At 67.4% G+C, this 50,949-nt stretch carries 47 protein-coding genes; 27 read left to right on the top strand and 20 right to left on the bottom strand.

What is annotated here, in order from left to right:
* The first annotated feature begins 624 nt into the window (after window positions 1-624).
* The 6 genes from E3O54_RS06165 (at window position 625) to rbsD (ending at window position 6,506) form a co-directional block, all read left to right on the top strand.
* A complete protein-coding gene (locus E3O54_RS06165) occupies window positions 625-1,689 on the top strand; it encodes a LacI family DNA-binding transcriptional regulator (RefSeq protein WP_104100058.1) in 1,065 nt (354 codons plus the stop codon).
* 1 nt (window position 1,690) lies between these two features.
* Window positions 1,691-3,205, top strand: coding sequence for a sugar ABC transporter ATP-binding protein (locus tag E3O54_RS06160; protein ID WP_134343183.1), 1,515 nt, complete (start codon window positions 1,691-1,693; stop codon window positions 3,203-3,205).
* Window positions 3,206-3,215: 10 nt separating this feature from the next.
* Window positions 3,216-4,187, top strand: a complete 972-nt coding sequence (locus E3O54_RS06155) for an ABC transporter permease (RefSeq protein WP_104100060.1) — start codon at window positions 3,216-3,218, stop codon at window positions 4,185-4,187.
* A gap of 74 nt (window positions 4,188-4,261) precedes the next feature.
* The gene (locus E3O54_RS06150) at window positions 4,262-5,206 is read left to right on the top strand and encodes a substrate-binding domain-containing protein (protein ID WP_104100061.1); all 945 of its coding nucleotides are present in this window, start codon (window positions 4,262-4,264) and stop codon (window positions 5,204-5,206) included.
* Window positions 5,203-6,126, top strand: a complete 924-nt coding sequence (locus E3O54_RS06145) for a ribokinase (protein ID WP_134343182.1) — start codon at window positions 5,203-5,205, stop codon at window positions 6,124-6,126. Before E3O54_RS06150 ends, E3O54_RS06145 begins: the two co-directional genes overlap by 4 nt.
* Complete coding sequence (gene rbsD, locus E3O54_RS06140) at window positions 6,123-6,506, top strand: D-ribose pyranase (RefSeq protein ID WP_104170697.1); 384 nt, start codon at window positions 6,123-6,125, stop codon at window positions 6,504-6,506. Before E3O54_RS06145 ends, rbsD begins: the two co-directional genes overlap by 4 nt.
* A gap of 59 nt (window positions 6,507-6,565) precedes the next feature.
* Here rbsD and E3O54_RS06135 read toward each other — a convergent pair whose 3' ends face one another.
* Complete coding sequence (locus tag E3O54_RS06135) at window positions 6,566-7,459, bottom strand: NAD-dependent epimerase/dehydratase family protein (protein WP_134401173.1); 894 nt, start codon at window positions 7,457-7,459, stop codon at window positions 6,566-6,568.
* A gap of 74 nt (window positions 7,460-7,533) precedes the next feature.
* Here E3O54_RS06135 and E3O54_RS06130 point away from each other — a divergent pair, with 74 nt between their 5' ends.
* Window positions 7,534-8,064: a pyridoxal 5'-phosphate synthase gene (locus tag E3O54_RS06130; protein WP_104100065.1), complete on the top strand. Its 531-nt coding sequence runs from the start codon at window positions 7,534-7,536 to the stop codon at window positions 8,062-8,064.
* Between the two features lie 21 nt (window positions 8,065-8,085).
* Here the strand turns inward: E3O54_RS06130 and E3O54_RS06125 are convergent, their stop codons facing one another.
* From E3O54_RS06125 to E3O54_RS16270, 3 genes are all read right to left on the bottom strand, one after another.
* A complete protein-coding gene (locus E3O54_RS06125; protein WP_134343181.1) occupies window positions 8,086-8,286 on the bottom strand; it encodes a hypothetical protein in 201 nt (66 codons plus the stop codon).
* Complete coding sequence (locus E3O54_RS16275) at window positions 8,265-8,996, bottom strand: glycosyltransferase family 2 protein (protein ID WP_166785336.1); 732 nt, start codon at window positions 8,994-8,996, stop codon at window positions 8,265-8,267. Before E3O54_RS16275 ends, E3O54_RS06125 begins: the two co-directional genes overlap by 22 nt.
* A gap of 227 nt (window positions 8,997-9,223) precedes the next feature.
* Window positions 9,224-9,484: a hypothetical protein gene (locus E3O54_RS16270; protein ID WP_158250226.1), complete on the bottom strand. Its 261-nt coding sequence runs from the start codon at window positions 9,482-9,484 to the stop codon at window positions 9,224-9,226.
* Window positions 9,485-9,705: 221 nt separating this feature from the next.
* Here E3O54_RS16270 and E3O54_RS06115 point away from each other — a divergent pair, with 221 nt between their 5' ends.
* The 5 genes from E3O54_RS06115 (at window position 9,706) to E3O54_RS16265 (ending at window position 12,903) form a co-directional block, all read left to right on the top strand.
* A complete protein-coding gene (locus E3O54_RS06115) occupies window positions 9,706-10,200 on the top strand; it encodes a MarR family winged helix-turn-helix transcriptional regulator (protein ID WP_134343179.1) in 495 nt (164 codons plus the stop codon).
* A 92-nt stretch (window positions 10,201-10,292) separates the two neighbouring features.
* A complete protein-coding gene (locus E3O54_RS06110) occupies window positions 10,293-11,012 on the top strand; it encodes a GAF and ANTAR domain-containing protein (protein ID WP_134343178.1) in 720 nt (239 codons plus the stop codon).
* Window positions 11,005-11,718, top strand: coding sequence for a GAF and ANTAR domain-containing protein (locus E3O54_RS06105; RefSeq protein ID WP_104100070.1), 714 nt, complete (start codon window positions 11,005-11,007; stop codon window positions 11,716-11,718). The genes E3O54_RS06110 and E3O54_RS06105 overlap by 8 nt, the downstream gene beginning before the upstream one ends.
* Window positions 11,719-11,995: 277 nt before the next feature.
* Entirely contained in the window at window positions 11,996-12,640 is a 645-nt protein-coding gene (locus E3O54_RS06100; RefSeq protein ID WP_104100071.1) for a hypothetical protein, read from the top strand.
* Window positions 12,641-12,756: 116 nt separating this feature from the next.
* The gene (locus tag E3O54_RS16265) at window positions 12,757-12,903 is read left to right on the top strand and encodes a hypothetical protein (protein WP_166784818.1); all 147 of its coding nucleotides are present in this window, start codon (window positions 12,757-12,759) and stop codon (window positions 12,901-12,903) included.
* A gap of 429 nt (window positions 12,904-13,332) precedes the next feature.
* On the opposite strand, the gene E3O54_RS06095 is transcribed toward E3O54_RS16265, so the two are convergent.
* The 3 genes from E3O54_RS06095 to E3O54_RS06085 all read right to left on the bottom strand — a co-directional run bounded on the left by E3O54_RS06095 (window position 13,333) and on the right by E3O54_RS06085 (window position 17,690).
* Window positions 13,333-15,003, bottom strand: a complete 1,671-nt coding sequence (locus tag E3O54_RS06095; RefSeq protein WP_134343177.1) for an ABC-F family ATP-binding cassette domain-containing protein — start codon at window positions 15,001-15,003, stop codon at window positions 13,333-13,335.
* A 105-nt stretch (window positions 15,004-15,108) separates the two neighbouring features.
* Window positions 15,109-16,239, bottom strand: coding sequence for a nucleoside hydrolase (locus E3O54_RS06090; protein ID WP_104100107.1), 1,131 nt, complete (start codon window positions 16,237-16,239; stop codon window positions 15,109-15,111).
* Window positions 16,240-16,295: 56 nt separating this feature from the next.
* Window positions 16,296-17,690, bottom strand: coding sequence for an MFS transporter (locus E3O54_RS06085; protein WP_104100073.1), 1,395 nt, complete (start codon window positions 17,688-17,690; stop codon window positions 16,296-16,298).
* 114 nt (window positions 17,691-17,804) lie between these two features.
* On the opposite strand from E3O54_RS06085, the gene E3O54_RS06080 reads away from it, so the two are divergent.
* On the top strand, window positions 17,805-18,623 hold the full coding sequence (locus E3O54_RS06080; protein ID WP_104100074.1) for a GntR family transcriptional regulator: 819 nt from the start codon (window positions 17,805-17,807) through the stop codon (window positions 18,621-18,623).
* Window positions 18,624-18,632: 9 nt separating this feature from the next.
* On the opposite strand, the gene E3O54_RS06075 is transcribed toward E3O54_RS06080, so the two are convergent.
* The 3 genes from E3O54_RS06075 to E3O54_RS06065 all read right to left on the bottom strand — a co-directional run bounded on the left by E3O54_RS06075 (window position 18,633) and on the right by E3O54_RS06065 (window position 23,127).
* Window positions 18,633-21,074, bottom strand: a complete 2,442-nt coding sequence (locus tag E3O54_RS06075; protein WP_134401172.1) for an SCO7613 C-terminal domain-containing membrane protein — start codon at window positions 21,072-21,074, stop codon at window positions 18,633-18,635.
* Window positions 21,075-21,100: 26 nt separating this feature from the next.
* Window positions 21,101-21,916: an alpha/beta fold hydrolase gene (locus E3O54_RS06070; protein WP_134343175.1), complete on the bottom strand. Its 816-nt coding sequence runs from the start codon at window positions 21,914-21,916 to the stop codon at window positions 21,101-21,103.
* A 512-nt stretch (window positions 21,917-22,428) separates the two neighbouring features.
* Window positions 22,429-23,127: a hypothetical protein gene (locus E3O54_RS06065; RefSeq protein WP_134401171.1), complete on the bottom strand. Its 699-nt coding sequence runs from the start codon at window positions 23,125-23,127 to the stop codon at window positions 22,429-22,431.
* Between the two features lie 320 nt (window positions 23,128-23,447).
* On the opposite strand from E3O54_RS06065, the gene E3O54_RS06060 reads away from it, so the two are divergent.
* Entirely contained in the window at window positions 23,448-26,039 is a 2,592-nt protein-coding gene (locus E3O54_RS06060) for an AMP-binding protein (RefSeq protein WP_166805207.1), read from the top strand.
* Between the two features lie 48 nt (window positions 26,040-26,087).
* On the opposite strand, the gene E3O54_RS06055 is transcribed toward E3O54_RS06060, so the two are convergent.
* Entirely contained in the window at window positions 26,088-26,789 is a 702-nt protein-coding gene (locus tag E3O54_RS06055; RefSeq protein WP_134343173.1) for a DUF4386 domain-containing protein, read from the bottom strand.
* Window positions 26,790-26,902: 113 nt separating this feature from the next.
* Between E3O54_RS06055 and E3O54_RS06050 the strand changes: the two genes are divergently transcribed.
* The gene (locus E3O54_RS06050) at window positions 26,903-27,589 is read left to right on the top strand and encodes a TetR/AcrR family transcriptional regulator C-terminal domain-containing protein (protein WP_198411440.1); all 687 of its coding nucleotides are present in this window, start codon (window positions 26,903-26,905) and stop codon (window positions 27,587-27,589) included.
* 73 nt (window positions 27,590-27,662) lie between these two features.
* On the opposite strand, the gene E3O54_RS06045 is transcribed toward E3O54_RS06050, so the two are convergent.
* Window positions 27,663-28,703 (bottom strand): hemolysin family protein, encoded by a 1,041-nt coding sequence (locus tag E3O54_RS06045; RefSeq protein ID WP_134343172.1) that lies wholly within the window; start codon window positions 28,701-28,703, stop codon window positions 27,663-27,665.
* The gene (locus E3O54_RS06040) at window positions 28,696-30,063 is read right to left on the bottom strand and encodes a hemolysin family protein (RefSeq protein ID WP_134401176.1); all 1,368 of its coding nucleotides are present in this window, start codon (window positions 30,061-30,063) and stop codon (window positions 28,696-28,698) included. Before E3O54_RS06040 ends, E3O54_RS06045 begins: the two co-directional genes overlap by 8 nt.
* 149 nt (window positions 30,064-30,212) lie before the next feature.
* On the opposite strand from E3O54_RS06040, the gene E3O54_RS06035 reads away from it, so the two are divergent.
* Window positions 30,213-30,713 carry a hypothetical protein gene (locus E3O54_RS06035; protein ID WP_134343171.1) on the top strand — a complete coding sequence of 167 codons (501 nt, stop codon included), beginning with the start codon at window positions 30,213-30,215 and terminating at the stop codon, window positions 30,711-30,713.
* Between the two features lie 441 nt (window positions 30,714-31,154).
* Here the strand turns inward: E3O54_RS06035 and E3O54_RS06030 are convergent, their stop codons facing one another.
* Window positions 31,155-31,991 (bottom strand): exodeoxyribonuclease III, encoded by an 837-nt coding sequence (locus tag E3O54_RS06030; RefSeq protein WP_134343170.1) that lies wholly within the window; start codon window positions 31,989-31,991, stop codon window positions 31,155-31,157.
* A 109-nt stretch (window positions 31,992-32,100) separates the two neighbouring features.
* Between E3O54_RS06030 and E3O54_RS06025 the strand changes: the two genes are divergently transcribed.
* Genes E3O54_RS06025 through cofC form a run of 3 tightly spaced genes read left to right on the top strand, consistent with a single transcriptional unit; the run spans window position 32,101 to window position 34,579 of the window.
* On the top strand, window positions 32,101-33,102 hold the full coding sequence (locus E3O54_RS06025) for a TIGR03557 family F420-dependent LLM class oxidoreductase (protein ID WP_104194343.1): 1,002 nt from the start codon (window positions 32,101-32,103) through the stop codon (window positions 33,100-33,102).
* Between the two features lie 2 nt (window positions 33,103-33,104).
* On the top strand, window positions 33,105-33,929 hold the full coding sequence (cofE, locus tag E3O54_RS06020; protein WP_198411439.1) for a coenzyme F420-0:L-glutamate ligase: 825 nt from the start codon (window positions 33,105-33,107) through the stop codon (window positions 33,927-33,929).
* Window positions 33,926-34,579, top strand: coding sequence for a 2-phospho-L-lactate guanylyltransferase (gene cofC / locus E3O54_RS06015; protein WP_134401169.1), 654 nt, complete (start codon window positions 33,926-33,928; stop codon window positions 34,577-34,579). Before cofE ends, cofC begins: the two co-directional genes overlap by 4 nt.
* A 167-nt stretch (window positions 34,580-34,746) precedes the next feature.
* Here the strand turns inward: cofC and cofD are convergent, their stop codons facing one another.
* The 5 genes from cofD to E3O54_RS05990 all read right to left on the bottom strand — a co-directional run bounded on the left by cofD (window position 34,747) and on the right by E3O54_RS05990 (window position 39,922).
* Window positions 34,747-35,748 (bottom strand): 2-phospho-L-lactate transferase, encoded by a 1,002-nt coding sequence (gene cofD, locus E3O54_RS06010; RefSeq protein ID WP_134401168.1) that lies wholly within the window; start codon window positions 35,746-35,748, stop codon window positions 34,747-34,749.
* Entirely contained in the window at window positions 35,745-36,611 is an 867-nt protein-coding gene (locus E3O54_RS06005) for an ABC transporter ATP-binding protein (protein WP_134401167.1), read from the bottom strand. Before E3O54_RS06005 ends, cofD begins: the two co-directional genes overlap by 4 nt.
* Entirely contained in the window at window positions 36,602-37,624 is a 1,023-nt protein-coding gene (locus E3O54_RS06000; protein ID WP_134401175.1) for a putative F420-0 ABC transporter permease subunit, read from the bottom strand. The genes E3O54_RS06005 and E3O54_RS06000 overlap by 10 nt, the downstream gene beginning before the upstream one ends.
* Before the next feature lie 165 nt (window positions 37,625-37,789).
* Window positions 37,790-38,815, bottom strand: coding sequence for a putative F420-0 ABC transporter substrate-binding protein (locus E3O54_RS05995; protein WP_134401166.1), 1,026 nt, complete (start codon window positions 38,813-38,815; stop codon window positions 37,790-37,792).
* 321 nt (window positions 38,816-39,136) lie between these two features.
* Window positions 39,137-39,922, bottom strand: a complete 786-nt coding sequence (locus E3O54_RS05990; protein ID WP_104100090.1) for a (S)-acetoin forming diacetyl reductase — start codon at window positions 39,920-39,922, stop codon at window positions 39,137-39,139.
* A 473-nt stretch (window positions 39,923-40,395) separates the two neighbouring features.
* Here E3O54_RS05990 and E3O54_RS05985 point away from each other — a divergent pair, with 473 nt between their 5' ends.
* The 5 genes from E3O54_RS05985 (at window position 40,396) to E3O54_RS05965 (ending at window position 46,717) form a co-directional block, all read left to right on the top strand.
* Window positions 40,396-41,244 carry a nitrilase-related carbon-nitrogen hydrolase gene (locus E3O54_RS05985; RefSeq protein ID WP_134401165.1) on the top strand — a complete coding sequence of 283 codons (849 nt, stop codon included), beginning with the start codon at window positions 40,396-40,398 and terminating at the stop codon, window positions 41,242-41,244.
* A 10-nt stretch (window positions 41,245-41,254) separates the two neighbouring features.
* Window positions 41,255-42,691: a dihydropyrimidinase gene (gene hydA / locus E3O54_RS05980; RefSeq protein WP_104100111.1), complete on the top strand. Its 1,437-nt coding sequence runs from the start codon at window positions 41,255-41,257 to the stop codon at window positions 42,689-42,691.
* Window positions 42,692-42,703: 12 nt separating this feature from the next.
* Window positions 42,704-43,720, top strand: a complete 1,017-nt coding sequence (locus tag E3O54_RS05975; protein ID WP_134401164.1) for a TIGR03842 family LLM class F420-dependent oxidoreductase — start codon at window positions 42,704-42,706, stop codon at window positions 43,718-43,720.
* A 106-nt stretch (window positions 43,721-43,826) separates the two neighbouring features.
* Entirely contained in the window at window positions 43,827-45,161 is a 1,335-nt protein-coding gene (locus tag E3O54_RS05970) for an aspartate aminotransferase family protein (protein WP_241976771.1), read from the top strand.
* Between the two features lie 56 nt (window positions 45,162-45,217).
* Window positions 45,218-46,717 carry a CoA-acylating methylmalonate-semialdehyde dehydrogenase gene (locus E3O54_RS05965; protein WP_134343165.1) on the top strand — a complete coding sequence of 500 codons (1,500 nt, stop codon included), beginning with the start codon at window positions 45,218-45,220 and terminating at the stop codon, window positions 46,715-46,717.
* Here the strand turns inward: E3O54_RS05965 and E3O54_RS05960 are convergent.
* Window positions 46,714-47,637, bottom strand: a complete 924-nt coding sequence (locus E3O54_RS05960) for a LysR family transcriptional regulator (protein WP_104100094.1) — start codon at window positions 47,635-47,637, stop codon at window positions 46,714-46,716. The genes E3O54_RS05965 and E3O54_RS05960 overlap by 4 nt on opposite strands.
* A gap of 137 nt (window positions 47,638-47,774) precedes the next feature.
* Between E3O54_RS05960 and E3O54_RS17135 the strand changes: the two genes are divergently transcribed.
* The 3 genes from E3O54_RS17135 (at window position 47,775) to E3O54_RS16260 (ending at window position 50,711) form a co-directional block, all read left to right on the top strand.
* Window positions 47,775-47,897, top strand: coding sequence for a hypothetical protein (locus E3O54_RS17135; RefSeq protein ID WP_255408580.1), 123 nt, complete (start codon window positions 47,775-47,777; stop codon window positions 47,895-47,897).
* A gap of 52 nt (window positions 47,898-47,949) precedes the next feature.
* Complete coding sequence (pyrE, locus tag E3O54_RS05955) at window positions 47,950-48,498, top strand: orotate phosphoribosyltransferase (RefSeq protein ID WP_134401163.1); 549 nt, start codon at window positions 47,950-47,952, stop codon at window positions 48,496-48,498.
* A gap of 410 nt (window positions 48,499-48,908) precedes the next feature.
* Complete coding sequence (locus E3O54_RS16260) at window positions 48,909-50,711, top strand: hypothetical protein (protein WP_166805206.1); 1,803 nt, start codon at window positions 48,909-48,911, stop codon at window positions 50,709-50,711.
* The last annotated feature ends 238 nt before the right edge of the window (window positions 50,712-50,949 follow it).

Genomic DNA, 50,949 nt, shown 5'->3' with positions numbered 1-50,949 from the left:
CGCGAGGTTCGTCATGTTATGAGGATAACTTAAGGAGCACACGTAGTCGAGTGTCACTCATCTTTTGTGGATAAAAGTTTCGTATCTTTGTTCAGCAGCACGGCTGTTTGGCCGCGCGGCGCCACCGAGTCAGCGCTGAGCCCGCGGCCTGACCGGCAGCAACGCTCGGTGCCGTGGCGCAGGTTGGGGACGACGGTGGATCCTCTCACGTGCGCCCGCTTTACGGAACGCGTGCCGGGAGGTGCAATGTGGCACGGGAACCCTGATGACTGACTCGCCGGGTCTCGACGGGCTTGACCACCGACGGGGCCGCGACTTCGAGGCGCAGACAGGCCCAGGCCCAGGACTGACGCGGGTCGCCCCGCCGACAGGTCCGCTACCGGCAGGTCTGTGACTTTCGGATGGATCCGTCCGAGTTCTAGCCGACCCAGAAGGGTGCCGTCTCTGTAGGTATCTCGCTGAATCTCCATGGTCTCCTCCGCGCCGTACCGGGCATGCTACTTCGCTGCACTGTTCCTCCGGGCTCGTTGACAGCGGCCCTCGCGGGGACCTAGTATGAAATCGTTTCCATGGAAACGATTCCACGACTACATTGATACCCGCACGAACACGAAGAGGTGAGAGATGGTTGCCATCACGATCAAGGATGTCGCCGCCCTGGCCGGCGTCTCCGTGGCCACGGCCTCCCGGGTCCTGTCCGGCAGCCCGGCCACCTCGCCCGCGGCTCGGGCTGGCGTCGCCGCCGCGGCCGCCCAGCTCGACTACCGGCCCAACGCCCAGGCCCGCGCCCTGCGCAGCACCCACACCGAGTCCATCGGCCTGCTGGTGTCGGATGTGCGCAACCCCTTCTTCGCCGACCTCGCCCACACGGTCGAACAGGCCGCCCTGGCTGCCGGCTATGTCACGCTGCTCGGCAACGCGAATGAGCGCAAGGAACAGCAGGACCGGTACCTGGACACCCTGATCTCCAGGCGAGTGGACGGCATCGTCGTGGCACCGCTCGGGGACGGCAGCGGCAGCATCCGTTCGCTGATCGAACGCAAGATCCCGACCGTCTTCGTGGACCGCACCGTGGACGGCCTCGATGTGCCGAGCGTGACCACGGACAGCGAAACCGGCATCCGCCAGGCTGTTGCACACCTGGCCGCGGCCGGCCACACCCGCATCGGCTACATCTCGGGCCCGCAGGCCATTTCGACCGGCCGGGACCGGTTCGCCGCCTTCACTCGCGCGGTGGCCGAGTTCGGCCTCAGCCAGGACCCCGACTTGGTCTACTTCGGCGACTTCCAGGCCGCCAGTGGCTCGGCCGGCGTGCACGCGCTGCTCGAACTGCGCCAGCCGCCCACCGCCCTGCTCGCCGCCGACAGCCCGATGGCCGTGGGCGCGATCGCCATTCTTCACAAGCGCGGGCTGCGTATCGGCCGGGACGTGGCTTTGATCGCGTTCGACGACATCGAGTGGTTCGCCCTGCTCGACCCGGCGCTCAGCGTCATCTCGCACAGTGTCGAGGACATGGGCCGGATCGCCGTGAAGATGCTGCTCGAGGTCATTGGCGGAGGCACCCCCGAGTCGGTGGTGCTGCCCAGCGAACTGATCATCCGGGCGTCGTCCTCGGCGCCCATCTCAGGAGTGCCCGATTCACCCGCAGCCGTTTCACCCGCATCCGGGCCGAGCCCGAGGAAGAACTGACATGAGTCAACAACCACTGGTCACCCTGCAGAACGTGGGCAAGACCTTCGGACCGGTGACGGTCATCAAAGACGTCACCGTCAGCGTCTACGCCGGCAAGGTGCAGGTGCTGCTGGGCGAGAACGGCGCCGGCAAGTCCACCCTGATCAAGATGATGGCGGGGGTGTACCAGCCGGACGCCGGCCACATCGTGGTGGACGGGCAGACAGTCACCCTGCCCACCACCCGCGCGGCCGAGGAACTCGGCATCGCCACGATCCACCAGGAACTGAACCTCGTTCCCACCATGAGCATCGCCGAGAACGTGATGCTGGGGCGGATGCCCACCAAGCACGGCCTGGTCGACCGCAGCGCCCTGCGCAATCGGGCGCGTGCCGCCCTCGCCCTGATCGGCCTCGACGTCGACGTGGACACCCTGGTCGGCGACCTCGGCATCGCCCGGCAGCAGCTGGTCGAGATCGCCAAGGCGCTCAGCATCAACGCCCGCATCCTGATCCTGGACGAGCCCACCGCGGCACTGACCCGCCACGAGACCGAGAGCCTGTTCGCCGTGATGACCGACCTGCGCCGCCGTGGGGTGGGCATGCTGTTCATCAGCCACCACCTTGACGAGATCGCCGAGGTCGGCGACACCGTGACCGTGCTGCGCGACGGCGAGTTCATCGCCGAGGTGCCGGCCTCCACCCCCGAAGACGACCTCGTGAAGCTGATGGTCGGCCGCAACATCGAAGACCATTTCCCGCGGTCGGCCGGCGACGTGAGCCAGGCGACCGAGATCCTCACGGTCGACAAGCTCACCTCGGCCGGCTCGTTCAGCGACATCAGCTTCAGCGTCAAGGCGGGCGAGGTGCTTGGCATCGCCGGGCTGGTCGGCGCGGGGCGCACCGAACTGATCCGCGCGATCGCAGGCGCCGACCGGTACACCTCCGGCACGGTCGCCGTGCGCGGCCGGCAGCTGCCGAACGGCAGCATCCAGGCGGCAATCGCAGCGGGCATCGGGCACGTGCCCGAAGACCGCAAGGGACAGGGGCTGGTGCTCGACGCATCCGTCAACGACAACCTCGGCTACGCCACGCTCGCCGCCACCGCGAAGCTGGGTCTGGTCGACTTCGCCGGCCAACGCAGCCGGGCCGCCGAGGTGGCCATGAAACTGCGCATCCGGATGCACACCATCGACCAGTCGATCGGCGCACTCTCCGGGGGCAACCAGCAAAAAGCCGTGTTCGGCCGCTGGATCATCGCCGCCTCCACGGTGCTGCTCCTCGACGAGCCCACCCGCGGCGTCGATGTGGGCGCCAAGGTCGAGATCTATGAACTGATGAACGCGATCACGGCGGCCGGGGGAGCGATTCTGATGGTCTCCAGTGAACTGCCCGAGATTCTCGGCATGAGCGACCGCATCCTCGTGATGCGCGACGGCCGGATCGCCGGCGAGCTCACCGCCGCCGAGGCCACCCAAGACGCAGTCATGACACTCGCCGCCCGCGATGTCGACGAGAAGTACGAACAGAGATAGGGAAACCACCATGTCCACCACAACCCTGCCGCTGAAGCGCCGCGGTCTCGACTACAAGAAGTTCCTCGCCAACAACGGCGCCCTCGTCGGCCTCGTCGTTCTCTGCATCGCCCTGTTCATCGCGACTCCCGACTTCCTGACCGCGCAGAACCTGCTCAACATCGGCATCCAGGTGTCCACGGTGGCCGTGCTGGCCTTCGGGATGACCTTCGTCATCGTGGCCGGCGGAATCGACCTCTCGGTGGGTGCCGTGGCGGCCCTGTCGGCCATGTCGTCGGGCTGGATGTTCGCCAGCGCCGGCCTCCCCGGCTGGATCGCCCTCCTGGGTGGTCTGTTCGTCGGAGCCCTGGCCGGCACCATCAACGGTTTGGCCAACGCCTACGGCAAGCTGCCCTCGTTCATCGCCACGCTCGCCATGCTCAGCGTGGCCCGCGGACTGACCCTGGTCATCTCCGACGGCCGTCCGATCTCGACGCCGGCCGAGGTCTCCTTCCTCGGCGGCAACCTGGGCCCGGTGCCGATGCCGATCATCATCCTTGTGCTCGCCGCCCTGGCCGCTTCCTTCCTGCTCAACCGGACTGTCATCGGCCGCTCGATGTACGCGGTCGGCGGCAACGCCGAAGCCGCCCGGCTGTCGGGACTGCCGGTCAAGCGCATCCTGGTCACCGTCTTCGCCCTGGCCGGACTATTCGCCGCACTTGCCGGGCTCCTGCTCGCCGGGCGCCTCGACTCCGCGCAGCCGCAGGCCGCGGCCGGCTACGAACTCGACGCCATCGCGGCCGTCGTGATCGGCGGCGCCTCCCTCGCCGGTGGCCTCGGCAAGATCTCAGGCACCTTCGTCGGTGCCCTCGTGCTCGTAGTCATCCGCAATGGCCTGAACCTGCTCAACGTGACGTCGTTCTGGCAGCAGGTTGTGATCGGACTCGTGATCGCCCTCGCCGTGGGCGTCGACGTGCTCCGCCGCAAGACCCGCAGCAGCTGACCAGGCCGGCGGCCGACATCCGTCACCCCCTCTACCTTTCTCCTCACCCATCAATAACCACAAAGGAATACACAATGAAGTCCTCCTCGTTTCGCAAAATCGCGGCGCTGACCGCCACCGCCGCCCTGATTCTGGTGGGCACTACGGCCTGCGGCCGTGGTGGCGGGTCTGAGGCGTCGGGCACCAAGATCGTGCTGGCCGTCTCCACCCTGAACAACCCGTTCTTCGTGGAACTGCGCGATGGCGCGCAGGCTGCCGCCGACGAGGCCGGCGTGCAGCTGAACATCGTCGACGCCCAGAACGACTCGGCCACGCAGGCCAATCAGCTCGCCACCGCCGCCTCCGGCAGCACCAAGGCCGTCATCGTGAACCCGGTGGACTCCGACGCCGCCTCCTCCGCCGTGAACGACCTCCTCAGCGCGGGTATTCCGGTCATCGGGGTCGACCGCACGGTCAACGGCGCCGACCTGAACTCACTCGTCGCCAGCGACAACGTGGCCGGTGGCCGTCAGGCTGCCGACGCCCTCGCCGAGGCCATGGGCGAAACGGGCAGCGTCATCCACCTGCAGGGTGTCTCCGGCACCTCGGCCAGCCGTGACCGCGGCCAGGGCTTCGAAGAGGGCATGAAGGCCTACCCGAACATCACCGTGGTCGCCAAGCAGACCGCCAACTTCGACCGCGCCGCCGCGCTCGACGTGACCACGAACCTGCTGCAGGCCAACCCCGGCGCGACCGGCCTCTTCGCTGAGAACGATGAAATGGCGCTCGGCGCCATCCAGGCGCTCGGGTCGCGGGCCGGCACCGAGGTCGCGGTCGTCGGCTTCGACGGCACGGCAGACGGACTCGCCGCCATCGAGGCAGGCACCCTGGTTGCCACCATCGCTCAGCAGCCGGCCGAACTCGGCAAGCTCGCCGTTGAACTGGCCATCAAGGCCATCGCCGGCGACACGATCGAGAAGACCGTTCCGGTCGAGGTCGTCTCCGTCACGAAGACGAATGTCGGCGACTTCGCCAAGTGAGTTACTCCGCCAGCACGGTCGTCGTCGTCGGGTCGATCAACGTCGACCAGCTGATCACCATCGAACGCCACCCGCTGCCCGGTGAGACCCTCATCGGAACGTCGATGGAGTTCCTCCCCGGAGGAAAAGGAGCCAACCAGGCCGTCGCGGCTGCCCAGCTGGGCGCCGCGGTGATTATGGTCGGCCTGGTCGGCCGGGATCCGCAGGCCGAGGTCGCGACTGCGATCCTGACCCGCTCCGGAGTGAACTTGTCGAATGTGCGCGCGGTGGACGGCCCGACCGGCCTGGCACTCGTCACGGTCGCCGCCGACGGCGAAAACACCATCGTGATCATCCCCGGCGCCAACGCACTGCTGGGCGCGGAGGCCGTTGAGGCCAGCGCGACCGTCATCGCGGAGGCCGCCGTGGTGGTGCTTCAGGGTGAGATTCCCGCGGAGGGCATCGTGGCGGCAATGCGGCTGGCCACCGGCCGGGTGGTGCTGAACCTGGCGCCCGTGATCGAACTGGATGCCGCGAGCATCCGTCGGGCCGACCCGCTGGTCGTCAACGAGCACGAGGCTGCCCTCGTGCTCGCGCAGCTCGCCCCGAAAATGGTCATCCCCACCGAGGACGCCGAGCTCGTCGCCCGGCTCCTCGACTGGGGCGTTCCCTCGGTCGTGCTCACCCGCGGTGCGAAGGGCGCGATCTGCGCCGACCGGGACGGTACCCACAGTCTGGCGTCGCCACGGGTCGTTGCCGTGGACAGCTCGGGCGCCGGCGACGCATTCGTCGGCGCCCTCAGCGCGCAGCTCGCGGCCGGGTCGAGCCTGTCCGAGTCCGTGCGCCGGGCCGTGCGCGTGGGTGCCTTCGCAGTGCAGTCGCGCGGCACGCAGACGTCGTATCCCTCCCTGGCCGACGAGCTGCCGCTGGTACGCGCATGAAGCGCCGCGGCATCCTGAACGCCGACCTCTCCGGCGCCCTGGCCCGCCTCGGGCACACGGATGTCGTTCTCCTCGCGGACTGCGGCATGCCGATCCCGGCCGGCGTTCCCGTGATCGACCTGGCGCTTGTGCATGGTGTGCCGCGCTTCGAGCAGGTGCTTGACGCCCTGCTCGAGGAGATGGTGTTCCAGCGCTGCGTGGCCGCGGAGGAGGCGAAAACCGCCCCCGCCGGGGTCTGGCTGGCCGACCGGTTCGACGCGATCGAGTACATCAGCCACGCCGAGTTGAAGGACCTGTCGGCCTCGGCGAAGCTATTCATCCGTTCGGGGGAGGCGACGCCGTTCGCGAACGCGGCGCTGGTCTGCGGCGTCTCGTTCTAGACGTCTCGTTCTAGGCGTCTCGTTCCCGAACGAATTGGTTCACACCGAACCCGGTTGAGCTACGGGTGACGGATGCCCCGGCCGGCCAGCACGGCCCGGTAGCCCTCGCGGTAGGTCGGATAGCTGAACGTGAAACCCGTGCCCAGCAGCAGATGGTTGCGGAGGCGTTTGTCGCCTCCGCGCTGGCTGTCCCGCAGGACGGGCCGAGTGGGCGCGGCAGTCGTTGTGCCGGGAGCGCCGGGTGCCTCAGGCTTAGGGGCCGGCAGTCCAAGCTCCTCGGCAAGGAACGCCAGCACCTCACCGCCGCGCACCGGCGCGCTGTCGACGCCGAGATAGAGGGTCGCCGGTGCTTCCTCCCGCAGCATCAGGTGCACGATCGCGGCCGCGGCATCATCCCGGTGGATGCGGTTCGTGTGGCGGGCCGAGGCCGACGCGGTGGTGCGGCCGCTCCGCACCTGGGTGATCAGGCGCTCCCGGCCGGGGCCGTAGATGCCCGACAGGCGGAAGACGACAGCCGCGGGGATGCGGGCGTGCAGCATCCGTTCGGCCTCGAGCAGAATGGCGTCGGTGCCCGGCCGCGGGTTGGCCGGCGTCTGCTCGTCGACCCAGCTCTCGTCGGACACGTCGTAGACGGCGGTCGACGACACCAGCAGCACGCGGCGGGGCGTGACGCCGGCCTCGTCGAGCGCGTCGAGGAGGTTCTGCAGACCGTCCACGTAGGCCGCCCGGTAGACCGCGGGGCTGGGGTTGCCCGCGGCGATCGCCACGATCACGATCTCGGTGTCGGCCGGCACGACCGGCTTGTGCGCGCTGAGGTCGACGGACTGGCCCTCGATACCGGCGGGGAGAACGGCCGCGTTGCGGCGCAACCCCACCACCCGGTGCCCGAGCGCCGCGAAACGCAGGCCCACCTCCGTGCCGAGGTCCCCGCATCCTGCAATGAGTACCTTCATCTCGCTCCTCTTGTCTGCTTCCAACGCTAGCGGCACTCTCTGAACGCTGACAGTCGACGCAGTAGGCTCGGTGGGTGAGCGAATCATTCCGCAGCATGCTGCGTTCCCTGCCGGATTTTCCCGTCGATCTGCCGATTTTCGACCCGGCATCGGCGCCACTCGACCCGGCTGTACTGTTCCGGTCGTGGCTTGATGAGGCCCTCGCGGCCGGGGTTTCCCAGCCGCACGCCTTCAGCCTGGCGACCGTCGGCGCCGAGGGCATGCCGTCGTCGCGCATGCTCATCCTCAAGAATCTCGACGCCGAGGGCTGGCACTTCGCCACCTCGCGGGCGTCGCGCAAGGGCCGGGAGCTGACGGAGCATCCGTTGGCCGCGATGAATTTCTTCTGGTCGGCGCTGGGCCGCCAGGTGCGCGTGGTCGGCCCGGTCGCCGAGTTGTCGACGGATGCCTCGGCGGCCGACTGGTCCGAACGGCCCGGCGCCGACGGATCAGAGAACCCCACCTGGCAGCTGTACGCCCTGCGCCCGGTCGAGGTCGAATTCTGGCAGGCCGACCCCGGCCGCCGGCACGTGCGCCACCGCTACCTGATTCCCGCCGAGGGCTGAGCGCGCTCGGGCTGAGGGGGACTACTTCCAGCGGCGGGCGGACCCGGTGAGGAACTGCACATAGCCGACCAGTGACGCGTAGGAACACAGCACCTGGTCGCCGAGCAGATAGGCCAGGTAGCCGAACCGGTTGCGTCGCATTTCCAGACCGAGCGGACCGAAGACCCGGCGGCTCTGGAACATGCGCAGACTTCCGTAGATCACCAGGGTGATCGGAAGCACGGCCAGCGCCCAGATCGAGACCACGGCCGTGTTGCCGAAGACGGCGAACAGCACGAGGCCGGGCACCCAGAACAGCCCGTGCACTCCTGCATGCGGGTGGGCAGGTTGATGCGGGAGTTGCGCACGAGAACCGCGCCGGCCACGGCAACAGTGTCTGCCGGGGCGGATTCAAGCCGGGAGATCAGGTGGCGCGGGGCCTTCCGGTGCAGCAGCGTGTCCGCGTCGACCGTGATCAGATAGGGCGTGGTCACGTGGGTCAGTGCGGAGTTCAGCGCGTTCGACTTGCCGGGGACAGGTTGCCGCACGACCAGCAGGTCCACGTCGGATTCGATGGCGGCGACGTTGGCGAACCGCGCCGTAGCGTCATCGGAGCCGTTGTCGGCGAGGATCACCGTCACCTCGCCGGCGTAATCGCTCCCGCCGATGCAGCGGATCGCCTGCCGGAGACCGTCCTGCTCGTTTCGGGCGGCCACGATGATGGTCAGGGGGGTGACCGGATCGGGGACCCGGAACGGCGGCTGGCGATCCAGCAGGAGCGACAGGCTCAGAAACGCCACCACGAAGCCAGGCAGGAATGCCACCAGGGAGACGATGATCCACGCCGCCGGTTCGCCGGTCAGGCGGGTCAGGTCCTGGATCCACGGCAGCGAGATCCAAACGGATGCGTCGGTCCAGCTGAGCGCGAACAGAACGGACAGCCAGAACTTCACGGCGACGGAGAGGCAGAGCCGGCGCCCGGGCGTCCGGTGGAGGGCAGCGGGCTCAGCGCACGCTGTCGGCGATGCCGGCGGTGCCGGCGCGGTTGGAGCGCGGGCATGTGAGCCCCAGGTGCGGGCTGTGTGACTCACGGCTGCGGCATCTGTCCCCCGGGTTGTTACTACAAACGTACGCCGCGACGGGCCCGCTGAGGAGTTGCCGAAGACACCAGTTCGGAGAGCTAGAAGTCCTCGTAGGTGAAGGCCTCCTCGGCGAGAAGCTGGGTCCAGGGCTCCGGTCGTTGGGAGCGGACTTGTTGCAGCGTGACGGTCGAGTTCGGGGTGATCAGAAGCGTAGTCAAGAACCCGGCGGAATTGATCACATTGATGAATCCTCCACCGCGCTGCACCGCGTCGGCCACGGAGGTTTTCCATGCTGCCAGGTCATCGTCGGTGTCGACAACGTAACGGTCGCCATTCACGGTCAGACGGTACTCGTTCATGGAAATAGACCCTGTCTCTCAGCGGACCCTGAAGCGCCACGTGGTGGTTCAGCAGAGATCGGACGATGCCCTAAGAATTGGCGTCGGAGAGTAATATATAGCGATCAGTTTGAATTTCAAACTATTTTATGTTGGAAGATGATGCACGTCGTCGATAGGGTGGAGGCGGAAATGTGCCGCAGATCCAGCTGAGTACTTTTCGTTGATGTCGGGAGGAAACCATGTTCAAGGAAAGTGGCTCCGTCCAGGTTCTCGAGGGTGTTGCTGCTGCGGTGGTCGTTCTGCTTCGAGCGCTGGACAAGACGCGTGCCGGGATGGCGGCGAAGGATGGCTTCACGGGTTCTGAGATACGGGTTCTTTTTCGAATTTCGGAAGCGGGCCGGGTGACACCGAAGATTTTGGCCGGTTCCACGGATCTCTCGATGGGTGCGGTCACCGCGATCTCTGACCGGTTGGTCGCCCGGGATGTCGTGCGCCGAGTTGCCAACCCGAATGACCGGCGGAGCCTGTTCCTGGAGCTGACTGCGACGGGCGAGACGCTGATGGATAGCATCTACGGTGATTTTCGTGCACGGATCGGCGAAGCTCAGAGGAAAATGTCGTGTGCTGAACAGGAGCTGCTCGAGGCGCAGCTGCTGAATATCGCTGCGGCGCTCGGCTACGACCTGGAAGAAAGACTTGCTGGAACTCAAATATCGGTCGTGAAGGCTTCTTGAGCCTCCCGTTTCGGACGTGGCGGGGTACGTTCGGAAAATGACTTGGCCACGTTTGAAAAGGAGCAGCAGCGAGAATCGCAGGAGGGATTGCCATGCGTGATCAATTCGCGGTTGCCGAAAAGGCATTGTCCGCTTTGACAGGCAGCGAGTCCCGTCTGTTCGAGCCGTTCCTGGGGGTACTGCCAGTGGATGGCGTGTCAATCTCGACGTTCGGTGACTTTCTCCCTGATGAGACAATCTCGGCGAGCGACGCCCAATCGATGCGGCTGGACGAGCTGCAATTCGATCTGGGCGAGGGTCCGAGTTGGGATGCTCTAGAAACCGGGGCGCCGATCTTCGAGCCGAACATTCGCGAACGACCGAACCGGGTTTGGCCGGCGTTCTCGGAGGCAATCATCGCCGATGATCTGGGCGCGCTTTTTGCTTTTCCTTTGTCGTTGGGGCCGTTGCGCATCGGGGCGATCGACCTGTACACGAGTCGGCCCAGTCATCTCAGTGATCTGAATATCCAGCACACTGCAGCCCTCGCGACCGTCGTCAGCCGGCTCGTTCTCGCCCGTGCCATCCGGCTGTCCCAGAGCGACATTAAGGGTGAAACCGACACGCGCAAACAATTCTCCCGACGTGAGGTGCATCAGGCCACAGGCATGGTGCTGGCCCAACTGGGGATTTCTGCCCTGGACGCCCGTCTGATCATCCAGGGCCATGCCTTCGCCGTCGGCCGATCTGTGCAGGAGATCGCGGAGGAGATCATCGACCGGCGATTGACTTTTGCGGTGAATGAAAACCAGATCGAAGGGTCTCATGATTGATGAAACGAGAGAAGACCGCCTGATCGAAACGTTCGCGACCCTAGCTGACACCCTGGTTGCCGGTTATGACGTGGTGGAGCTCCTCCAGACACTGGTGGAGAGTTGCGCCGGGCTCTTCGATATTGCGGCGGCAGGTATTCTCCTGGCCGACGAAAACGGAGAGCTCGAAGTTGTCGCTTCCACCAGCGAAGCCAGCAGGCTTGTCGAGGTGATGCAACTGAGCGCTCGGGCGGGCCCGTGTGTCGAGTGTTTCATTACCGGGTCGGTCGTGTCCCTGCCGGACGTGGAGGACAGCCCGCTCGCGTGGCGGCGGTTTCGGGACAGTGCCAGGGAGCAGGGTTTTGCTGCGGTCCATGCGATTCCGTTGCGGCTGCGTGAGACTACCATCGGCGCCCTCAACTTGTTGTCCACTGTTCCCGGCGCCCTGCGCCAACAGGATGTGCGCGCGGCCCAGGCGTTGGCCGATGTGGCCACGATCGGGATTCTGCAGGAACGCACGCTCCGAGAAAGCAACTCGGTGCGGGAGCAATTGACGATTGCGCTGAACTCCCGAGTCCTCATCGAGCAAGCCAAAGGCGTGATCTCGCATTCCCGCGGAGTCTCGATGGAGGACGCATTCGCGTTGCTGAGGAATCACGCTCGCAGTAACCACTTGTTGTTGTCCCAGGTTGCTCAGGGGCTGGTCGACCAGACCCTTGTCATCTAGGCGGGAGACCCCCGCGCCTCTCAGAGCGCCTGAATCCTCCCGGAGCGCGAAATTCCCTGCTTGATTTCTGTGACGAACACCCTCTGAAATACGACTACATGTTAAGAGATTCTCGCTGAAGACAGATTCTGTCTCGGCGGGACACGCTCCGATCGCGTCCACTCCATCGATTCTCCTGTGACGCGGCTGAGCGAAGTCGTCCTGACTCTCTGAGGTTCATATCTGTATCAGTAGAGGAGATATCAACATGGCAACATACGATTCATCCGGTCTAAACATGAATCGAAACATCGACGACCACGGCTCCGATGCTGCGGTATCCGCGGGCGATGGGGCGACCAACCGCCACGAGGTCGCCGACCGTGATAAGGCCGTCGGCCGCGACGAGGCCCGCTTCGGCGGGATCAAGTGGGGATCGGCTTTCTTCGGCTGGCTCACCGCCACCGGGACCGCGGTGATCCTCACCGCCCTGTTCGCTGCGGTCGGAGCCGCAGTCGGCCTGGGCGGGGCCGATTCCACAGACCAAGCTGCCGGAACTGCTGCCGAGAACGCCGGCACCATGGCACTGGTCGGAGCGATTGTGCTCGCGGTTGTGGTCTTCGTGTCATATTTCTGCGGCGGCTACGTCGCCGGTCGGATGGCCCGCTTCAACGGAATCAAGCAGGGAATCGCGGTCTGGGTCTGGGCGATCGTGATCGCTGCCGTCGCCGGGATCCTCGGGGTCATTGCCGGCGGTGAACTCAACGTTCTGGGGAACCTGAACAGCTTGCCCAGCATCCCGCTCAATCCGGACGGTCTCACGGCAGGCAGCATCATCACCGCGATCGTCATCGTCCTGATCAGCCTCATCGGCGCAATCGTCGGCGGACTCGCCGGCATGCGGTTCCACCGCCGCGTCGACCGCGAAGCACTCGGCCGCTGACGGCCAGCACCTAACACTCATATCCAACACCTGCACCGGGCGGCTGGGCGGGCGCAGGTCTGCCCAGCCGCTACCGCACTCTCGTACCCAAAATTTTAAACAGAAATGAGACCGCCATGGCGCGCCTGCTGAAGTACATCCCCGTAATCCTGACCGTGGTCACCAAGTACCTGCGCAGCCCGCAGGGGAAGGCCGCGATGCAGAAGGTTCGCACGTCGCGCCGCCGGCCGAAGAACGTCGGCAGTACCCGCCCGGGATACTGAAGAAATCCGTCTGCGCCGCGACCACCGGCCCTGCACCTGGCAGACGCCGCTGACGGTGACGAAAACTGGGAAGAAGCTGAGACAGTCGACAGCGGTCGGCACTGGAGCATCGCCGGCACCACCCCGGTAGGACCGGCCGACGGCTACTGAGTCCTTGATGCGAGGGGCCTGACAGCCGTGAGGGATCGTGGATTTGGGTTCGCGGCGGTTGTCCGCGAGGTCTGGCAGTGACTCTCCTCGAACGAATTCGACGGAGATTCTGCCCAAATCGCCCCCATAGAGCCTGAAATTGCAGTTTTCCGGCAGATTCTCCGTCGAATTGGTTCAACACCGGACACGACGCTCCGCCTGGGCTCAGCCGCGTCCACTCGGTGCAGTCAGCTCTGACTTTCCGGGAGCGACTCCACCAATCGAATAGGGTCCGCTCACCTACGCCTCGGTCACCTGGCCGTTGTCCACCCGCCAGTGCCGGTCCGTGTGCACGTTGGCCAGCATCCGTCGGTCGTGGGTGACCAGCAGCAGCGTGCCCTCGTAGGACTCGAGGGCCTGCTCGAGCTGCTCGATGGCGGCCAGGTCGAGGTGGTTGGTGGGCTCGTCGAGCACCAGTAGATTGATGGCGTGCGCCTGCAGCAGCGCCAGGCCGGCACGGGTGCGCTCGCCGGGGGAGAGGTCCGCGGCCGGACGGTGGACGTGGTCGGCCTTGAGGCCGAATTTTGCGAGCAGGGTGCGCACCTCGGCCGTGGACAGATCGGGCACGAGTTCCTCGAAGCTGGTGGCGAGGTGCCGGGTGCCATCGAGTTGGGCCCGGGCCTGGTCGATTTCGCCAATGCTGACGCTGGCACCGAGGCTGGCCGTGCCGGCATCCGGAACCTGATGCCCCAACAGCGCGCGCAGCAGCGTGGACTTGCCGGCCCCGTTCGGCCCGGTGATGCCGATGCGCTCACCCGCGTTGACCTGCAGCGACACCGGGCCGAGGGTGAAATCGCCCTGGCGGAGCACCGCGTTGCTCAGCGTGGACACCACCGAACTCGAGCGGGGCGCGGACCCGATCGTAAAGTCGAGCTGCCACTCCTTGCGCGGCTCGTCGACCTCCTCGAGGCGCGCGATGCGGCTCTCCAGCTGCCGCACCTTCTGCGCCTGCTTCTCGCTGGACTCGGCGGATGCCTTGCGTCGGATCTTGTCGTTGTCGGGTGCCTTCTTCATGGCGTTCCGCACGCCCTGGCTTGACCATTCGCGTTGGGTGCGGGCCCGGCCCACGAGGTCGGCCTTCTTCTCGGCAAACTCGTCGTAGTGTTCGCGCTTGTGCCGGCGGGACGTTTCGCGCTCCTCCAGGTAGGAGTCGTAGCCGCCGCCGAAGACCCGGTTTGCCCCCTGGACGAGGTCGAGTTCGAGCACGCGCGTCACGCAGCGCGCCAGGAACTCACGGTCGTGGCTGACGAGCACGACGCCGCCGCGGAGGCCGGTGACGAAGGACTCCAGGCGTTCCAGGCCGTCGAGGTCGAGGTCGTTGGTGGGTTCGTCGAGCAGAACGATGTCGAAGCGCGACAGCAGAAGGGCGGCCAGTCCGACCCGCGCGGCCTGCCCGCCGGACAGAGACGTCATCAGGGTGTGCTCGGCGAGCTCGGTGCCGAAAGTGAGACCGAGGCCGGTGAGCACCACGGGCATCCGTTCATCGAGATCGGCGGCGCCGCTGGCCAGCCAGCGCTCGAGGGCGGCCGAGTACACGTCGGCCGGGTCGAGGCCGTCGGGTCGCGGGCTCGGTGATGCATCGCCGAGAGTGGATGCCGCGTCGTCCATCTCGAGGGTCGCCTGGGCGCAGCCGGTGCGCCGGGCGATGTAACCGGCCACGGTCTCACCGGGCACACGCTCGTGCTCCTGCGGCAGGCAGCCGACGAAGGCATCGGCCGGGGCGAGGCTGACGGTGCCGGACTGCGGTTCGGACAGGCCCGCAAGCAAGCTCAACAGCGTGGACTTGCCCGATCCGTTCACACCGACGACACCCACGACGTCGCCGGGCGCGACGGTGAGGTCGAGGGAATCAAAGAGTGTGCGGTGCGCGTACCCGCCGGTCAGGCCCTTGGCCACGAGTGTTGCGGTCATTCGTCTATTTTCTCAGACTGGCACTGCGGTTGCGCGCGTCACGGCGTGCTGCGAAAGTCTTCAAGAAGAGCGGCTCGACGGATGCCGACGGATGCAGACGGCGGCTCAGGCTGGTACCGGTTCCGCCTGCCTACGGGTCCGAGCGGGCGCCTGTGCTCGGGCTCCGGACGGAGCCTGAGCCTGACCCGGAACAACAACGGCCTCAGCGGCAGCCGGCACGAAAGCCTGAGCCGAAGTCGCAGCGGGTGCGAGGGTGAGGATTCGTTCCAGGAGCAGCGTCGCGGCGTTTCGCCGGATGGACAGCACGACCCGGGCCTCGTGCGGATTCTGCCCGGCAGGCCCCGCGGTGACAGGCCCCCCGGCCGCCGCCTCCACCTTGGCGAAGTGGGTCTGGCCGTGGCGCGGGCCGGCGCTCATGTCCACGCAGATGCGCAGGGTCGGCGCCCGCTCGGCCTCAAGAGCGCCGGTTGCGAAGGCCGCGGCGATGGAGGTATGCAGGGCGAAACGCCGCGTGCTGAACTGCGTGCCGCACTGCGTCAGGCAGGTGCCGAGCATGGCGGCCAGTGCCTGCTGGGTCAGCCCCGAGGCCGAGGCGAGTGCCCGCCGGTGGGTCTCGTCGAAGGTGTGCGGCGCCGTCGCGTCGAGCGGGACCACGGTCACCGGCCAGCTGGCCGCGAAGACGTCCGCGGCGGCCGTGGGGTCGGCGGCGATGTTGCCCTCGGCGAATTTGCCGACGTTGCCGGGCGCGAAGACGGCGCCGCCCATGATGGTGACGCGACGCACGAGCCGGGGAAGTTCCGGGTCGAGGTAGAGGGCCTCGGCCAGGTTCGTCAGCGGGCCGACCGCGATGACCTCCAGTTCGCCGGGATACTCGTGCGCCAGCCGGATCAGCAGCTCCGTGGCGCTGTCGTCGACTGGGTGCCGCCGCGAGCGGGGCAGCAGCACGTCCCCGATCCCGTTGCGGCCGTGCATGTGGGCGGTCCCGCGCCGGGAGATCCCGCTGACGGGCTCCCAGACGCCGACCGCGACCGGGATATCGTCACGCCTGGCGGTAGCGAGCAGGCTCAGGGTGTTCACCGCGGCGACGGCCGGGTTGACGCATCCGCTCACCGTGCCGATCCCGACCAGACGGATGCCCGGTGTCGCCAGCAAGAACGCAAGCGCCATCGCATCGTCGATCCCGGTGTCGCAGTCGAGGTAGATCGGGCGGGGGTGGGGAGCCGTCGTGGGAGTCATCGTTGACCATCCGTTCTCATGGTGCTGGTTCAGGGGTTCAGAAGCGGTGCGGGAGTTCATGCGGCGGGGCGCAGAATCAGGGAGGCCAGGAAGGATGCCAGGGTGAGACCCGCGGAGATCCACAGGGCCGTCTGGAAGCCGGCGACCGTGCCCGCGGCCACGACCGGGGCGACGAGGGCGATGCCGATGCCGATGCCGATGCCGAAGCAGGCGCCGTTCAGGCCGGGCAGGGCCCCGCGCGCCTCGGGCGGCGAGTTGAGCACGGAGACGCCGTTGACCGAACTCTGGAACAGGCCGAGGTAGAAGACGCCCATCACGATGAGCAGGCTGAAAACCAGCCAGCGGTCTATCGCGAACACGGCCAGGCCGACCGTGATCAGGGTGATGACGCCGCTGCTCAGCCGCAGCGCGGTGATCCAACCGATCCGCACGGCGATCCAGCCGGAGAAGATCGCCGCGGTGACGCCGACGAACGCGGTCGGGGTGAGGTAGAGCAGCGCCGACATCGAGGCGGAGAGCCCGTAACCCACCTGATTGTTCTGGCTGAGCAAGACCACGGTGAAGTTGAGCGCGGAAAAGACCCCGGCCAGGGTGAGCACCGTGGACAGCAGGAGCGGCCACACCCGGCGGGAACGCAGCGCGTGGATGGGAATGAGCGGCCGTCGGGTGCGCCTCTCAACGAGCACGAAGACGACCGCGCTGACGACCGCCCCGACGAGGTAACTGAGCGTGAGCGGGTCGGCCCAGCCTGACGACGACGCCTGCGAGATCAGGCTCGTGAGCAGCACTAGAAACAGGGACAGGATGCCGGCACCCCACCAGTCCATTGACCCGTCCTGGGTGCGCGGATCATCCTGCGGAATGAAGAGTGCGACGCAACTGATTGCGACCAGCCCGAGGCCGAGGGTGAACACGAAGAGGAACCGCCAGCCGATGGTGTCGGTCACGTAGCCGCCGAGAAAGCCGTCGACGCCGAACAGGCCGCCGTTGACCGAGGTGATAATGCCGACCGAGATGCCGAACAGGCGGCTGTTCAGGCGCTCCGAGAGTAGGAGGAAGGAGATCGTGAAGGTGGCGTTGGACGCGCCCTGCAGCACCCGGCCGAGCAGTAGCAGTGGGAGGCTCGGTGCGAGGGCGCAGATGACGGTGCCGATCAGCAGCAGCGTCAGTACGATCACGAGGCTGCGCTTGCGGCCGAGGAAATCGCTCCAGCGGGAAAAGACCATGCCGAAAACGGCGCCGGAAAGGAAGAACACCGACTGCACCCGGGCGACATCCTGCATGCTCTCGCCCAACTGGGCGCCGACGGCTGGCAAGGCGGCGGAGAGGAGGGTGGCATTCAGCTGGAACGTCAGGATCGCCAGGACCAGCGTGCCGATCAACACTCCGGGAGCCCGGGGAGCGCGGGCGCGCCCCATTACGGGAGCGGCTTCGGAGGAAAGCACGAGCATGACACGACTCCTTCATTGGAGCAAACACAAGGTCGACACGCTCAGTGTACATGCTTGTTATACAAGTGCGTGAGATCACACGATAGGCTCGACTCACCGACCAGGGGAGAACGAATGGATCGACGCACGGAGGCGGCCCTGGCAGGTCCGCTCGAGACCAATGGAAGTCTGCCGCTGCGGGTGGCGGTGTACTCGCGCATCACCGAGGCGATCCGCAACGGATCCCTGCCGATCGCCTCCCTGCTCCCATCGGAGTCCGAGCTCGGCACGGCGATGGGCGTCAGCCGCACGGTCGTGCGGGAGGCCCTCATGCTTCTCGAGGAGGACCGCTTCGTGCGCTCGCGCCGGGGCATCGGGCGCTTCGTCGCCGACCGGCTGCCTCACCTCGGGCTGCAGAAGATCCGTCCGATCGAGGAGCTTCTCAGCGAGACCGGACCGACCGTGCACGTCCGCCGCACCCAGACTGCGCTGCAGTCCGCGTCGCCCGCGTTCACTGCGGACGCCATCGGCATCCGCACCGACGAGGCCTCATGGTTTCTCGAGAGCGTCATCACCCGGGAGGGTGCACCCATCGCCCTGATCCAGGAGCATGTGCCGGGAGACCGCCTGAGCCGGCTCGGCGAGGCGGCGGTGGCGGCCGTGTCCGAGGCAGGCGTCGACGCGAACGCCCAGGGTGACGCGGGAGCTGCGGGACACAGTGCGCTCGCCGCGCTGATCGCAGTGCTCGGTCCGATCTTCGGGCCCGGCGAAACCGACATCACGCTCGGTGTTCCCGGTGCCACACGCGGCAAGCTGCTCGGGCTGCCGGCCAGCAGCCCGGTGCTCATCCTCACCCAGACTCTCGACCACGACGGGCGCCCGTTCTATCTCTCGAAGGCCCTGATCAACACCGACTTCGTGCAGCTGACGATCAGCCACGCGGTGCAGTCCTGAGCCGGGCCGCTACCGCAGCGCCGAGATAGTCATCGAGATCGCCTTGAAGTTCGCGATCCGCTGCTCGTAGCGGGCCGCGAGCACGATCAGGATGACGCCGCCCACGCCCAGCCACAGCCACCACGTCACCGCGCCGTAGGCCAGCGAGATCCAGGGCCAGAGCTGCGCCACCGCGTGCAGCATCAGCACGATCGCGCCGATCACGAACGGAGCCTGCAACTTGCGCACGGCACCGACCACGATCACCACGGTGGCAACGAGGCCGAGGCCCACCACCCGCCAGAGCGGGCTCTCGGTGATGTCGAGCAGCACCGACGGAACGAGCAGCACGAGCAGCACGAGCAGCCCGGGAGCAAGCCAGCGCCGGCTGCGCGCGGCCGGCGTGACGTCGAGGTGCAACCAACCGGTGGCCAGCAGGGCGATGGCCAGTGGAACGCTCACGATCTCCACCGTGGCCGGCGCCGCGTACGCGGACCCGGCGACCACGGCGCCGCCGCCAGCCCCGATCGCCACCCAGGCGACCATCCGGCCCAGTCGGCTGTCGTCGTACCAGAACGCCGCCAGGTGCAGCGCGGAGAAAGTCCAGACGAGCAGGATCACCCGGATGGTCGCCAGCGGCTCGTAGCCGAGTGCGGCCACCTCGGCCGCGAGAACCCCGACGGTCGCCAGGACCAACAGGACGTAACCGAGGCGCAGCGCGGGGGCATCCGTCGCTTCGCTGCGGCCCGGGCCGGTACCCTCATCGGTGCGCCGGGTGACGGTGACGAGACCTGTGCCGACGGCCGCCAGGATCAGCGCCGAGGGCAGCAGCCATGCCTCGAGCCGGGTGTCGGGGCCGTTCGGTGCGAGCTCGAGCAGCGGCTGGATGCGGGATGCGGCCGTGAGCACAACCGTGAGCACAACCGTGAGCGCGCCGATGCCGAGGGCCGGCCAGGCGAGGGATGCCCAGCGCGGCCGGACCAGGAGGAGCGCCCCGCTGACGGCGAACGCACCGCCGATGGTCAGGGCCAGCACGGGGCGGAGGAGATCGCCCGTGCCGCCGACCACCGCGCCGGGCAGCAGGGCCAGGGCCAGTCCGGCCGTGATCCAGCGGGCCCGCACGGCGACCGGCGCCTCGGTGTCGGCCGGTCGCGCGCGCCCGGCGAGCACCTGGCCGACGACGATAGCGAGGCCGAGCGGCACGGTCACGAACTCGAACGGTTCGGTCGCTTGCGTCCCCACGGCGCTCATCAGGGCGAACCCGGCCAGCCCCGCCGCAACCCAGCCGACGGCCATGGTCAAGGGCGCGCGCAGCCGCCACGCGGCCAGCACGTGCACGACCCCGAGGGCGAGCACGAGAACGGATGCACGCACCGCGGTCACGGCGGCGTCATCGGTCATATCGGCCCCGGTGAATGCGGCAATCTCGGCCGTCGTCACGGTCGCCAGCGCCAGCACGAGCAGCGTGATGCTCGCGATGGTGCGCGGACGGAGGGCCGCTGGGTCGGTGCGGGCGCCGATCAGGAACGCCCCCGCCGCCGCGGCAGCGAGCGGGAACAACCAGCATTCGAGCCGCGCATCGGGTGCGCCGGGTGCGCCGAGCACGCGCATCAGCTGCACGATGCTGGTCACCAGGAGCCCGATTGCTCCGCTCGTCCAGGCGGCGGCAAGGTACGCCGATCGTGATGGCCCCCAGCGCGCGACGGCAGAGCCCAGCAGCAGCACGCCGCACGCCGCGGCCATGACGATCGGACGCGCGGGCGAGCCGGAGGCCGAGGCGAGCGCCAGCGGCACGATCGCCACGAGCAGGCCGGCCAGGGTGAGCAGCGCCGCGGCCGGGCTTGCCGCTGCAGCCCGAGGAATGCGGCCGAACCGGCGGATCAGCACGGCCAGGACCAGCAGCATGCCGGCGACCGGGAGCACGTACGGCTCAGGGGCCTCGGTGCCGACGCGGTTCAGCCCGACCCAGAGGCCGGCCGTGCCGAGCAGCAGGGCGAGCCAGCCAAGATGGCGTCGCGGTGACCGGGAGCCGAAGAGCCCGTCCGGGGTGATCGCCGTGACGAGGGCGGTCGCGCCGACCAGCAGCAGCACGAGCCAGGCGAGGGGGCTCCCGGCGGCGAGAGTCAGGAGAGTGCCGGGAACCAGAATCAGGCCCGCGCCGGCCTCGAGGGCGAGCCGGTCCGTCCGCCCTTGGGTGTTCGAGGCCGTGTCACGTGCCCCCACCGTGTCGAGTACGAGGCCGAGGGCGCAGACGAGTAATGCCGCGGTCGCGACGGCGATGCCGTCGACGGGCGCGGGGGCATCCGTCGTCTGCCGCACGGACCAGATCAGCGCGAGCAGCGTTGGTGCGGCTGCGCCGAGGGCCACGACACGCTCGATCCGTGCGGTGCCGGAATTGCCGTGCAGCCGCAGCCAGATTCCGATGGCGCAAGGGTACTGGTCGGCCGTCCTAACGGGTGCGTGCGCGGTCAACCGGGGGAAAATACTGCCGCGCCGGACTAGAGCCGGTGCTCCGCCAGCCAATCCACGAGCACCCGATTGAAATCCGCCGGGCGTTCGACGCTCGGCAGGTGGGCGGTGTCGCGGAAGGTGAAGCCGGTGACGTCAGGGAGCGTCGACAGGAGGTACTCATATTCGGCGAGATGCGGGGTGATGTCGAATTCACCAACCGAGACGAACGCGGGTACCTCGATGTCGCTGACCTGGTTGAAAGTGGGCGGCTCAAGCGGAATCGGCGTCGGGGACTCTTCCGCATGCACGGCGTTGACTCGGCCCAGCGCGTAGGCCGTGGCCACGAATTCGGGGTCGAGGTCGGCCTCGGTGCGCAGTGGGCCGAACGCCCAGAGCGCCACCTCGAGTCGCGCCAGACGGTGCCAGTCCTGAGCGTCGAACGCGGCATCCAGTTCGTCGAACCGGGAGTCCTCGAGATCGGTCAGTTCAACTTCGGGGAATCCGCTGGGCCCGGCTCCGACGGTCACCAGGCCGTCCACGCGGACGGGGCTCTCCGTAGCCAGGTCGATGGCGGTCCCGCCTCCGCGAGAGCACCCGATCAGCGTGGCCGACGCCACCCCGAGGTGGTCGAGAACTGCGAGGGCGTCCGCACGCGGCGAGAACTCCACGTTCTCGGTGGTCGTCTGGCCGCATCCGCGGCTATCGAAACGGATGACGAAGTGGCCGGCAGCCAGCGCGTCGATCTGCGGGTCCCACATGCGCAAATTGGCGATGCCGGCGTGCAGCAAGAGGAGTGCCGGTGACGATACGTGGCCGGCTGTCTCGTAGTAGAGCGACGCGCCCGGAACGGTGAGGTGAGGCATGATTTAGCGTAGGCGTGCGGCGGGCGCCGCGGCAAGGGAATTACCGTGAGCGCACGAATCTGTGACCGCTGAATACCGGCGACCCCAACCCGGGTGACGGGTATGCAGGTGGACAGATTGACATCCATCGGGGCAAGAGTCACATTCGATATATCGACGCCGATCGATTAGTTGGTTGTCTGCCGTTCTGGGCCACGACGTGGCCCCATGAATTGGACCCACGACCTGGGACCAGTGGATCAACCCCATGGCGATCGCCCCAGAGTCGCGCGACGCCCCCATCAATGCCCCGTTCACTGCGCCGGGACTGAGCCGGCAAGTCCGAGGACTCGTGTGTCCGGGTTGCCCCGCGAACTCCTGCTCGCTTCGCGTGGCCGAAAAATACGAGGAACACCATGAACGCGTACATCACGACCACCTCTCCCCGCGACGGTGATTTCGGCATGCCTATGGCCCATCCGGCAGGATGGGCCATAGGCTCTTTCAACCCAGAGTCGTGCTGAGGGTGTTGTCTATTCCAGGATGCCGCAGGCGGCCGGATCCGTTGCTTCTGCCGGCAGGTTCGGGTCGAGTTCGCTTGCACCTCGGCTGAAGTCATACTCGCCGTTGCCGTTGTAGTCGACGCCATGGATCACGACGACGCCTTCGCCCTCGCGGATGGAATCAGCGATCTCTTTCGCCGTTCCTGTTCCGCTGGGGCCGGGGTATCCGGTTCCCCCCACCTTGGTGATGTGGAGATTGTCGCGGCTGTAGTGGTAGCTGCCGCCCTCAGACACCGGGAACCGGGTGACGTCCAGCAAGCTGGCCGGTGAGGTGTCCCCTGTCGTCGTCAGTGAGACGACGACCGGTCCGTAGGCGGGAATCCCTTCCACGGTGTTCAGGCGACCATCACCGTTGCTGTCCAGTGCGATGGTGGGGCACTCTTGCATCGCCTGGTTGCCGTAGTGAATGTGCTGAGCGTGCGGGGCCTCTGGCATCAGCCCGGAGGCGTGCACTTCAATGTGCTTGATCTTCTGGTTGCGAACTGTCGCGGTTGCAGTTCCGGATGCCCCGGATCCGTTGAGTTCCGTGAGGTTCGCGGTCAACGTCACCGTTTTGGGGGTGCGTTCGGATTGCGTGGTCTGCGCTTGAGCTGCTCCGGATCCGAGTACGGCTGCGGCGAACAACGCAACAGTCGAAACTCCGAGAATCCCGATGGAATGTCGTTTCACGATTTACTCCTTGGTCAGCGGTCAACGAGGAATTCCCGTTGATCATTGGTGGTTCGGAGCGGACAGTAATGAGGTTTGGTCATGTAGACAAGGCCGGGTGCGTGTCGGTCATCCGATTCGGTCTCGGAGAGACGACTTCCTCGTCGCAGGTTTGCCGGTCCATCCACAGGGTTCGTGAACTAAGGTTAGCCTTGCCTCAGTGTGACTGCGGGGGCAAACTTCGACCAGAGACAGCCGTGCGCACCGACAAAACATACGATGCATTCCCGCCCGCAAGGATATGCGCGGTAGAACCACTGAGGAGCACCCGACGCGACCCGATGGGCGGTCTTGAGGCCCTCCGACTCCTCTCCGGCGATCCGTCCGCGACTGCCCTCGTGACCGCGAATGGAACCATAAACTACGCCGAACTGGACGAACTTGTCCGTGACCGGCGTGAATTATTGGGAGACGGCCGCCGACTCGTCATGGTGTCGTGCGCGAACGCCCTGGAGCCCCTGGTGACTTATCTCGCCGCGCTCGCGGCGGGGCATCCAGTTCTCCTCGTCGCAGGCGACGGGGACGAGCCGAGCCAGGAGCGGAACAGGAACGGGCTCCTTGAGCGTTACGACCCCGACGTGGTTTTGGCGCCCGTCGGCGGCGAATGGCGTCTGGATGAGCGACGCGAGGGAAGCCGGCACACGTTGCACCCTGAGCTGGCACTGCTGCTCAGCACCTCGGGCTCGACAGGATCGCCGAAACTCGTTCGGCTGTCACGCGAGAATGTGCGCAGCAACGCGAGAAGCATCGCCGACTACCTCGCCCTGACCGAGCAGGACCGGGCGGCCACAACCCTGCCGATGCACTACTGCTACGGCCTCTCAGTCGTGAACAGCCACCTGATCTCCGGGGCGAGCCTGCTCCTCACCGAGCGTTCTGTGGTCGAGTCTGCATTCTGGAACGAGTTCGACGCGGCAGGGGCCACCTCCTTCGCCGGCGTTCCCTACACCTTCGACCTTCTCGATTCGACCGGATTCGCTGGGCGCCAACATTCGAGCCTGCGCTACATCACTCAGGCCGGCGGCCGGCTCGGCCCCGACCGGGTGCGCGATTACGCCCGGCTGGGGCAAGAACGTGGATTCGACTTCGTCGTCATGTACGGACAGACAGAGGCGACCGCACGGATGGCCTACCTGCCGCCGGAGTTGGCGGCGACCCGGCCTGAATCCATCGGAATCCCGATACCGGGCGGGCAGTTCCGCATCGACGACGCCGACGAGCACTCGGTCGGTAACCTCGTGTACACCGGGCCGAACGTCATGATGGGATACGCGGAGAGCCCGGAGGAACTCGCCGCTGGACCGACAGTGGGGGATCTGCGCACCGGCGATCTAGCCCGCCAGCACGACGACGGACTCTTCGAAATCGTCGGGCGGAGCAGTCGCTTCGTCAAGATATACGGCCTGCGGATCGACCTCGACCGGGTCGAACGGCTCCTTGACGACGACGGTGTCGAAGCGAGGGCGGTGAACCTTGAGGAACGCCTTGTGGTCTTCGTGCGAGAGCGGTGGGCCCTCGGGCTCGTCGCGCCGATCGTCGCGGAGGCGCTTGGCTTGCCCGATCACATCGTCCGGGTGCACCTTGTCGAGGAGTTCCCCCTGACGTCCAGCGGCAAGCCAGACACCGCGAGCCTGCTTCGGGAGGCGGCGGACCTCGAGCGAGAAGTCCCGCTGGTGGATCGCAGAGGGACCGTGACGGCGGAAAATATTCGGGCGCTCTACTCAACCCTCCTTGACCGTCCGGACGCGGTCCTGGACGACAGCTTCGTCGCGCTGCACGGCGACTCGCTCAGCTACGTCGAGGTCTCGGTGCGGCTCGAGCAGATGCTCGGCACGCTCCCCAGGGACTGGCCCGCGAAATCGGCCCGGGAGTTGGCGAGCCGCCGAACCGCACCGTCCGGGGCGCGACCCCGACGGTCGCTGGCGCGCATGGAGACATCCGTAGTGCTGCGGGCTATCGCCATCGCGCTCATCACGGGGACGCACGCCAACCTCTTCCAGATGCAGGGCGGTGCTCACCTGCTGCTCGGAATCCTGGGCTATAACCTGGCCCGATTCCAGTTCGCCGATGTACCTCGGCCGGTACGGCTCGGGAAGCTTCTGCGCAGCGCCGTCCAGATCTTCGTCCCGGCCGTGCTGTGGATCGGTGGAGTTGCCCTGATCGGAGGGATGTACGAACCCGCGACGGTCTTCATGCTGCACAACCTGCTCGGCGGCGACGAACGCTGGACGGTGCAATGGCAGTACTGGTTCCTGGAATCCGTCGTGTGGACGATCCTTGGCCTTGCGCTTCTCTTCTGCGTGCCCCAGCTCGACCGGATCGAGCGCCGATACCCCTTCGTCTTCGCGGCGTCCTTCTTTGCGGGGGCGCTTCTGCTTCGTCTGCTGCTGACCGGAGGGGTCGAGGCAGGGCCGACCGAACGTTATTCGCTGCCGTTCGTGCTCTGGCTCATCGCTCTCGGCTGGCTCATCGCGCGTTCCACGGACGTCACTCGGCGGGTGCTGAGCTCTGCGCTCGTCGTGCTCTCCGTTCCGGGCTTCTTCGGCGACCCGGCCCGCGAGGCGATCACGATTGCGGGACTGCTTCTTCTCCTCTGGATTCCGGCCGTCCCCGTCCCGCGGATTCTGGTGTCGGTGCTGAGCGTCACGGCCTCGGCATCGTTGTTCGTATATCTCGTCCATTGGCAGGTCTTCCCGCTTTTCGGGGACGACGTACCGCTGCTCGCCACCATTGCCTCCTTCGCGGTGGGTATCCTCGCCTGGCGAGGATATTCCGCACTGAGCGCTTGGTGGACCCGTCATCCCGCGGTCGCAACCCGCACGCTTGTGGCCAATGTATTCGCGACAAGAACGTCGGCCGGTCGCCGGCGGTGAGGTTGGGCTGGATGAGCGGGGCATAGTTCGGGGTGAGGTCGGGTGCGGTTAGGAACGCGGGAGACGCCGTCCCCCGATGAGCAGCCAGAAGATCATGGCGGTCTCGCCCACGAAGCCGAACAGGCCGAAGGTCGGGGTGAAGGCGGGTGCCACCACCAGGCCGATGAGGTCGGCAATGTAACCGATGCCGGCGAGACCGATCAGGATTCCAAAGACCTTCGGCATGAAGCCCGAGCGGATCGACAGGTAGGCGATCAGGAGGAGATGCACCCCGAACAGGCCCAGGGCGGTGGTCCAGATCGACGAGAACGACTCGATGTCGGCCAGCGCGGCTTCCGGGGTGTCGAGGTTGGTGAAGGCGACCACGAGCCGGCTGAGAGCGACCATGAACCACCCGGCGAAAGCGATTCTGATCAACCCGGCACCAGCGGAGACGACACGGCTGACGGGCTTGAAGAGCGCGTAGGTGCCGGCGGCGGCGACGACGTCCAGCACGACGACGACACACAGCGCGCCGATCCCGGCGAGCCACAGCGCCGGCGAGGCGGAAATGGCATCGGTCGTCTTTTCCGCATCACCGGCGGTCACGAGGCTGTTGACGGCGATGAAATAACCAAAGATCGAGAGGAACACCATGGCCGTGAGGGCGGTGCCCGTTACGAGCGCTCCGGTTCGCTGCGACCAGCGGAAGGGGTTGAGTGTGGCAGCCGGCGCTGTGGCGCTGGGCGCGGGGTGGAGGTGAGTGGTCATGGCTCGTATCCTTACTGCATCTGTGGCTAAAACTTACGATGTATGCTTATGTTGTAAGTAAGATATATGTACGTGGTAAGGCTTGTCAACGGATATGAGTGCGGGAGAGAGACTTGGCAGCAGCACGTGAAGCAGCACCCGCACCCCGAGCTCGTTTGAACCGCGAGCGGGTGATCGCTGCCGCCGTTCGCCTTGCCGACACTGAGGGGCTTGAAGCCCTCACGATGCGGCGTCTGGGCAAGGACCTGAACGTGAAGGCCATGTCGATCTATAACCACGTGGCCAACAAGGATGACCTCATCAACGCCATGGCCGATGCGATCTTCAGCGAGATCGAATTGCCGTCACACAGCGATGCGTGGAAGCCGGCAATCCGAAAGCGCTCGATCTCATTCCGGGATGTCCTCGCCCGTCATGCTTGGGCTACGACCGTTCGTGACTCCGGAACGAACCCGGGACCGGGCACCCTCCGGCACCACGACCGGGTGATCGGAACCTTCCGCAACGGCGGTTTCTCGATCGCGAAGACGGCCCACGCGTTCTCCGCTGTCGACAGCTATATCTACGGGTTCGCGATGCAGGAGAAGAGCCTGCCCTTCACCACGCCGGAAGAGACGGCAGCGATGGCCGCGATCATGCTGGCGCAGCTGCCCACAAGCGAGTACCCGTACCTGGCTGAACTCACGGCCGACCACGTCTTGAAGCCCGGATACTCCTATGGGGATGAATTCCTGGTCGGGCTCGACCTCATGCTCGACGGACTCGAGACCATGCGAGACACCGATCAGGCCTTTGAATGAATGAGGGCGTCATGAGACACACGTGACGGGCACCCATTGACATTCCACGCGGCATCCGCGCCCCGGTTGTCACCTACACGGTGGTGGCGTCATCGACCTGGCCGACGAGCTCCTCGATGATGTCCTCGAGGAACAGAACGCCCGTGGCGACTCCGTCAGCGTCGAACGATGTGGCGACATGCGCACCGAGGCGCCGCATTGACGCCAGGGCATCCTCGAGCTCGCTGCCCCGGAACACGGAGGCCAGGCGACGGATGCGTTTGGCCGGCACCGGCTCCGTGAACGTGCTCCCGGAGGTGAGGTCCATCACGTCTTTCAGGTGCAGGTAGCCCGTGGGCTGCCCGTCGACGTCAGTGAGGATGTACCGGGAGTAGCCGTGCTGGGCGACGGCCCGCTGGATGTCGGCGGGTGACGCGGATGCCGGCAGGCAGACCATTGAGCCGATCGGCACCTCCACGTCGGAGACTCGCTTCGAGGTGAACTCGAACGCGGCGGAGAGGGTGCCCGAAGCATCCGTCAGGAGACCCTCGCGGGTGGACTGCTCCACGATGCCGGCCACCTCGTCGAGGGTGAATGCGCTGGTCGCCTCATTCTTCGGCTGCACCTTGAACAGGCGCAGCACCCCGTTCGCCAGCCAGTTCAGGCTGACGATCACCGGGTTGAAGATGCGGGCGACGAGGACGAGCGGCGGCGCCAGGATGAGCGCGGCGCGGTCGGGCACGGAGAAGGAGATGTTCTTGGGCACCATCTCGCCGAACACCACGTGCAGGAACGTCACGAGCGCGAGCGCGCTCGCGAAGGCGATCACGCTGATCGCGCGCTCAGAGAGTCCGGTCAGGGCCAGCGGGTACTCCAGCAGGCCGTGGATGGCCGGCTCGGACACGTTCAGGATGAGCAGCGAACACACGGTGATGCCCAACTGGCTGGTCGCCAGCATCAGGGTCGCGTGTTCCATCGCCCAGAGGGTGGTCTTCGCCGCCTTGTTGCCGCGGGCGGCGAGCGGCTCGATCTGCGACCGGCGGGCCGAGATCACGGCGAACTCGGCGCCCACGAAGAACGCGTTGACGGTCAACAACACGACGAGCCAGATCAGGCCCGGCCAGTACTCACTCATGGGTCAGGTCCTTCTGGATTCGGGTGACGATTCGGTCGTGTCTGGTGGCCAGGCTCGGATCGTGCTCGGGGTCTTCGGGGGTGTAGCGCACGCGCTGAACCTGCACGCCATCGACTCGGTCGATCCGCAGGATGCCACCGTCGACGGGGACCTCGTCGCCGAGTTCGGGAATGCGGTCGAGCTGATCGGCGATGAAGCCCGCGACGGTCTCGTAGTCGCCGTCCTCGGGCACCGTGACGCCCGTCCGATCGAACAGCTCGTCCGGCCGCCAGCCGGCGTCGAACACCACAGAACGACCCGAACGGATGACGCCGGCTTTCGCCCGGTCATGCTCGTCTTCCAGCTCGCCCACGAGTTCTTCGACGAGGTCCTCGAGCGTGACAATGCCGGCCGTTCCGCCGTATTCGTCCGCGACGACCGCGATCTGGAAGCCCTGTCTGCGCAGCAGGCCCAGGAGCGTGTCGACGGCCATCGACTCGGGCACACGCAGTGCCTCCACCTTCAGCTCGTCGGCGGTGACCTGGTCGCGTTGCGCCAGCTCGACGGCGAAGGCCGCCTTGACGTGCAGCACCCCGACGATGTCGTCGGAATCCCTGTCGATCACGGGGAAGCGGGAGTAGCCGGTGGCCGTGGACAGGGCCAGGATGCTCTCGGCAGAGTCGGTGACCTTGACCGAGGACATCCGTACCCGGGGGGTCATGACGTCGTCGACCGTGTGGTCGGCAAAGCGCAGCGTGCGGTGCAGCATGGCCGCGTGGTCGTTGTCGAGCACGCCTTCCGTCGCCGACCGCCGCACGAGGAAGCTGAGCTCTTCGGCGCTGCGGGCACCCGAGAGTTCCTCTTTCGGCTCGATGCCGACCAGGCGGATCAGGGCGTTGGCGGTGTTGTTGAACAGCAGAATGACGGGCTTGAATACGGCGGTGAACAGGGCCTGCGGGGGCAGCACGATCTTTGCCGTGGCCAGCGGCACGGCCAGGGCGAAGTTCTTCGGCATGAGCTCGCCGATCACCATGGAGAACAGGGTGGCCAGCGAAATGGCGATGATGGTGCCGAGCAGCGGCACGAGTCCTTCGGGCACGCCGGCGCCCGTGAGCGGCCCGGTCAGCAGCGAGCTGATGGCGGGCTCGAAGGTGAACCCGGTCAGCAGGGTGGTCAGCGTGATGCCGAGCTGCGCGCTGGACAGGTGCGTGGAGGTGATCTTCAGGGCCTTGATGGTCGGGCCGAGGTGTTTCTCGCCGCGTTCCTGCCAGGCCTCGAGCTCGTTGCGGTTCAGGGTGACCAGGGAGAATTCGGCGGCGACGAAGATGCCCGTTCCGACGGTGAGGAGAAGCCCGACCCCCACCATCGCCCACTCAAACAGCATGTGGCCCTCTCAGACTCGGGCGCAGGATGTCGAGGCGTGGCTGGATGGGCGAGGGTTTATCAGGGTCCATGAGGAGGGTAAGACTATCGGGCGGTGCCCGGCTGTGGCTGGGAAACTCTCGGTTCCAGCCTCCCTAAGCTCGTCGCGTGGGCGGTGCTCTGGTCGGCTTCTCCATCATCGGATTCGTGATCCTGGTGGGCTGTCTCGTCGCGCTCCTCGGCATCATCGGCGTCGGCGCCGGGCTGGCCATCAACCGGGTGTTCTTTCACACTCCGATGGCTGAAACCATGTTGGGTGCGGCTGCTCCTGGCGTTCGGCATGTCGTTGCACGGGGAGCGCCTGCTCAAGGCGGGATCGGCGCGCAAACGCGTGGCGGCGGCATCCGTCATCAAGGGGGTCGTGATGCCGGTGGTGCCTACATCTTCGGCCGGTTCGTCTCCGGCTGGACGCTGCGAAGCTGTTCGCGGTGGTGGCCGTCGCGGCGCTGCCTGCCCCGATCTAGCGGCCGGCCGGCCGATGGCCGAGCACGACATCGATCGCTCGAAGCCGAACACGGCTCCGGACCACAAAGCGAGGGAATGCCGGCCGAGCTGAGTCCGACGCCCTACGCCTCGTTCCGAACGAATTCGACGGAGATTTTGCTTTAGAAAGCGTGTTTCGGTTCAAAAACGGGTGCTTGACCAAAAATCTCCGTCGAATTGGTTCGACGCCGGGCACAGCGTTCCGCCTTCGATGAACCGAGGCCACTCGGTGCGGTCAGCTCTGACCTTGCGAAAGCGACACAACCAAACGATTCGGACTCACTCATCTAACACCGGGGGCCGCCGTCGCAGCCAGGGGCGCAGCATCCGGGTGATCTGGGGCATGACCAGGAAGGTCCTGGCCCCGCTGAGCCCAGCGCGTGGCCGCAGAGATGCGGGTCGGCTCGACGCGGCGGGTGACGGAGACGGTGACGGAGGTCGCTGGGCGCGCTTGTGGCGATATTGTGGCGATACTGTGGCGCCCCCAGGGTATGGAAGTCATTGTGCGAGTAGCGCCGCCGCGCTCGCACGCGCCGTTGCCGGCACGTTTCCGGCTCGGTGCGCCGGTTAGAAGATCATCGGGCGGTCGTCGTCTTCGCCCTCGAGGGTCAGCTCCACGACCACGGGAACGTGGTCGCTCGGCGCATCACCCTTGCGCTCATTGCGGTGGATGCTCGCCGCGGTCACCAGATCCGCGAACGCGGGGGAGCCGAGGATGAAGTCGATCCGCATGCCCTCGTTGCGGGGGAACCTCAGCTGTTTGTAGTCCCAGAAGGTGTAACCCTCCGGAGCCAGCGGGCGCACCACATCGAAGATGCCCTCCGCCTCGAACGCGCGGAACGCGGCCCGCTCGGGCTCGGAGACGTGAGTGGATTTGCCGGGAACGAAGCTCGGGTCACCCATGTCACGCTCGAATGGGGCCACGTTCCAGTCGCCCATCAGTGCGAGGGCCAGGTGCGGGTCGCGAGCCAGTTCGTTTCGGGCGTGCGCGCGCAGGCGCTCCAGCCAGTCCAGCTTGTAGGCGAAGTGCGGGTCGTCGATGCTGCGTCCGTTCGGAACGTACAGGCTCCACAACCGCAGGTCCTCCACCGTGACGCCGAGCGCCCGGGCCTCGAGCGGGAGGCCGGGACCCTCCTGGCCCTTCAGAAAGCCGGGCATGCCGGGGAAGCCGGTGGCGACATCCGTCATCTCGAGGCGACTGGCGAACGCGACGCCGTTCCACTGGCTGAGGCCGTGGACGGCGAGCTCGTAGCCGGCGTCCTCGAACGCCTGCGCCGGGAACTGCGGAGGCTTACATTTGATCTCCTGCATCGCGAGCACGTCGATGTCTTCGCGCACCATCCAGTCGACGACCCGGCCGACTCGGGCACGGATGGAGTTGACGTTCCAGGTGGCGATGCGCATGCTTCCAGCCTATTTGACGGATGCCGCTCGGGCGTTTCTAAGTGGGGAGGGGAGTTCTCGGAGCCGGGAGTGACAGGATCGAACCACAACGAAAGGCAGGGCGGTAACCATGACGGATTTGCAGATCGGCTACGCGGCGATGCTGGAGCAGTTCGCGCCCGCGGAGGCGGTGGCCCTGTCGGCCTACGCAGAGGAACACGGGTTCACCGGGGTGATGGCGGCCGACCACTTCCAACCGTGGGTGCCCGCCCAGGGTGAGTCCTCGTTCGTCTGGAGCGTGCTCGCGGCGATCGGTGAGCGCACGAAGGGGGACCTCGGGCCCGGCGTCACCGCGCCCACCTTCCGGTGGCACCCGGCGATGGTGGCGCAGGCCTCCGCGACGCTCGCCTCGATGTACCCCGGCCGGCACTGGCTCGGCCTCGGCTCCGGCGAAGCTCTGAACGAGCACATCGTCGGCCAGTATTGGCCGGAAGCCCCCGAGCGCATCAATCGCATGTTCGAGGCCATTGAGATCATCTCCAAGCTGTTCACCGCCTCCATCGCAGGCAAGGACGTCAAGCACTCCGGCCAGTTCTACAAGCTCGAGTCGACCCGGCTCTGGACCATGCCCGAGGTGGCCCCGGAGATTCTCGTCGCCACCGCCGGCCCGGTCACGGCCAAGCGCGCCGGGCGTCACGCCGACGGCCTGATCACGGTCGGAGCCCCGCTGGAAAAGATCTCGATGCTGTTCGGCAAGTTCGACGACGGCGCCCGGGATGGCGGCAAGGACCCGGCCGCTATGCCCAAGGTGCTGCAGCTGCACATGAGCTGGGCCGAAACCGACGAGGAGGCCATGCGGAACGCCCTGGTCGAGTGGCCGAACGGCGGGATGAAGTTCCCGAAGGGGGATATCCGTTCACCGTTCGAATTCGAGCAGATCGCCAAACTCGTTCGGCCCGAGGACTTCGAGGGCCGCATGATCATCTCAGCCGACCCCGACGACCACCGGGCCTACATCCAGAAGTTCGTCGACCTCGGCTTCGACCGCATCTACCTGCACAACGTGGGCCGCAACCAGCGCCAGTGGATCGACGTTTTCGGCGCATCCGTGCTGCCGAAGCTCGTGCGCTAGTGGTGCCAGAACCAACCGGCCTGCACGTTTTCGTGCTGGGGGGCATCGGTGAGGTCGAGGCCGGCGCAGACCTCGCTGCGCTCATCGCCGACGCGGCAGGCAGCCGCCTGCGCGACGGCGACATTCTCGCGGTGACAAGCAAGATCGTGTCCAAGGCCGAGGGCCGCCAAGTGCGGGCGGCCGATCGGGAACAGGCGATCACCGACGAGACGGTGCGGGTCGTCGCGACCCGCGCCTTTCCCGGCGGGATGACGCGGATCGTCGAGAACCGCCAGGGCCTGGTGATGGCGGCGGCCGGCGTCGACGCGAGCAACACCCCCGACGGGTTCGTGCTGCTCCTTCCCGTCGATCCGGATGCCTCCGCGCGCGCCCTCTGCGCAGCCCTCCACGAACGCACCAGCCTGCGGCTCGGCGTGCTGATCACCGACACCGTCGGGCGCCCGTGGCGTGAGGGCCAGACCGACATCGTGATCGGAGCCGCCGGAGTCACGGTTCTCGACGACCTGCGCGGCACGACCGATGCGTCCGGCCGGCGCCTCGACGTGACCGTCGCCGCGGTCGCCGATGAGATCGCCGGCGCGGCCGATTTGGTGAAGGGCAAGACCAGCGGCAACCCGGTCGCGGTCGTGCGCGGGCTCGGTCGCCTCGTGGGCGAGCCCGACGACGCGGATGCGCGCGGAGCGACCCGGCTGCTGCGGCCGAGCGAGAACGACATGTTCCGGCTGGGGAGCGCCGAGGCGCACGCCGAGGGTTTCTCGGAGGGGTACACGGCGGGGCTGGCCGCTGCCGCCGTCGACGCGGCATCCGTCGTTTCCGTCACCGAATGAGCTGGGTGGCGATCGTGCCCGTCAAGGGCAACCCCGGGGCGAAGAGCCGGCTGGGCGAGCGGCCCGATCGGGCCGGGCTGGCGGATGCCTTCGCTCTCGACACGGTCGCGGCCCTGCTGGCGGCGCATGGTGTCGACCGGGTGCTGGTCGTCACGGGCGACGGTGAACTTTTGGGTCGGCTGGCCGAGCTCGGGGTCGACATCGTGCGCGAGGCCCCGGTGCGCGAATCGATCCTGCCCGCAGACCCGTTGAACGCGGCAATCCGGCAGGGACTGATGGTTGCCCGCGGGGCATTTCCGGAGGCAAACCTGGCCGTGCTGACCGGCGATCTGCCGGCGCTGACGCCCGCGGATGTCGAGCGCACTCTGCACCTCGCCGCCGCGCACGATCGCAGTTTGGTGCCCGACGCGGCCGGAACCGGCACCACGGCTCTGCTCGCGCTCGCCGGAGTCCCGATCGAGCCTCGGTTCGGGGTTGGCTCTCGGGCCGCCCATGAGGCCGCCGGCCATGTGCCGCTCGTGCTGGCGGCATCCGTTTCGATCCGTCACGACGTCGATACCGCCGCCGACCTTGCGGTGGCGCAGCGGCTCGGTCTCGGGCCGCACACCCTCCTGGTCGTCGAGGCCCCGGGGTCGGCCGCCGCGCGCTGATCGGCGCGTCGCTACAGTCAGAGATTTTTCGCGAAACGCCGGGTCACCCCAGGGCGCCGTGAGCGGCGTGTCGCAAAAATCTCCGAGGTTACGTGCACGCCCGTTGCGGCAGGGAGTCGAAACTGTTGCCGCTACGGATGGAGCTGCCGCGGCTGTGCTACTGCCGCTCAGACGACGGAGTGGGTGCCGCGAGCGAAGGCGAGCGCATCCGCCGCGAGCCGCATGGTTGTCGCGGCATCCCGCATCCAGAGCGGCACGGCGACCGAACGGATGCCGGCGGCCGCCAGCGCCGGCAGCGCGCCGGCATCCGTCTCGTCCACCAGCCACCCGTCGAGCACGCCGCCCGCGGCTCGGGAGCCGTAGTGCAGGCCCACGGCCTCGGCCGTAGTATCGACGCCGATGGTGTGCAGGCAGGCGTCGGCCATGCCGCGCACGGCCGCGCCCGCGATGATCGGCGAGACGCCGACCACCGCGGCGGCGCTGGAACGCAGGGCGTCCCGGATGCCCGGTACGGCGAGGATCGTGCCGACCGAAACGACCGGGTTCGACGGCGGCAGGATCACCAGGTCGGCCGTCATGATGGCGTCGACGACGCCCGGCGCGGGTAGTGCGGACTCGAGTCCGACCTGCACGAACTCGGTCGCCGGAACGCCGGCACGGTAGCGCACCCACCACTCCTCGAAGTGGATCAGCTCGCCGGCCCGGTGCTCATCGGCATCCATAGCCAGTCGGGCATGTGTCTCGACGGGGATGTCGCTCATCGGCAGCAGGCGCGCCCCGGGCTGCCAGCGGCGGCAGAGGAACTCGGTGGCCTCGCTCAACGTGGAGCCGTTCCGGAGCAGGTCGCTGCGCACGATGTGGGTGGCCAGATCCAGGTCGCCGAGCGTGAACCAGGACCAGCCACGCCCGTAGGCGGCGATCTCAGCGGAGGCGCGGCGGGACTCCTCGGGCCGCCCCCAACCCTGCTCCTCGTTGATGCCTCCGCCGAGGGTGTACATCACGGTGTCGAGGTCCGGGCAGATGCGCAGCCCGTCCAGCCACATGTCATCGCCCGTGTTCACGATCACCGTCACCGTCGCCTCCGGCTCGGTTTCCGCCAGGTGCTTCAGCAGCCCGCGGGTGAACCGGGCGCCGCCGATGCCGCCGGCCAGAACGGTGATGGTCGTCATCTGTGCGCTCTTCCGTGCTGGGTGACTTCGGGTTCACGGGGAAACGGGAAGGTCGGAATCGGCGTGGATGGAGCGAACACGATCACCGGATGCCCGCCGCGCGGATGTGGGATCACGTCGCAGTCCACGCCGTAGACCTCCGCGATGGTCGCCGGCCGCAGCACCGCCTCGGGGGTGCCGGCCGCGACCAGTCGCCCGTGGTGCAGCAGCAGGATCTGGTCGCAGAACGCGGCGGCCAGATTCAGATCGTGCAGGGCCATGATCGCGGTCAGGCCCGTGCCGGCCGCGCCCGCGCAGAGCCCGCGCACCTGCCCGAGCAGCCCGATCTGGGCGCTCACATCGAGGTGGTTGTTCGGCTCGTCCAGCAGCAGCAGACTCGGCCGCTGCGCCAACGCTCGGGCGATCTGCGCGCGCTGCTGCTCGCCGCCGCTGAGCGTATGCCACGCCCGGTCGGCGAGGTCGCTGCCGCCGACCACGGCCAGCGATTCCTCGGCCACCCGGTGGTCGTCGTCGCCGCCGAAGCTGCCGAGCACCCGGCTGCGGTGCGGGATCCGGCCGAGGAGCACGACCTCGCGCACCGTGAGGTCGACGCTGGGCGCGGCGTTCTGTTCGAGCAGCGCCACCCGCCGGGCGGTCTCGCGCCGCGACAGCCCGGACCCTCTGCCGGATCGCGCTCCGTCGAGTTCGACGCCGCCGGCATCCGGTGCCTCCAGCCCTGCGATCAGGCGCAACAGGGTGGACTTGCCGGCCCCGTTGGGTCCGAGCAGGCCGGTCACTGCGCCCGTGGGCACGACCGCCGACACATCGGTCAGAATCGGGGTGCCGTCGACCTGAAACGACACCCGGTCGAGGATCACGACCATGCGGCGGCCTTTCTGCTCTTGATCAGCACGATGAAGACGGGCACGCCGATCAGCGCGGTGATGATGCCCACGGGCAGCTCGCGGGGGTCGAATACCGTGCGGGCGACCGTGTCGGCCACGATCAGGAACAGGGCGCCGAGCACCACGGTCAGCGGCAGCAGGCGGCGGTGGCCGGGCCCGCTCAGGCCGCGCACCAGGTGCGGCAGGATCAGGCCGACGAAGCCGATGGCCCCGCTCACGGCCACCATGGCGCCGGTCAGTAGCGCCACCGCGCCGAGCAGTATCCACCGGGTGCCGTTGACGTTGATGCCGAGGGATGCCGCGGCGGTGTCCCCGAAGGTGAACGCGTCCAGACGGGTGGCCGAGAGCACGATCCCGGCGCCGACCACCACGAGGGCAGTGCCCGAGATGACGACGCTCGACCACGAGCTGCCGGCCAGCGAGCCCAGCAGCCAGTTGAGGATCTCCCGGTAGGAGTCGCCCTTGGCTGCCCAGAAGATGATGAAGGACGTGCCGGCCGCACCCAGTTGAGCGATGGCCAGGCCCGAGAGCACCGCGCGCCCGGGCGCGATCGTGTTGGCGACCCGCGCGATGCTCAGCGTGGCGACGAGGGCTGCCAGCGCGCCGAGGAACGCCGCGGCCGGCAGCGCCACCGCGACGCCGAGAACGATCACACAGACCGCGCCGAGAGAGGCCCCGCTCGACAGCCCGAGCAGGTAGGGGTCCGCCAGCGGGTTGCGGGTCACCGACTGCATCACCGCGCCGCAGAGCGCGAGCCCCGCGCCGACAGCGGCCGCGGTCAGAACGCGCGGCAGGCGCAGCTGCCACACGATCGAGTCGGTCAGCGGGGCCACCCCGGCGGCGCCCGGCAGGCCGAGGTGCCCGGCGAGGCTCGCGGCGACATCCGTCAGGCTCACGTCGGCCGGACCGATGGTCACGGCCAGCCCCGCCGTGAGCACGAGGGCCAGGACCGACAGGGCGAGCCAGCCCAGGTAGCGCGCGCGCCCGGCCACGCGACGGCTCTGGGCCGCCGTGCGTTCCGGCTGCTGCAGCTCCACCCGATCCACCCGATCCACCCGATCCACCCGATCCACCTGCCTCGCCTGTTCCGTCGTGTCTGTCCCGTTGGTGCTGTCCTGGCGTGTCCAGCGTCGTGCGTCGTGCTCTGGCGCCGGTCGCTAGCCGGCCGCCGTCGACCCGAGCGCGTCGAGCTGTTCGATGGTTGACGCGGCGGCTTCGACGTTGCGGATGCCGGCCTCGGTGGCCGCGAACGGCAGCACGATGTAGCGCTGGTTCTTCACGGCGTCGAGTTGCTGCGTGGCCGGGTTCGTCTCGAGGTTCGCGATCTTCGACTCCGCGGTGTTCCAGGTGGCGTCGACGAGCACGATCACGCTCGGGTTCGCCTCGATGACCGACTCCCAGCCCACCGAGGTCCAGGTGTCCTGCACGTCGGCGAACACGTTGGTCAGGCCCGCGGCCGCCATGATCATGTTGGGCGAGCCGATGCCGGCGCCCACGTAGGGAGTGTCGGTGCCGCTGGAATACCAGAGCGCGGTGGTGTCCGCGGCGGCGGGGTCAAGGGCCGCGAGGGTCTTCTGCTGATCGGCGACCAGGTCGGCCGCGGCCTCTTCGGCGCCGAAGATCGCGCCGGCCTCGGTGATCTCGGCGAACACGGAGTCGAAAGTGAGCGGGTCAGGCATGTAGCCCTCGCCCTTGCAGGCGGCGGGGGAAACGTAGCTGCCGATGCCGAGGTCGGTGAGGCTCTGGCGTTCGCCCACGCCCTCGGCCGAGAAGTTGGACTCCCAGCCGCCGTAGACGAAGTCGGGCGTGAGTCCGAGCACGGCCTCCTGGCCGGGCACGAAGTCGCTGACCACGAACAGGCCTGCGCCGGCCTTCTCGAGGGATGCCGGCAGCGGGCCGTCGAGGAACGCCGAGCCCACGATGCGATCGGAGAGGTCCAGTGCGAGCAGCAGCTCGGTCGTCGACGACTTGATCGTCACGATCCGTTCGGGCGCGGCCTCCACGGTCACGTCGGTGCCGCAGTTGTCGATCGTCATCGGGTAGCCTCCACCCGTGCCGGCGCTCGCGCCCGGCGCGGCACTGGGCGCGGCGACGGGACTCGCCGCAGCGCATCCGCTCGACAGCAGGGCAGCCGCCGCAACGACCACCAGCAGGGGACCACGCAACGAACGTAATTGGGACATGTTACCGATCCGGTTCAGGGCCACGAGAGCTGGTGAATCGTCGGTATGAGCGCGCCATGGCGACGATTCACCCGCTCTGGCGAGCACAGGGAGAACTGCGGGGCAGGAAGGGTGCGACCGAGCACGTGTCGGCGACCTGCCGCCCAAGTCGGGGCCGGCTCAACCGGTCAGAGCCAACCGGCGGTCTTCGTTCAGCCTAGGCCAGAACTTCGGCGCGGCCCATCCCGGGCGAGCGGGGCGATGGGGGACGGATGTCCGGCGCGCCCGGGATACTCAATGCGGCCAGTCGCCGGGCCGGTGAGAGTCAGTTTCGTCCTCTGCTTAGTTGAAGACCATTCCGCCGTCGACCAGAATCGACTGTCCGGTGATGTAGCCGGAGTCGGGGCCAGCCAGGAACGAAACGACCCCCGCGACCTCGGACGCTTCGGACAGGCGGGCGAGGGCGATGCCGTTCGTGAACTGATCCCAGCCCCACTCTTCCGACTGGCCCGCGTCGGCTGCCACCTTTTTCGCGAGCTCCTCCATGAGGGGCGTCTTCACGATGCCGGGGGCGAAGGTGTTGACCGTGATGCCGAATTGGGCCAGGTCCTTGGCGGCTGTCTGGGACAAGCCACGAATGGCGAACTTGGTGGCCGAGTACAACGCGATGCCGGGGTTCCCGACGTGACCGGCCTGGGACGCAGCACTGATGATCTTTCCACCGTGGCCGAGCTCTTTGAACGCCTTGGTGGCTGCCTGAATGCCCCACACCACGCCGTTGAAGTTGATGGAGAATATTTTTGCGATGCTTTCCTGGGTGATGTCATCGATTGGAGACGTCGGGGCGATGCCGGCGTTGTTGACGATGACGTCGAAGCCCCCGAGCTCCGTGACAGCCTGCTCGACCGCGGCGAACACGCTGTCTCGGTCGGAGACATCGACGTGCAGTGCGAGTGCTCCGCCCTCCTTGCCTCCCAGGGATTCGGCAACTGCGCCTGCGGTCGCACGGTTCAGGTCGGCGATGGCGACCTTGAAGCCGTCAGCGTGGAGTCGCTCAGCAATGGCCTGACCAATCCCCTGTCCACCACCGGTAACGAGTGCGACTTTTCCGTTTTCTGTGCGTGCCATGGTATTGATTCCAATCTCGATTATTCGCAACCTGCCGGCGAGTCGATGACGTCATGTCAAGGCAGGACAGGAGTTTTACTGATCCGATACGCACGGCGCCAGCAGCGCGGCGCGCACCGAGAATTTCCGGCGTCGTCGCGGCGGATGAGCGGCCCCGAGGGTGAACCTCTCGGGGTGAATCTGAGACATCCCCGTTTTTTGTGTCGATGTTGTCTAAGAACTCCAGCAGCAGACGAGGCATTACCCCCATTGTAGGCGCGATCGAGTGATATTCGGTCGGCCAGTGACCCCGTGCCCGACCGCGACGATAACGGTTTGCATGAACCCTTGCCACCAAGAGATTCGCTCGACAGGATGATATACGCGTTAGTCACACAGAAAAACAGCACCAAATGTTTGCGTCGAAGACTAATAAGCCCGGACGCTGTCGTTCGGCTCAACGGTGTTCCGTCACTGGCGAATGTGGAGACAAGATGACTGTAGTTCGGGCCGCAATCACCCAGACCGAGTGGACGGGCGACCAGGAGTCGATGATCAAGAAGCACGAGGGATTCGTGCGCACCGCCGCCGAAGCGGGAGTGCAGGTGATCTGCTTCCAGGAGCTGTTCCACGGCCCCTACTTCGGCATTGTGCAGGACTCCACGTACTACGACTACGCGCAGAGCGTGCCGGGACCACTCGTGGAGCGGTTCCAGAAGCTCGCCGCCGAGCACACGATGGTGATCGTGCTCCCCGTCTACGAGGAGGAGCAGCCCGGCGTGCTCTACAACACGGCCGCCGTGATCGACGCCGACGGCACCTACCTCGGCAAGTACCGCAAGCACCACATCCCCCACCTGCCCCAGTTCTGGGAGAAGTTCTACTTCCGCCCCGGAAACGCCGACTACCCCGTCTTCGACACCATGGTCGGCAAGATCGGCGTCTACATCTGCTACGACCGGCACTTCCCGGAGGGCTGGCGGGTGCTTGGCCTGAACGGCGCCGAGATTGTCTTCAACCCCTCAGCCACCAAGCCCGGCCTCTCGAACCGGCTTTGGGAGCTCGAGCAGCCGGCCGCCGCCGTCGCCAACCAGTACTACATCGGCGCCAACAACCGCATCGGCACCGAGACCGAGGAGTTCGGCGCCGACGCCGTCACCTTCTACGGCAGCTCCTACTTCGTCGACCCGCGCGGCAACTACGTCGGCGAGGTGGCCTCCACCGACACCGAGGAGGTCGTCATCCGCGACCTCGACCTGGGCGTCATCCGAGAGGTGCGCAACTCGTGGCAGTTCTACCGGGACCGCCGTCCCGACTCCTACGGCCCGATCGCCCGGCCGTAGCCAGGGGCGCATCGTGACGACCCTGATCCAGAACGGCACCGTGGTCAGCGCGACCGGCCGGGTGCAGGCGGATGTCCTCATCGACGGCGAGATCATCGTCGCCGTGCTGGCACCTGGCTCGGCTCTCCTCGGGAACGACCTCGCCGCATCCGTCGACCGTGTGATCGACGCCACCGGCAAGTACGTGATCCCCGGCGGCGTCGACGCGCACACGCATATGCAGTTGCCGTTCGGCGGCACCGCGGCCAGCGACACCTTCGAGACCGGCACCCGGGCCGCGGCCTGGGGCGGCACCACCACCATCGTCGACTTCGCAGTGCAGAGCTACGGCCAGCGGGTCTTCGACGGTTTGGCGGCCTGGCACGAGAAGGCGGCCGGAAACTGCGCCATCGACTACGGGTTCCACCAGATCATCGGCGACCTCAATGAGGACTCGCTGCAGGCGATGGACGGGCTGCTGGACGAGGGCATCTCCAGCTTCAAACTGTTCATGGCCTATCCCGGCGTCTTCTACTCGGATGACGCGCAGGTGCTGCGCGCCATGCAGAAGTCCGCCGAGACCGGGCTGATGACCATGATGCACGCCGAGAACGGCCCGGCCATCGACGTGCTCGTCACGCAGCTGCTCGCAGAGGGCAAGACTGACCCCTACTACCACGGTGTCGCGCGCGCCTGGCAGCTGGAGGAGGAGGCCACGCACCGCGCGATCATGCTCGCGAACCTCACCGGGGCGCCGCTCTACGTGGTGCACGTGAGCGCCAAGCAGGCCGTGGAGCAGATCGCCGCCGCCCGGGACCACGGCCAGAACGTGTTCGGTGAGACCTGCCCGCAATACCTCTACCTGTCGCTCGAGGAGAATCTCGGGGCACCGGGGTTCGAGGGCGCGAAGTGGGTCTGCTCCACGCCACTGCGCTCGAAGGCCGAGGGCCACCAGGACCACCTGTGGCAGAGCCTGCGCACCAACGACATCCAGATGGTCTCCACCGACCACTGCCCGTTCTGCATGAAGGGGCAGAAAGAGCTGGGCCTCGGCGACTTCTCGAAGATCCCGAACGGCATCGGCTCGGTCGAGCACCGCCTGGACCTGCTCTACCAGGGCGTCGTCAACGGCCGCATCTCGCTCGAACGCTGGGTGGAGATCACCGCGACAACCCCGGCACGGATGTTCGGGCTGTACGGCAAAAAGGGGGTCATCCAGCCGGGCGCCGACGGCGACATCGTGATCTACGACCCGAACGGCCACACCTCGATCGGCCTGCCCGTCAACGGGAATGGCAAGACCCACCACATGAACATGGACCACTCCGCCTGGGAAGGCTACGAGATCGACGGTCACGTCGACACCGTTCTGTCCCGCGGCAAGGTCATCATCGACGACAGCTCCTATCTCGGCTCCAAGGGTGACGGCCGGTTCGTCAAGCGCGGCCTGAGCCAGTACCTGATCTAGACGGGACCCCAGATGGACTTCGGAGCAGTGCTGCAGACCAACCCCCCATCCGCCCGCACCGTGCAATTGGCCAAACTGGCCGAGGCGCACGGCTTCAGCCACGTCTGGACGTTCGACTCGCATCTGCTCTGGCAGGAGCCCTACGTCATCTACAGCCGCATCCTCGCGGAGACGGACAGGATCATCGTCGGACCCATGGTCACCAACCCGGGCACCCGCGACTGGACGGTCACGGCCTCCACCTACGCGACGCTGAACGAGATGTACGGCAACCGCACCATCTGCGGCATCGGCCGCGGGGATTCGGCGGTGCGGGTCATCAACGGAACTCCCACCACCCTGAAGACGCTGCGCGAGTCGGTGCACGTGATCCGGGAACTCGCGAACTCCCGGTCGGTCGAATACAACGGCGCGACCCTGCAGTTTCCGTGGAGCCGCGGCTCCACCCTTGACGTGTGGGTGGCGGCCTACGGGCCCCTCGCGCTCAAGCTCGCGGGCGAGGTCGGCGACGGTTTCATCCTGCAGATGGCCGACCTCGACGTGGCCGAGTGGATGATCAAGACCGTGCGGGAGGCCGCGGCGAAATCCGGCCGCGACCCGATGGCGGTCAAGTTCTGCGTGGCCGCGCCCATGTACATCGGCGACAATTGGGGCCACATGCGCAACCAGTGCCGCTGGTTCGGCGGCATGGTCGGCAATCACGTGGCCGACATCGTCGCCAAGTACGGCACCGAATCTCATGTGCCGAAGGCCCTCACCGACTACATTATTGGCCGGCAGGATTACGACTACAACGAACACGGCCGTGCCGGAAACGCGCACGCCGAGTTCGTGCCCGACGAGATCGTCGACCGGTTCTGTCTGCTCGGCACCGCGAAGGACCACATCGAAAAGCTCGAGGCCCTGCGCGCCATCGGCGTCGACCAGTTCGCCGGCTACCTGCAGCACGACAACAAGGAAGAGACGATGCGCGTCTACGGGGAGACCGTGATCCCGGCGATGACCAAGCCCATCGTGGCAAAGAAATGACCCGATTCAGGTGAATGGTGCAGACTTCAAGCCGATCGAGGTCACACTGAAGGTGGGCGATCCACGGCCTCACCATCTCAACGCAGAGAGAAAGAACCCGATATCTGTGAATGACATCACTTCCCCAAGCGCCACGGCCAGCCGCAACGAGCTCGCCTACGACCTTGACCGGGCGCACGTCTTCCACTCCTGGTCGGCCCAGGGTGCCCTCAAGCCGCTGGTGATCGCCGGCGGGCAGGGCTCCCGGGTCTGGGATTATGACGGGCGCAGCTATCTGGACTTCTCCAGCCAGCTCGTCAACGTGAACATCGGCCACCAGCATCCGGCCGTCACCGCGGCCATCATCGAGCAGGCCGGTCGGCTCGCCACGGTGGCGCCCTCCACGGCGACCCTGACCCGCGGCGAGGCCGCCCAGCGCATCGTCGAACGGGCGCCGGAGGGCTTCAACAAGGTCTTCTTCACCAACGGCGGGGCGGATGCGATCGAGAACGCGATCCGCATGGCGCGCCTGCACACGGGCCGCGACAAGGTGCTCTCCACCTACCGCTCGTACCACGGCAACACGGGCGCGGCCATCGTCGCGACCGGCGACTGGCGCCGCATCCCGAATGAGTTCGCCCGCGGGCACGTGCACTTCTTCGGCCCCTACCTCTACCGCAGCGAGTTCTGGGCGACCAGCCCCGAGCAGGAGTCGGAGCGGGCCCTGCGCCACCTCGAGCACGTGATCCAGAGTGAGGGACCCGCGGGCATCGCGGCCGTGCTGCTGGAATCCATCCCCGGCACCGCCGGCGTGCTCGTGCCGCCGCCCGGCTACCTCGCCGGCGTGCGGGCCCTCTGCGACCGGTACGGCATCATGCTGATCCTCGACGAGGTGATGGCCGGCTTCGGCCGCACCGGCAACTGGTTCGCGTTCGACGGCTTCGACGTGGTGCCGGACCTGATCACTTTCGCGAAGGGCGTCAACTCCGGTTATGTGCCCACCGGCGGTGTGATCATCTCCGAGCCCATCGCCCACGACTTCGACACCACGGTCTATCCCGGTGGCCTCACCTACAGCGGACATCCGCTGGCGATGGCGTCGATCGTGGCGGCCCTGGACGCCATGAAGAACGAGGGCATCGTGGAGAACGCCGCCCGGATCGGGCGCGACGTGCTCGCCCCCGGGCTCGCCGAGCTGCAGGCTAAGCACCCGATCATCGGAGAGGTGCGCGGGGTCGGCGTGTTCTGGGCGATGGAACTCGTCTCCGACCGGGAGACCCGCCAGCCGCTCAGCGGCGCCGTGATGGGCCGGATCAAATCGGAGCTGCTGGCCCGCAACCTGCTGCCGTTCCTGGCCGAGAACCGCATCCACGTGGTGCCGCCCTGCGTCGTCACCGACGCCGAGGTCGCCGAGGCGCTCACTATCTACGACGAGGTCCTCAGCCTCGACCGGCTTGTCTGACGCCCCGCGCACCCTCACCCCGACTCGATGAAGAGAATGAAGAGAGACGAACGCCCATGACCGAACTGCCCCTCATCACCCACTGGGTCGACGGGGCTCCCCTCCGGGGAGCCTCGACCCGCACCGCGCCCGTCTTCAACCCCGCCCTCGGCGCCGTCGCGAAGAACGTAATCCTGGCCAGTGCCACCGACGTCGACACCGCCGTCGCCTCCGCCCACGCTGCCTATCCGCTCTGGCGCGACACATCCCAAGCCAAGCGCCAGGGCGTGATGTTCAACTTCCGCGAACTGCTGAACGCGCGCAAAGGCGAGCTGGCCGACATCCTCACCGCCGAACACGGCAAGGTGACCTCGGATGCGCTCGGCGAGATCGCGCGCGGCCTCGAGGTCGTCGAGTTCGCGCTCGGCATGCCGCACCTGAGCAAGGGCGAGTACTCCGAGAACGTGTCCACGGGCGTCGACGTCTACACGCTGCGCCAGCCGCTCGGCGTGGTGGGCATCATCAGCCCGTTCAACTTTCCAGCCATGGTGCCCCTCTGGTTCTTCCCGATCGCCATCGCGGCCGGCAACACGGTCGTGCTCAAACCGAGCGAGAAAGACCCGTCCGCGTCGAACTGGATGGCTGCCCTGATGACCGAGGCCGGCCTGCCCGCCGGTGTGCTCAACGTCCTGCACGGCGACAAGGAAGCCGTCGACGCCCTGCTCGTGCACCCCGACGTGCAGGCGATCTCGTTCGTCGGCTCCACGCCGATCGCGCAGTACATCTACGAGACGGCCGCCCACCACGGCAAGCGCGTGCAGGCCCTCGGCGGCGCGAAGAACCACATGCTCGTGCTGCCGGACGCAGACCTGGACCTGGCCGCGGATGCCGCGGTCAACGCCGGCTTCGGCTCGGCCGGTGAGCGCTGCATGGCGATCAGCGTGGTGGTGGCCGTGGAACCGGTCGCTGACGACCTGGTCGCGAAGATCACTGCGCGGCTGAAGAGCCTCAAGGTGGGCGACGGCATGCGCGGATGCGACATGGGACCTCTGATCACGAAGGTACACCGCGACAAGGTGGCGTCCTACATCGACCTCGCCCAGACCGACGGAGCCGAGGTCGTCGTGGACGGCCGCGGTATCGAGGTGGACGGTGACGCGAGCGGATTCTGGCTCGGCCCGACCCTCTTCGACAAGGTCAGCACGGACTCGGACGTCTACCTCGACGAGATCTTCGGCCCGGTGCTCTCCATCGTGCGGGTCGCCAGCTACGCCGAGGGACTCGACCTGATCAACCGCAGCCGCTACGGCAACGGCACGGCCATCTTCACCAACGACGGCGGTGCGGCCAGGCGGTTCCAGAACGAGGTGCAGGTCGGTATGGTCGGCATCAACGTGCCGATCCCGGTGCCCGTGGCCTACCACTCGTTCGGCGGTTGGAAGGACTCCCTGTTCGGCGACGCCAAGGCCTACGGCCCGGCCGGGATCGCCTTCTACACCCGAGAGAAGGCCATCACGAGCCGGTGGCTGGACCCGAGCCACGGCGGTATCAACCTGGGCTTCCCACAGAACGCCTAGGGGATGAGGGCGTGCTTGGCCTGCACGCGGGCGGCCTCGGTGCGGAGCACCTCCAGAACGGTGCGCACGGCGAGGCGCTCGGCCCGATCGGGGCGCATCAGCGCCACGATTTGCCGTTCGGCGTCCACCCCGCGGAGCGGCTTGAGCACGAGGCGGCCCGGCTGGTCGCCGCCCCAGGTGTACCGGGGCACCAGAGCGATGCCGAGGCCTGCCACGACGAACGCTTCGATCACCCGCAGGTCGGCGAACTGCTGGGCGACGGTGATCTGACTCCCTGCCTTCTGCTCGATCTGGTGCAGGATGCGCTCGAACGGGTAGCCGGTCGGTGCGCCGATCCAGGTCTCGCCGATCACGTCCGCCGGGGTGATCCACGACCGGGAGGCCAGCCGGTGGTCGGCCGGCAGCCCGACGTCGAGCGGCTCTGTCATCAGCGGGACCACCGTCAGTCCGCGCCCGCCCCATGGAAGCTGGCCGCGCAGGCTGTAGGCGAGCACGATGTCGTACTCCGCCGTGAGCGCGGGGAAGTCGCTCAGCTCCGGGTCCTTGTCGGTGCAGTTGACGATGAGTCCGGGCACGGCGGCGATGCTTCTCACCGCTCCCGGCAGCAGCATCTCGCCCGCGGTCGGAAAGGTGACCAGGCTCACCTCGCCCGTGGCGTCGTTGCGGAACTCGTCCCAGACCGCCCGGGCGCGGGCGAGGGCGACCGCGACATCCGTCGCGCTGCGGGCCAGAGCGCGGCCGGCATCCGTCAGAATGAGGCCGCGACCGCTGCGCTCGGTGAGCGGAAGGCCGGCCTCGCGTTCGAGCACTTTCAGCTGCTGCGAGACAGCGGATGGCGTGCGGTGCGTGGCGCGGGCAACCTCAGTGATGCTGTGGCGCTCGGCCAGTTCGCGGAGAAGTTCGAGTCGTTGGACATCCATGTAGTAACGCTACACACTCCGTGCAGAACTATGTGATTGTGCTGCAAAGTCAAAGATGATGAAATGAATACGTCGAACTCGAGCAATGGTGCCTCCGTCTCCCCGATACTCAACCCCATTTCCCGAAAGGTACGACCGTGTTTGTTCTTCTCGCCGTTCTCGTTCTCATCGTCATCTCCTCCGTCGTTGCCGTCGTCGTCGACGTGCACAAGGACGGATTCCGCCGCGTTCCCGAGCGCAAGCTCGTTCGTATCTTCTAGAGCAACGCCTGCTTCAGGTTCACCGACCGGGCGATGGCCTAAAGTTGGTCCTGTGACGGACACACGCCAGCAGCTCATCGCCCACATCTCGGCCGAGGCCGTTTTCCGCGGGGATTTCACTTTGACCAGCGGCAAGAAGGCGACGTATTACGTCGACCTGCGCAAGGTCAGCCTCGACCATCGCGTCGCCCCACTGATCGGCCAGGTCATGCTCGACCTGATCGCGCACATTCCGGATGTCACCGCGGTCGGCGGCATGACCATGGGTGCCGACCCGGTGGCGGCGGCCATCCTGCACCAGGGCGTGGCACGCGGAGCCGTGTACGACGCCTTCGTCGTGCGCAAGGAGCCCAAGGACCACGGCCGGGGCAAGCAGGTCGAAGGACCCGATCTCGCCGGCAAGCGCGTCGTCGTGCTCGAAGACACGTCCACCACGGGCGGTTCGCCCCTGGCGGCGATCGACGCGCTCCTCAAGGTCGGTGCGATCATCGTCGCCGTCGCCGTCGTGGTCGACCGGAACACGGGCGCGCGCGAAGTGATCGAAGCCGCGGGCTACCCCTATTACGCCGCGATCGGCCTTGAGGACCTGGGGCTGAACTAGTGCCCACAAATGAGGTGCCCGGCGAGGACGGAATGAAGTGGCTGGCATCTCAGCTCGGTGACGGCGCGCGCCCGGCCCTGCCGGACGAATATTCGCCCCGCCAGTCGCCGCGGTGGCCGAGAACCTCCCGCATTGTTCCACCGGCACCCGCCGAGCCGACGACCCATACCGGCGTCTTCCTCTGGGGGCTCAAGCCGACCTCCCAGCCTGACCCTCGACTCGCCAAGGGTGCCGCGGCTCGGGCCGCCGCTGCTGCGGCTGGCGCTGCTGGTCCCGCTCCGGCGCCTCCTGCCGCTCCTGTGCCTTCGTCGGGAGCGACGCCATCGGCTGGAGCGACGCCTTCGGCTGGAGCGACGCCTTCGGCTGGAGCGACGCCTTCGGCTGCGGGGCCAGCGAATGTGACCGGATCCGTGCCGATCACGACCGCGGCCCTGTTCGTCCTGACGCCCGCAAACCCGGCGCGTGCTGCCTCTGCAGTCGATGGGGCTGCTTCCGGGGCTGCTTCGTCTGCTGCCGTCGCGGCGGCTGCGGCCGCGTCCTCGTCTGCGGCCGCGTTTTCCGAGCTCCAGCCGGCCGCGTTCGCGCCCTCGGCCGCTGTCAGGTCGGCGGCTTCGTCCGCCGCGCTCACGGATGACTCGGCTTCGGAACTGACGCCGGCCGAAACACGCTCGGCCTCAGCTTCGGGGCCCGCCCCGTGGGCGCCCGACGCGTCGGCACCGGCCCCTCTGGCACCCGTCGAGGCTCCCGCGCCTCTGCCGATGCTCGGCGGGAACGGGCCGGACGAGTCTGACCGGAGCGGCAGCATCCGTTCGGAGAAAGCCGATCTCGCACCGGCGCCGTGGTGGACCACCTTCACGCAGTCGCCGCTCGAGCTGACCGCTGAGGAGGTCGCGGCCGCCGATCTGCTGGCCGGGCGCACGCCGCCTGCTCCCGACCCCGAGCCGGCCGCGCTGCCAACTCCGGTCTCCGCCCGCGGCCGTCTGCGCGCACGACTGGCCGCGTCACTGTCGGCTCCGGTCCCTCTCGCGGGCCAGGCCCGCGACGCCGCCGGGATCGCTGGAGCCGGGGCCCGAGTTGCGGCGAGAGCCGCGGCCGTTGTTGCCGCCTCAGGTGCCCCGTTAGCCGCGGCAGCCATCCCGGCGCCGGAGGCAGCCTTTCCCGCACCGGATGCCCGTGCAGGCACACGGCTGGCCGAGACGGCGGCGCAGGCCTCGGCCGCGGCCCGCTCCGCGCCCACCGCCGCCCCGACTCCACCTTCACTGGCCGCAACGCCGGCCCACCTGTCCGCCACGTCCGCGTCCGCGTCAGCCGCGTCCGCGTCCGCGTCCGCGGCGCCCGCGTCCGCCGTCACTGCTTCCCCCGAACCTGCACCAGCCGGGGCTGGGGCCGGTATCCACGCCGGTGCGAGTGCTGCTGCTGCCACCACTCCGCGGCCCGCGTCGGGTACGACCGATATGTTCGGTGCGGCATCCCCGCGCCCCGCGTCGGGTACGAACTCCTCGTCGGGCGTGGCCACTCCGGTCGCAGCGAACGGCCGGCGTTCCGCAGTGGACGCGGCGCCGTCCGGCGCCGGCGCCGGTGCCGATGCCGCGCGGCTGGCCTCGGCCGGTCGCCCGCCCGGAAGCAACCGCCCCGGCAGGCTCCGGCTTCTGATCTGGAGCGTCGGCGGCCTGGTGGTCGTGCTCGCGCTGGCGGCACTGTTCTTCCTCGGGCAGAGCCTGGTCGGCGGCGACGCTGCCCCCGTTGCGGTGGCCACGTCCAGCGCTACACCTGCCCCGAGTGTGGCGCCGTCGGCGCCGCCCGAGGCCACCGGCCCGCAGCCGGTCGGCGTGCACCAGTGGGACACCCTGTTCGGCGGCGAATGCCTGCAGCCGTACGTGACACCCTGGGAAGAGGAATTCACGGTCGCCGACTGTGCCACCCCGCATGCGGCTCAGCTCGTGTACCGCGGAGTGTTCGCCGGGGATGCCGCCACAGCCTTCCCTGGCGAGGCCGAGCTGGCCGGGCAGATCAACCTGCTCTGCAGCGCGACCGGCGTCATCGACCTGGCCGCGGCCTCGGCCTACGGCGACGTGCAGGTGCAGGGTAGTTACCCGATCACCGAGGAACAGTGGTCCGATGGCGGCCGCTCCTACTACTGCTTCGTGAGCCGGGCCTCCGGCGAGCCGATGAACGCGAGCATCGCGGGCCCCGGACCGGTACCCTCCGCATAAGCGTTCCGGAGCATCCGGCACCGACGTCTGCCGCCTGGCTGTCTGGCTGTCTTGTAGCGCAGCGGAACCCCAGCCGTGCAACCGGGATCCGCCGTTGCCCCCCCATGCCCGATGTTCGAACGAATTCGACGGAGATTTTGGCTCTCCTGCTTCATCCGTGGGTTAAACCCGGCCGGGGAGCACTGGTTTGTGGCCGCCGAGGCTGAGCATGGCGAGGGCGATGAGGGCGTCGGGTGAT

The organism is Cryobacterium sp. TMT2-4 (genome assembly GCF_004402575.1).
Classification (GTDB): Bacteria; Actinomycetota; Actinomycetes; order Actinomycetales; family Microbacteriaceae; genus Cryobacterium; species Cryobacterium sandaracinum.
The sequence above is the reverse complement of the archived record's forward strand: the minus strand, read 5'-3'. Positions and strand labels throughout refer to the sequence as shown.

What these genes read in the sequence shown, in the direction of transcription:
- E3O54_RS06165 (WP_104100058.1), top strand. Translation starts at nt 625, where the DNA reads ATGGTTGCCATCACGATCAAGGATGTCGCCGCCCTGGCCGGCGTCTCC.
- E3O54_RS06160 (WP_134343183.1), top strand. Translation starts at nt 1,691, where the DNA reads ATGAGTCAACAACCACTGGTCACCCTGCAGAACGTGGGCAAGACCTTC.
- E3O54_RS06155 (WP_104100060.1), top strand. Translation starts at nt 3,216, where the DNA reads ATGTCCACCACAACCCTGCCGCTGAAGCGCCGCGGTCTCGACTACAAG.
- E3O54_RS06150 (WP_104100061.1), top strand. Translation starts at nt 4,262, where the DNA reads ATGAAGTCCTCCTCGTTTCGCAAAATCGCGGCGCTGACCGCCACCGCC.
- rbsD (WP_104170697.1), top strand. Translation starts at nt 6,123, where the DNA reads ATGAAGCGCCGCGGCATCCTGAACGCCGACCTCTCCGGCGCCCTGGCC.
- E3O54_RS06135 (WP_134401173.1), bottom strand. Translation starts at nt 7,459, where the DNA reads ATGAAGGTACTCATTGCAGGATGCGGGGACCTCGGCACGGAGGTGGGC.
- E3O54_RS16270 (WP_158250226.1), bottom strand. Translation starts at nt 9,484, where the DNA reads ATGAACGAGTACCGTCTGACCGTGAATGGCGACCGTTACGTTGTCGAC.
- E3O54_RS06115 (WP_134343179.1), top strand. Translation starts at nt 9,706, where the DNA reads ATGTTCAAGGAAAGTGGCTCCGTCCAGGTTCTCGAGGGTGTTGCTGCT.
- E3O54_RS06110 (WP_134343178.1), top strand. Translation starts at nt 10,293, where the DNA reads ATGCGTGATCAATTCGCGGTTGCCGAAAAGGCATTGTCCGCTTTGACA.
- E3O54_RS06105 (WP_104100070.1), top strand. Translation starts at nt 11,005, where the DNA reads ATGATTGATGAAACGAGAGAAGACCGCCTGATCGAAACGTTCGCGACC.
- E3O54_RS06100 (WP_104100071.1), top strand. Translation starts at nt 11,996, where the DNA reads ATGAATCGAAACATCGACGACCACGGCTCCGATGCTGCGGTATCCGCG.
- E3O54_RS16265 (WP_166784818.1), top strand. Translation starts at nt 12,757, where the DNA reads ATGGCGCGCCTGCTGAAGTACATCCCCGTAATCCTGACCGTGGTCACC.
- E3O54_RS06095 (WP_134343177.1), bottom strand. Translation starts at nt 15,003, where the DNA reads ATGACCGCAACACTCGTGGCCAAGGGCCTGACCGGCGGGTACGCGCAC.
- E3O54_RS06090 (WP_104100107.1), bottom strand. Translation starts at nt 16,239, where the DNA reads ATGACTCCCACGACGGCTCCCCACCCCCGCCCGATCTACCTCGACTGC.
- E3O54_RS06085 (WP_104100073.1), bottom strand. Translation starts at nt 17,690, where the DNA reads ATGCTCGTGCTTTCCTCCGAAGCCGCTCCCGTAATGGGGCGCGCCCGC.
- E3O54_RS06080 (WP_104100074.1), top strand. Translation starts at nt 17,805, where the DNA reads ATGGATCGACGCACGGAGGCGGCCCTGGCAGGTCCGCTCGAGACCAAT.
- E3O54_RS06070 (WP_134343175.1), bottom strand. Translation starts at nt 21,916, where the DNA reads ATGCCTCACCTCACCGTTCCGGGCGCGTCGCTCTACTACGAGACAGCC.
- E3O54_RS06060 (WP_166805207.1), top strand. Translation starts at nt 23,448, where the DNA reads ATGGGCGGTCTTGAGGCCCTCCGACTCCTCTCCGGCGATCCGTCCGCG.
- E3O54_RS06055 (WP_134343173.1), bottom strand. Translation starts at nt 26,789, where the DNA reads ATGACCACTCACCTCCACCCCGCGCCCAGCGCCACAGCGCCGGCTGCC.
- E3O54_RS06045 (WP_134343172.1), bottom strand. Translation starts at nt 28,703, where the DNA reads ATGAGTGAGTACTGGCCGGGCCTGATCTGGCTCGTCGTGTTGTTGACC.
- E3O54_RS06030 (WP_134343170.1), bottom strand. Translation starts at nt 31,991, where the DNA reads ATGCGCATCGCCACCTGGAACGTCAACTCCATCCGTGCCCGAGTCGGC.
- E3O54_RS06025 (WP_104194343.1), top strand. Translation starts at nt 32,101, where the DNA reads ATGACGGATTTGCAGATCGGCTACGCGGCGATGCTGGAGCAGTTCGCG.
- cofC (WP_134401169.1), top strand. Translation starts at nt 33,926, where the DNA reads ATGAGCTGGGTGGCGATCGTGCCCGTCAAGGGCAACCCCGGGGCGAAG.
- cofD (WP_134401168.1), bottom strand. Translation starts at nt 35,748, where the DNA reads ATGACGACCATCACCGTTCTGGCCGGCGGCATCGGCGGCGCCCGGTTC.
- E3O54_RS06005 (WP_134401167.1), bottom strand. Translation starts at nt 36,611, where the DNA reads ATGGTCGTGATCCTCGACCGGGTGTCGTTTCAGGTCGACGGCACCCCG.
- E3O54_RS05995 (WP_134401166.1), bottom strand. Translation starts at nt 38,815, where the DNA reads ATGTCCCAATTACGTTCGTTGCGTGGTCCCCTGCTGGTGGTCGTTGCG.
- E3O54_RS05990 (WP_104100090.1), bottom strand. Translation starts at nt 39,922, where the DNA reads ATGGCACGCACAGAAAACGGAAAAGTCGCACTCGTTACCGGTGGTGGA.
- E3O54_RS05985 (WP_134401165.1), top strand. Translation starts at nt 40,396, where the DNA reads ATGACTGTAGTTCGGGCCGCAATCACCCAGACCGAGTGGACGGGCGAC.
- E3O54_RS05975 (WP_134401164.1), top strand. Translation starts at nt 42,704, where the DNA reads ATGGACTTCGGAGCAGTGCTGCAGACCAACCCCCCATCCGCCCGCACC.
- E3O54_RS05965 (WP_134343165.1), top strand. Translation starts at nt 45,218, where the DNA reads ATGACCGAACTGCCCCTCATCACCCACTGGGTCGACGGGGCTCCCCTC.
- E3O54_RS05960 (WP_104100094.1), bottom strand. Translation starts at nt 47,637, where the DNA reads ATGGATGTCCAACGACTCGAACTTCTCCGCGAACTGGCCGAGCGCCAC.